The organism is Klebsiella sp. AqSCr (assembly GCF_008452795.1).
GTDB lineage: Bacteria > Pseudomonadota > Gammaproteobacteria > Enterobacterales > Enterobacteriaceae > Klebsiella > Klebsiella pneumoniae.
This window is the reverse complement of the sequence record NZ_MJDM01000005.1, coordinates 2090363-2148033: the sequence shown is the minus strand read 5'-3', so window position 1 is coordinate 2148033 and position 57671 is coordinate 2090363. Positions and strand designations below refer to the sequence as shown.

The 57671-nt window shown below is 60.9% G+C and carries 55 protein-coding genes and 1 riboswitch (1 of these 56 cut by a window edge); of the genes, 26 read left to right on the top strand and 29 right to left on the bottom strand.

All coding sequences use genetic code 11. The annotated features are described in order from the left end of the window. Positions 1-623 carry the 3' portion of a GntR family transcriptional regulator gene (locus tag BHE81_RS14435; RefSeq protein WP_004900355.1) on the top strand. It extends 151 nt beyond the left edge of the window, so 623 of the gene's 774 nt are visible here — the last part of the coding sequence; the start codon falls outside the window, past its left edge; its stop codon occupies positions 621-623. After that, on the top strand, positions 620-1099 hold the full coding sequence (locus BHE81_RS14430; RefSeq protein ID WP_023301514.1) for a GNAT family N-acetyltransferase: 480 nt from the start codon (positions 620-622) through the stop codon (positions 1097-1099). Before BHE81_RS14435 ends, BHE81_RS14430 begins: the two co-directional genes overlap by 4 nt. Here BHE81_RS14430 and galR read toward each other — a convergent pair. Then, entirely contained in the window at positions 1060-2076 is a 1017-nt protein-coding gene (gene galR, locus BHE81_RS14425) for an HTH-type transcriptional regulator GalR (protein WP_002915981.1), read from the bottom strand. The two genes, BHE81_RS14430 and galR, sit on opposite strands and share 40 nt — an antisense overlap. Positions 2077-2697: 621 nt before the next feature. On the opposite strand from galR, the gene aas reads away from it, so the two are divergent. Together aas and lplT are read left to right on the top strand one after the other, a co-directional pair. Continuing rightward, positions 2698-4857 carry a bifunctional acyl-ACP--phospholipid O-acyltransferase/long-chain-fatty-acid--ACP ligase gene (aas, locus tag BHE81_RS14415; RefSeq protein WP_002915977.1) on the top strand — a complete coding sequence of 720 codons (2160 nt, stop codon included), beginning with the start codon at positions 2698-2700 and terminating at the stop codon, positions 4855-4857. Further along, entirely contained in the window at positions 4850-6043 is a 1194-nt protein-coding gene (gene lplT / locus BHE81_RS14410) for a lysophospholipid transporter LplT (RefSeq protein WP_004185495.1), read from the top strand. The genes aas and lplT overlap by 8 nt, the downstream gene beginning before the upstream one ends. A gap of 102 nt (positions 6044-6145) precedes the next feature. Here the strand turns inward: lplT and BHE81_RS14405 are convergent, their stop codons facing one another. The 5 genes from BHE81_RS14405 to BHE81_RS28235 all read right to left on the bottom strand — a co-directional run bounded on the left by BHE81_RS14405 (position 6146) and on the right by BHE81_RS28235 (position 9450). Next, positions 6146-7186 carry an NADP(H)-dependent aldo-keto reductase gene (locus BHE81_RS14405; RefSeq protein ID WP_002915975.1) on the bottom strand — a complete coding sequence of 347 codons (1041 nt, stop codon included), beginning with the start codon at positions 7184-7186 and terminating at the stop codon, positions 6146-6148. 220 nt (positions 7187-7406) lie between these two features. After that, positions 7407-7625 carry a YgdI/YgdR family lipoprotein gene (locus BHE81_RS14400; protein ID WP_002915974.1) on the bottom strand — a complete coding sequence of 73 codons (219 nt, stop codon included), beginning with the start codon at positions 7623-7625 and terminating at the stop codon, positions 7407-7409. A 123-nt stretch (positions 7626-7748) separates the two neighbouring features. Next, complete coding sequence (locus BHE81_RS14395; protein WP_002915973.1) at positions 7749-8462, bottom strand: TerC family protein; 714 nt, start codon at positions 8460-8462, stop codon at positions 7749-7751. Between the two features lie 63 nt (positions 8463-8525). Continuing rightward, positions 8526-9221, bottom strand: coding sequence for a DNA mismatch repair endonuclease MutH (gene mutH, locus BHE81_RS14390; protein ID WP_004143967.1), 696 nt, complete (start codon positions 9219-9221; stop codon positions 8526-8528). Positions 9222-9306: 85 nt separating this feature from the next. Continuing rightward, a complete protein-coding gene (locus BHE81_RS28235) occupies positions 9307-9450 on the bottom strand; it encodes a hypothetical protein (protein ID WP_004218186.1) in 144 nt (47 codons plus the stop codon). 453 nt (positions 9451-9903) lie between these two features. On the opposite strand from BHE81_RS28235, the gene rppH reads away from it, so the two are divergent. The 12 genes from rppH (at position 9904) to recD (ending at position 28388) form a co-directional block, all read left to right on the top strand. Next, complete coding sequence (gene rppH / locus BHE81_RS14380; RefSeq protein WP_002915936.1) at positions 9904-10434, top strand: RNA pyrophosphohydrolase; 531 nt, start codon at positions 9904-9906, stop codon at positions 10432-10434. 12 nt (positions 10435-10446) lie between these two features. Then, a complete protein-coding gene (gene ptsP, locus BHE81_RS14375) occupies positions 10447-12693 on the top strand; it encodes a phosphoenolpyruvate--protein phosphotransferase (RefSeq protein ID WP_002915935.1) in 2247 nt (748 codons plus the stop codon). A 245-nt stretch (positions 12694-12938) separates the two neighbouring features. Then, positions 12939-13814, top strand: coding sequence for a prolipoprotein diacylglyceryl transferase (lgt, locus tag BHE81_RS14370; RefSeq protein WP_002915934.1), 876 nt, complete (start codon positions 12939-12941; stop codon positions 13812-13814). Positions 13815-13820: 6 nt separating this feature from the next. Then, entirely contained in the window at positions 13821-14615 is a 795-nt protein-coding gene (thyA, locus tag BHE81_RS14365) for a thymidylate synthase (RefSeq protein WP_002915933.1), read from the top strand. A 185-nt stretch (positions 14616-14800) separates the two neighbouring features. Beyond that, positions 14801-15352 carry a prepilin peptidase-dependent protein gene (locus BHE81_RS14360; protein WP_002915932.1) on the top strand — a complete coding sequence of 184 codons (552 nt, stop codon included), beginning with the start codon at positions 14801-14803 and terminating at the stop codon, positions 15350-15352. Next, entirely contained in the window at positions 15349-15906 is a 558-nt protein-coding gene (locus BHE81_RS14355; RefSeq protein WP_021440673.1) for a prepilin peptidase-dependent protein, read from the top strand. Before BHE81_RS14360 ends, BHE81_RS14355 begins: the two co-directional genes overlap by 4 nt. Further along, complete coding sequence (locus BHE81_RS14350; RefSeq protein ID WP_004181182.1) at positions 15903-16310, top strand: DUF2509 family protein; 408 nt, start codon at positions 15903-15905, stop codon at positions 16308-16310. The genes BHE81_RS14355 and BHE81_RS14350 overlap by 4 nt, the downstream gene beginning before the upstream one ends. After that, positions 16295-16618 carry a prepilin-type N-terminal cleavage/methylation domain-containing protein gene (locus BHE81_RS14345; RefSeq protein WP_021440672.1) on the top strand — a complete coding sequence of 108 codons (324 nt, stop codon included), beginning with the start codon at positions 16295-16297 and terminating at the stop codon, positions 16616-16618. The genes BHE81_RS14350 and BHE81_RS14345 overlap by 16 nt, the downstream gene beginning before the upstream one ends. A gap of 12 nt (positions 16619-16630) precedes the next feature. Beyond that, entirely contained in the window at positions 16631-20008 is a 3378-nt protein-coding gene (gene recC, locus BHE81_RS14340) for an exodeoxyribonuclease V subunit gamma (RefSeq protein ID WP_004211885.1), read from the top strand. Positions 20009-20128: 120 nt separating this feature from the next. Beyond that, a complete protein-coding gene (ptrA, locus tag BHE81_RS14335; RefSeq protein WP_023301515.1) occupies positions 20129-23014 on the top strand; it encodes a pitrilysin in 2886 nt (961 codons plus the stop codon). Continuing rightward, positions 23011-26547, top strand: a complete 3537-nt coding sequence (recB, locus tag BHE81_RS14330; protein WP_023301516.1) for an exodeoxyribonuclease V subunit beta — start codon at positions 23011-23013, stop codon at positions 26545-26547. The genes ptrA and recB overlap by 4 nt, the downstream gene beginning before the upstream one ends. Continuing rightward, positions 26544-28388, top strand: a complete 1845-nt coding sequence (gene recD / locus BHE81_RS14325; RefSeq protein ID WP_004900323.1) for an exodeoxyribonuclease V subunit alpha — start codon at positions 26544-26546, stop codon at positions 28386-28388. Before recB ends, recD begins: the two co-directional genes overlap by 4 nt. A 57-nt stretch (positions 28389-28445) precedes the next feature. Here recD and BHE81_RS14320 read toward each other — a convergent pair whose 3' ends face one another. Further along, on the bottom strand, positions 28446-28766 hold the full coding sequence (locus tag BHE81_RS14320) for a hypothetical protein (protein ID WP_009485668.1): 321 nt from the start codon (positions 28764-28766) through the stop codon (positions 28446-28448). Positions 28767-28995: 229 nt separating this feature from the next. Further along, on the bottom strand, positions 28996-30327 hold the full coding sequence (gene argA / locus BHE81_RS14315) for an amino-acid N-acetyltransferase (RefSeq protein WP_004149616.1): 1332 nt from the start codon (positions 30325-30327) through the stop codon (positions 28996-28998). Positions 30328-30554: 227 nt separating this feature from the next. On the opposite strand from argA, the gene amiC reads away from it, so the two are divergent. After that, the gene (gene amiC / locus BHE81_RS14310; protein WP_149888808.1) at positions 30555-31808 is read left to right on the top strand and encodes an N-acetylmuramoyl-L-alanine amidase AmiC; all 1254 of its coding nucleotides are present in this window, start codon (positions 30555-30557) and stop codon (positions 31806-31808) included. Between the two features lie 17 nt (positions 31809-31825). Beyond that, positions 31826-32902, top strand: a complete 1077-nt coding sequence (gene cobD, locus BHE81_RS14305) for a threonine-phosphate decarboxylase CobD (RefSeq protein ID WP_023285521.1) — start codon at positions 31826-31828, stop codon at positions 32900-32902. Positions 32903-32905: 3 nt separating this feature from the next. On the opposite strand, the gene BHE81_RS14300 is transcribed toward cobD, so the two are convergent. From BHE81_RS14300 to pduA, 21 genes are all read right to left on the bottom strand, one after another. Then, the gene (locus tag BHE81_RS14300) at positions 32906-33772 is read right to left on the bottom strand and encodes an L-threonine kinase (protein WP_032410170.1); all 867 of its coding nucleotides are present in this window, start codon (positions 33770-33772) and stop codon (positions 32906-32908) included. A 91-nt stretch (positions 33773-33863) separates the two neighbouring features. Then, entirely contained in the window at positions 33864-35078 is a 1215-nt protein-coding gene (locus BHE81_RS14295) for an acetate/propionate family kinase (protein ID WP_004185484.1), read from the bottom strand. Next, the gene (gene pduV, locus BHE81_RS14290) at positions 35075-35515 is read right to left on the bottom strand and encodes a propanediol utilization protein PduV (protein ID WP_004185483.1); all 441 of its coding nucleotides are present in this window, start codon (positions 35513-35515) and stop codon (positions 35075-35077) included. The genes BHE81_RS14295 and pduV overlap by 4 nt, the downstream gene beginning before the upstream one ends. A gap of 4 nt (positions 35516-35519) precedes the next feature. Continuing rightward, a complete protein-coding gene (gene pduU / locus BHE81_RS14285) occupies positions 35520-35870 on the bottom strand; it encodes a propanediol utilization microcompartment protein PduU (protein WP_002915850.1) in 351 nt (116 codons plus the stop codon). Then, positions 35870-36424: a propanediol utilization microcompartment protein PduT gene (gene pduT, locus BHE81_RS14280; RefSeq protein WP_004181171.1), complete on the bottom strand. Its 555-nt coding sequence runs from the start codon at positions 36422-36424 to the stop codon at positions 35870-35872. The genes pduU and pduT overlap by 1 nt, the downstream gene beginning before the upstream one ends. 2 nt (positions 36425-36426) lie before the next feature. After that, positions 36427-37779 (bottom strand): 4Fe-4S dicluster domain-containing protein, encoded by a 1353-nt coding sequence (locus tag BHE81_RS14275; protein WP_023301518.1) that lies wholly within the window; start codon positions 37777-37779, stop codon positions 36427-36429. Continuing rightward, the gene (gene pduQ / locus BHE81_RS14270; RefSeq protein WP_021440666.1) at positions 37776-38888 is read right to left on the bottom strand and encodes a 1-propanol dehydrogenase PduQ; all 1113 of its coding nucleotides are present in this window, start codon (positions 38886-38888) and stop codon (positions 37776-37778) included. The genes BHE81_RS14275 and pduQ overlap by 4 nt, the downstream gene beginning before the upstream one ends. An 11-nt stretch (positions 38889-38899) precedes the next feature. Next, positions 38900-40288 (bottom strand): CoA-acylating propionaldehyde dehydrogenase PduP, encoded by a 1389-nt coding sequence (pduP, locus tag BHE81_RS14265; protein WP_021440665.1) that lies wholly within the window; start codon positions 40286-40288, stop codon positions 38900-38902. Further along, on the bottom strand, positions 40285-41301 hold the full coding sequence (pduO, locus tag BHE81_RS14260; protein WP_004211864.1) for a two-domain cob(I)yrinic acid a,c-diamide adenosyltransferase PduO: 1017 nt from the start codon (positions 41299-41301) through the stop codon (positions 40285-40287). Before pduO ends, pduP begins: the two co-directional genes overlap by 4 nt. A 10-nt stretch (positions 41302-41311) precedes the next feature. Next, the gene (locus tag BHE81_RS14255) at positions 41312-41587 is read right to left on the bottom strand and encodes a EutN/CcmL family microcompartment protein (RefSeq protein ID WP_021440664.1); all 276 of its coding nucleotides are present in this window, start codon (positions 41585-41587) and stop codon (positions 41312-41314) included. 3 nt (positions 41588-41590) lie between these two features. Next, positions 41591-42082: a microcompartment protein PduM gene (gene pduM / locus BHE81_RS14250; protein WP_023301519.1), complete on the bottom strand. Its 492-nt coding sequence runs from the start codon at positions 42080-42082 to the stop codon at positions 41591-41593. Next, on the bottom strand, positions 42079-42711 hold the full coding sequence (locus BHE81_RS14245) for a phosphate propanoyltransferase (protein ID WP_002915810.1): 633 nt from the start codon (positions 42709-42711) through the stop codon (positions 42079-42081). The genes pduM and BHE81_RS14245 overlap by 4 nt, the downstream gene beginning before the upstream one ends. Next, positions 42711-43157 carry a BMC domain-containing protein gene (locus BHE81_RS14240; RefSeq protein ID WP_002915808.1) on the bottom strand — a complete coding sequence of 149 codons (447 nt, stop codon included), beginning with the start codon at positions 43155-43157 and terminating at the stop codon, positions 42711-42713. The genes BHE81_RS14245 and BHE81_RS14240 overlap by 1 nt, the downstream gene beginning before the upstream one ends. Positions 43158-43178: 21 nt before the next feature. Then, positions 43179-43454: a propanediol utilization microcompartment protein PduJ gene (gene pduJ, locus BHE81_RS14235; RefSeq protein ID WP_002915806.1), complete on the bottom strand. Its 276-nt coding sequence runs from the start codon at positions 43452-43454 to the stop codon at positions 43179-43181. A gap of 18 nt (positions 43455-43472) precedes the next feature. Beyond that, positions 43473-43823: a glycerol dehydratase reactivase beta/small subunit family protein gene (locus BHE81_RS14230; protein ID WP_004900279.1), complete on the bottom strand. Its 351-nt coding sequence runs from the start codon at positions 43821-43823 to the stop codon at positions 43473-43475. After that, positions 43813-45645 (bottom strand): diol dehydratase reactivase subunit alpha, encoded by a 1833-nt coding sequence (locus BHE81_RS14225; RefSeq protein WP_004174565.1) that lies wholly within the window; start codon positions 45643-45645, stop codon positions 43813-43815. The genes BHE81_RS14230 and BHE81_RS14225 overlap by 11 nt, the downstream gene beginning before the upstream one ends. Positions 45646-45657: 12 nt before the next feature. Further along, complete coding sequence (pduE, locus tag BHE81_RS14220) at positions 45658-46182, bottom strand: propanediol dehydratase small subunit PduE (RefSeq protein ID WP_021440661.1); 525 nt, start codon at positions 46180-46182, stop codon at positions 45658-45660. Positions 46183-46196: 14 nt separating this feature from the next. Next, positions 46197-46886 carry a propanediol dehydratase medium subunit PduD gene (pduD, locus tag BHE81_RS14215; protein ID WP_008806302.1) on the bottom strand — a complete coding sequence of 230 codons (690 nt, stop codon included), beginning with the start codon at positions 46884-46886 and terminating at the stop codon, positions 46197-46199. 10 nt (positions 46887-46896) lie between these two features. Further along, complete coding sequence (pduC, locus tag BHE81_RS14210) at positions 46897-48561, bottom strand: propanediol dehydratase large subunit PduC (RefSeq protein ID WP_002915744.1); 1665 nt, start codon at positions 48559-48561, stop codon at positions 46897-46899. An 18-nt stretch (positions 48562-48579) separates the two neighbouring features. Beyond that, positions 48580-49392, bottom strand: coding sequence for a propanediol utilization microcompartment protein PduB (pduB, locus tag BHE81_RS14205; RefSeq protein WP_002915739.1), 813 nt, complete (start codon positions 49390-49392; stop codon positions 48580-48582). Beyond that, positions 49389-49673, bottom strand: coding sequence for a propanediol utilization microcompartment protein PduA (pduA, locus tag BHE81_RS14200; RefSeq protein WP_002915737.1), 285 nt, complete (start codon positions 49671-49673; stop codon positions 49389-49391). Before pduA ends, pduB begins: the two co-directional genes overlap by 4 nt. Before the next feature lie 524 nt (positions 49674-50197). Here pduA and pduF point away from each other — a divergent pair. The 8 genes from pduF to cbiT all read left to right on the top strand — a co-directional run. After that, positions 50198-51007, top strand: a complete 810-nt coding sequence (gene pduF / locus BHE81_RS14195; RefSeq protein WP_002915732.1) for a propanediol diffusion facilitator PduF — start codon at positions 50198-50200, stop codon at positions 51005-51007. 203 nt (positions 51008-51210) lie between these two features. Then, positions 51211-52122: a transcriptional regulator PocR gene (pocR, locus tag BHE81_RS14190; RefSeq protein WP_004181164.1), complete on the top strand. Its 912-nt coding sequence runs from the start codon at positions 51211-51213 to the stop codon at positions 52120-52122. Positions 52123-52403: 281 nt separating this feature from the next. Next, a riboswitch (cobalamin riboswitch) is annotated at positions 52404-52582 on the top strand. Between the two features lie 92 nt (positions 52583-52674). Further along, positions 52675-54051, top strand: coding sequence for a cobyrinate a,c-diamide synthase (locus BHE81_RS14185; protein WP_004185466.1), 1377 nt, complete (start codon positions 52675-52677; stop codon positions 54049-54051). Then, a complete protein-coding gene (cbiB, locus tag BHE81_RS14180) occupies positions 54048-55007 on the top strand; it encodes an adenosylcobinamide-phosphate synthase CbiB (protein ID WP_023301520.1) in 960 nt (319 codons plus the stop codon). Before BHE81_RS14185 ends, cbiB begins: the two co-directional genes overlap by 4 nt. Positions 55008-55017: 10 nt before the next feature. After that, a complete protein-coding gene (locus tag BHE81_RS14175; protein ID WP_002915711.1) occupies positions 55018-55653 on the top strand; it encodes a cobalt-precorrin-8 methylmutase in 636 nt (211 codons plus the stop codon). Beyond that, positions 55650-56789 (top strand): cobalt-precorrin-5B (C(1))-methyltransferase CbiD, encoded by a 1140-nt coding sequence (gene cbiD / locus BHE81_RS14170; protein ID WP_023285514.1) that lies wholly within the window; start codon positions 55650-55652, stop codon positions 56787-56789. The genes BHE81_RS14175 and cbiD overlap by 4 nt, the downstream gene beginning before the upstream one ends. After that, entirely contained in the window at positions 56783-57388 is a 606-nt protein-coding gene (locus tag BHE81_RS14165) for a cobalt-precorrin-7 (C(5))-methyltransferase (RefSeq protein WP_004174583.1), read from the top strand. The genes cbiD and BHE81_RS14165 overlap by 7 nt, the downstream gene beginning before the upstream one ends. Then, positions 57378-57671 (top strand): precorrin-6Y C5,15-methyltransferase (decarboxylating) subunit CbiT (gene cbiT / locus BHE81_RS28785; protein ID WP_219531402.1); only part of this gene is annotated, 294 nt, incomplete at its 3' end. The genes BHE81_RS14165 and cbiT, both read left to right, overlap by 11 nt.

Sequence of the window (57671 nt, the reverse complement as noted above, 5' to 3'; positions counted from 1 at the left end):
TCGTGCGCGAAGCGCTGCTGATGCTGGAGCTGCAGGGGACGGTGGATATTCGTCAGGGATCCGGGGTGTATGTCATGCGCATTCCCCACGAGAACGACAGCGAAGAGGAGCAGCTGCTCAGCAGCGACGTCGGCCCGTTTGAAATTCTCCAGGCGCGCCAGCTGCTGGAGAGCAACATCGCCGCCTTTGCCGCGAAAATGGCCACCCGCGCCGATATCGACAATCTGAAGCGGATTATTGAACAGGAGCAGCGGGCAATCGCTCTCAACGACACCGCGCAGGATAACGCTCGTCTGTTCCATCTGGTGCTCGCCGGGGCGACGCAGAACCAGATGCTGTTGGCGACGGTAGAGCGGATCTGGCTGCAAATGGACAGCAGCCCGCTGTGGCAGCAGTTCAATGTGCATATTGCCAGCCGCGCCTGGCGGCTGAAATGGCTCGGCGACCGGCAGACCCTGCTCGCCGCGCTGCGGCGTCGCGATGTGATGGGCGCCTGGCAGGCGATGTGGCAGCATCTGGAAAACGTCAAAAACAGCCTGCTGGAGCTGTCCGATGAGGACGCCCCCGACTTTGACGGCTATCTGTTCGACTCAGTGCCGATTTTTCAGGGGAAGCTGGTATGACGATCCTGCCGCTGTACGCTGCGCCGCAGTACGCCCCGCAGGTGACCGACTGGCTGTGGCAGGCCTTTGGCGACGAGACGCTGCCGCGGCAATTCTTCGCCAGCATTGTGCAGCATAGCCAGACGGCGGAGGCGCTGCCGTTGACCTTTATTGCGGTGGAAGGCGAGCAGTTGCTCGGCACGATTGGCCTCTGGCGCTGCGATTTGATCAGCCGCCAGGATCTGTTTCCCTGGCTGGCGGCGCTGTTCGTCGCGCCCGCCGCCCGCGGTCAGGGGCTGGCCGGAAAACTGCAGCGGCATGTGATCGATTATGCCCGCCGCGCGGGCTTTCGGGAGCTCTATCTCTACTCCGCCTGCCGGGATTTCTATGAACGCTTCGGCTGGCGCTACATCGGCGAGGGACTGGATTACCCGGCCACCGCCGTGCACCTCTATCGCTATGACTTATCGCCTTCCTGCGGGGCGACCACCGAGTGACGACGGACCAGCGTCGGGCTGAACAGATGGGTGATCTCCGGCGCCGGCCGCTGCTCCGCCAGGGCTAAAGCCAGCTCGGCCGCCTGGGTCGCCATCGTAACGATCGGATAGCGGACGGTAGTCAACCGCGGGCGGACATAGCGCGAAATCAGGACATCGTCGAAGCCAATCAGCGAAATCTCCCGTGGAACGTCGATGCCGTTGTCATTCAGCACCCCCATCGCGCCGGCGGCCATCGAGTCGTTATAGCAGGCGACGGCGCTAAAGTGGCGGCCGCGGCCAAGCAGTTCGGTCATCGCCTGTTCGCCGCCGCTTTCATCCGGCTCGGCAAACGTGACCAGCCGGTCGTTGCACGGCAGGCCGCTCTCCTCCAGCGCCGCGTAGTACCCCTGCAGCCGATCTTCCGCATCGGAGATATCATGGTTTGAGCACAGATAGCCGATACGCGTGTGCCCCTGCTGGATCAAATGGCGGGTCGCCAGCCAGGCGCCGTAGCGGTCGTCCAGCGCGACGCAGCGGGTTTCATATCCGGGCAGGATGCGGTTGATCAGCACCATACCCGGGATCTGTTTCATCAGCCCGGCGAGTTCCTCATCGGGGATCATTTTGGCGTGCACCACCAACGCCGCGCAGCGATGGCGGATCAGCTGCTCTATCGCCTGGCGCTCCTTCTGCACGTTGTGGTAGCCATTGCCAATCAGCAAAAAGTTGCCGGTGCGGTAGGCCACCTGTTCGACGGCTTTGACCATTGCGCCGAAGAAGGGGTCGGAGACATCGCCCACCACCAGACCGACGGTTTCCGTTGACTGCTGGGCTAGCGCCCGGGCGTTCGCGTTGGGGTGATAGTTCAGGGTTTCCATCGCCGCGCCCACGGACTGACGCGAAGCTTCGCTGGCTTTGGGAGAGTTGTTGATGACGCGGGAGACGGTAGCGACGGAGACTCCTGCGAGTCGGGCTACATCCTTAATAGTCGCCATACCATGCCTTTTCTAGGGTAAGCGTTTACATACTGCTATGTTACGGGAAAGAGCGGCAGATTCAAGGCGCGGCGGCGAAGGAATGGCGCAAATGTGATTCAGCGCGGGCTTATCGGTGACCTGTTTACATTGACGCGATCGGTAATTGAAACCGGCGCAGGAAAATACAAACCTTTGCTTACACTTTGCGATGCGCTGTTGCGAATGTTCGCTGGTTTGTTCGCGGATCCGGTTGATATTCTGGCTATCCCAGAGGTATTGATAGGTGGAGTCAACGTCACGTTGACCACTTTACTTACACCAGCCTGCGCAGATGCGCAGGTTTTTTTTTGCCCGCTATCGGCGTTGTTACAGATAGCGAAAATCGTAATAACTCGTTGCACTTAGGCTCACTCCCTTGCGTTTTCCCGCTGGCCCGTTACGGCCAAAAAACGTGACAATCGAGATCCCAGAGGTATTGATAGGTGAGTTTCTCAGGTACGCTCTTCGTACTGAACGTCTTACACCGACCTGCGCGGATGCGCAGGTTTTTTTTATTCCGAAAATCCCCCCGCTGCACTGCTTTCCCATGCCTTCTCGTGTAACCTGCTTTGACTCATCAACCGGTCACATGGAGTTGTTATGCTTTTGGGATTTTTCAGACTGCTGTTCAAGGGGTTATACCGGGTCAGACTGACCGGCGACACGCAGGCTTTATACCAGCAAAAGGTCTTAATCACCCCGAACCACGTCTCTTTCCTCGACGGCATTCTGCTGGCGCTGTTTTTGCCGGTCCGACCGGTTTTTGCGGTCTATACCTCAATCAGCCAGCGCTGGTTTATGCGCGCGCTGACGCCGATTATCGATTTTGTGCCGCTGGACCCGACCAAGCCGATGTCGATCAAACATCTGGTGCGCCTGATTGAGCAGGGGCGGCCGGTGGTTATTTTCCCGGAAGGGCGAATTTCGGTCAGCGGCTCGCTGATGAAAATTTATGACGGCGCCGCCTTTGTCGCCGCCAAATCGCAGGCGACCATTGTGCCGCTGCGTATTGAAGGCGCCGAACTGACGCCCTTCAGCCGGCTGAAGGGGCTGGTGAAACGTCGCCTGTTCCCGCGTATTCAGCTGCATCTCCTGCCGCCCACCCATCTGCCGATGCCCGAGGCGCCGCGCGCCCGCGACCGGCGCAAAATCGCCGGGGAGATGCTGCATCAGATCATGATGGAAGCCCGGATGGCGGTGCGCCCGCGGGAAACCCTGTATGAGTCGCTGCTGGCGGCGCAGGACCGCTTCGGCGCGCGCAAACCCTGCGTGGAGGATATCAACTTCCAGCCGGATACCTATCGCAAGCTGCTAACCAAAACCCTGTTTGTCGCCCGCATTCTGGAAAAATACAGCCAGCCGGGCGAGAAGATCGGCCTGATGCTGCCTAACGCCGGCATCAGCGCGGCGGTGATTTTCGGCGCTATCGCCCGCGGGCGTATTCCGGCGATGATGAACTATACCGCCGGGGTGAAAGGGCTCAGCAGCGCGATAGCCGCCGCGGAGCTCAACACCATTTTCACCTCGCGCACCTTCCTCGATAAAGGCAAACTCTGGCACCTGCCGGAGCAGCTGACCCAGGTGCGCTGGGTATTCCTGGAAGATCTTAAAGGCGATATCACCCTCGCTGACAAACTGTGGATTTTTGCTCATCTGCTGGCGCCGCGTCTGGCGCAGGTTAAGCAGCAGCCGGAAGACGCGGCGATGATCCTCTTCACCTCCGGTTCCGAGGGCAATCCGAAAGGGGTGGTGCACAGCCATAAGAGTCTGCTGTCCAACGTCGAGCAGATCAAAACTATCGCCGACTTTACCGCCAATGACCGCTTTATGTCGGCGCTGCCGCTGTTCCACTCTTTTGGCCTCACCGTCGGCCTGCTGACGCCGCTGCTTACCGGGGCGGAAGTGTTTCTCTATCCCAGCCCGCTGCACTATCGCGTGGTGCCGGAGCTGGTCTACGATCGCAACTGTACGGTGCTGTTCGGCACTTCGACCTTCCTCGCCAACTATGCCCGTTTCGCCAATCCGTACGATTTTTACCGCCTGCGCTACGTGGTCGCCGGGGCGGAGAAGCTGCAGGAGAGCACCAAACAGCTGTGGCAGGATAAATTCGGCCTGCGCATTCTCGAAGGCTATGGCGTGACCGAGTGCGCGCCGGTGGTCTCGATTAACGTGCCGATGGCGGCGAAGGTCGGCACCGTGGGCCGCATCCTGCCGGGGATGGACGCCCGCCTGCTGGCGATGCCAGGCATTGATCAAGGGGGGCGGCTGCAGCTGAAAGGGCCGAACATCATGAAAGGCTACCTGCGGGTGGAAAACCCCGGCGTGCTGGAAGCGCCTGCGGCGGAAAACCAGCACGGCGAGATGGAAGCGGGCTGGTATGACACCGGGGATATCGTTACCTTCGACGAGCAGGGCTATGTCCGCATTCAGGGCCGCGCGAAGCGCTTCGCCAAAATCGCCGGCGAGATGATCTCCCTCGAGATGGTGGAGCAGGTGGCCCTCGGCGCGTCGCCGGACAAAATGCACGCCACGGCGATTAAACAGGACGCCAGCAAAGGCGAGGCGCTGGTGCTGTTTACCACCGATAATGAACTGACTCGTGAAGCCCTGCTGCGCTACGCCCGCCAGCACGGCGTACCGGAGCTGGCGGTGCCGCGAGATATACGCTGGCTGAAACAGCTACCGGTGCTCGGCAGCGGCAAGCCAGACTATGTCACCCTGAAAAATATGGTCGACGAGGCGGAAACAACCCATGAGTGAGTCAGTACATACTAACCCTTCGCTGTACTCGAAAGGGATGGTGGCGGTGATCTGCGCCCAGTTCCTGTCGGCCTTCGGCGACAATGCGCTTCTCTTCGCCACCCTGGCGCTGATGAAGCAGCTCTATTATCCGGAGTGGAGCCAGCCGGTCCTGCAGATGTTGTTTGTGGGCGCTTACATCCTCTTTGCCCCCTTTGTCGGTCAGTTCGCCGATAGCTTTGCCAAAGGCCGGGTGATGATGGTGGCCAACGGCCTGAAACTGCTCGGCGCCGGCTGCATCTGCTTCGGCGTCAATCCGTTTATCGGCTATACGCTGGTGGGGATTGGCGCCGCCGCCTATTCGCCGGCCAAGTATGGCATTCTCGGCGAACTCACCACCGGCGATAAGTTAGTGAAGGCTAACGGACTGATGGAGTCCTCGACCATCGCGGCGATCCTGCTGGGCTCCATGGCCGGCGGGATCCTCGCCGACTGGCACGTGCTGGCGGCGCTGATCGTCTGCGCGCTGGTCTACGGCGGGGCGGTAGTGGCTAACCTGTGGATACCCAGGCTGCCGGCAGCGCGTCCGGGGCAGTCGTGGCGTTTTAAGCCAATGACGCACAGCTTCTTCAGCGCCTGCCGGACGCTGTGGCGCAACGGCGAAACCCGCTTTTCGCTGATGGGCACCAGCCTGTTCTGGGGCGCTGGCGTGACCCTGCGTTTCCTGCTGGTGATCTGGGTGCCGGTGGCGCTGGGCATTACCAGCAACGCCATGCCCACCTATCTTAATGCGATGGTGGCGGTGGGGATTGTGCTGGGTGCCGGGGCGGCGGCGAAGCTGGTGACCCTGGAGACGGTGTCGCGCTGTATGCCGGCCGGGATTTTGATCGGTATCGCGGTGATAGCCTTTGCGGTGCAGCAGTCGCTGCTGCCGGCGTTCGGTCTGCTGCTGCTGCTCGGGGTGTTCGGCGGGTTCTTTATCGTACCGCTGAACGCGCTGCTGCAGGAGCGTGGGAAACATTCGGTCGGGGCAGGTAACGCCATTGCGGTACAGAACCTCGGTGAGAACGTGGCGATGCTGCTGATGCTGGGGCTCTATTCCCTGGCGGTGAGCGTGGGCGTTCCACCGGTCGCCGTGGGGATAGGCTTTGGCGCGGTATTCGCCGTGGCCATTGCCGCGCTGTGGGTCTGGGGGCGGCGTAAATAACCTCCCGGCTTGCGCTGCGCTTGACTGGGCGAGGGGGTCGCCAATATCTGCTCTTCAGTAGCCCGGGTAAGGCGTATAAGCCTTACCCGGGGCTTTGCTTTCTTACGGCGCCGGGTAGGTATAAACCTGATGCACCGCCTCAATCTCCGCTAATACCTCTTCGCTCAGCTCAAGCTGCAAACTTTCCACGTTGGCCTGCAGCTGCGTCATGGTCGTCGCCCCCAGCAGGGTGCTGGCGACAAACGGCTGCCGACGCACAAAGGCCAGCGCCATTTGCGCCGGATCGAGGCCGTGGCGTTTGGCGATATCCACATAGGCCGCTACCGCTTTCTGCGACTGCTCGCTGCTGTAGCGCGTAAAGCGGCTGAACAGCGTATTGCGCGCCCCTGCCGGCTTCGCACCGTTGAGATACTTGCCGGTCAGTGTGCCGAAAGCCAGACAAGAGTAGGCCAGCAGCTCCACGCCTTCGAACTGACTCACTTCCGCGAGGCCGACTTCAAAGCTGCGGTTCAGCAGGCTGTAAGGATTCTGAATAGTCACGATCCGCGGGAGGTCGTGCTTATCCGCCAGGTGCAGATAACGCATCACGCCGAAGGCGGTTTCGTTCGACACGCCGATGTAGCGGATCTTCCCGGCGCGCTGGAACTCGGTCAGCGCTTCGAGGGTATCCAGCAGCGTCACGGCGGGCGCGGCGTCGGCCCAGGTATAGCCCAGCTTGCCAAAGCAGTTGGTTGGCCGCTGCGGCCAGTGAACCTGATATAAATCGAGATAATCGGTCTGCAGCCGCTTCAGGCTGGCGTGCAGCGCCTCGCGGATATTTTTGCGGTCCAGGACGTGATTGGGCCGAATGCTGCTGTCGTTATTGCGCGCGGGCCCGCTGACTTTCGAGGCGAGCACCAGCTTTTCGCGATTGCCGCGTTTCGCCAGCCAGTTGCCGACGTAGGTTTCAGTCAGCCCCTGGGTTTCCGGGCGCGGCGGGACCGGGTACATTTCAGCGACATCGATCAGGTTGATGCCGTTGGCAACCGCGTAATCGAGCTGCTGGTGGGCATCGGCCTCGCTATTCTGTTCGCCAAAAGTCATGGTTCCCAGCCCGAGGGTGCTGATTTCAAGAGAACTGTGTGGGATACGGTGATACTGCATAGCCAGCTTCCTTTTTATTTATAAGGTCAGGCATTCCCCGACAAAGGAGTATCAACATGGCAGAGGGTGAGAAAAAGAGGAAGTAAAAAATCAAAAAAGCCGGGTGACGAGGAGGGGCGGTGGGCGAAACCCGCTGCGTCCTGGTATATCCCGACTCTTCTCAAAAGACTGGTGGTCGGTAAGCGCAGCGTCAACAGAAGCTGGGGCCGACAGGGAAAGATTAACGCTTAATGATTTGCGAAACGTCGTCACGATTGATCTGCATTTTATTACCCTGCTGATCTTCGTAACTGATTAAACCGGTATCGTCATCCACGGTAGGTTTACCGTCGGTCAGGATCATTCGCCCATCTTTGGTCGCCATGACGTAATCGCTGCTGCAACCGGAAACCGAGAACGCCAGTCCTACGGCGGAAATCAATACTGCCCATTTCTTCATCGTCAACACCTCTTCAGTAGCTGCACCCCATACCCGTCTATTAATAGCCTGATTTGTGAGACATAAAAAGCAGTAAAGTCTGAAAAAGGGTTGCAGCCTGTGACCAGGCTGCAATTTTGTGGTTTACAGCGGGTTTTTCTTATTACGCAGCAGGTTAAGGCTCTCCACCGCGATAGAGAAGAACATGGCGAAATAGATGTATCCCTTCGGCACATGGACGTCGAAGCTTTCCAGCATCAGGGTAAAGCCGACGAGGATCAGAAACGACAGCGCCAGCATTTTCACCGAAGGATGACGGTCAACAAAATCGCCGATGGGTCGCGCGGCGAACATCATCACCCCCACCGCGATCACCACTGCCGCCATCATGATGAACAGATGATCCGACAGGCCGACGGCGGTGATGACGGAATCGAGGCTAAAGATGATATCTAGCAGCATGATCTGCACGATGGCGCCGAGGAAGGAGTGGACGTTGGTCTTCAGCCCCTCCTCTTCACCTTCGATAGACTCATGGATCTCTTTACTGGCTTTCCAGATAAGGAATAGCCCGCCGAGCAGCAAGATCAGATCGCGAAACGAGATCTCCTGACCGAAAACGGTAAAGAGCGGGTTGGTAAGCTTAACGACCCAGGCGATTGAGGCCAGCAGCGCCAGACGCATGACCATCGCGCCCATCAAACCGATCCGGCGCGCATGGGCGCGCTGGGCGGTGGGGAGCTTAGCCACGACCAGAGAGAGGAAAATAATATTGTCGATCCCGAGCACGATCTCCAGCAGCGTCAATGTGCCCAGCGCCAGCCAGGCGTTAGGATCGGTTATCCATGCAAATAACATTGTTCAAAGTCCTGCAAAATAGAAAGCAGCAATTATATGCAACCCCCAACGCAGAACAAAAAATTAATCGTGTTGTAACAAGAAATGGCGGGCAAGCAGAGCGGCGGTAAAATTCTTTTTCAGATAGAAACCGCGCGGCAGCGTGAGGATTGTCTCCCCGCGGGCGCCGATGGCTTCGGTCAGCGCCTTGCTGTTGGCGGCTTTCGGTCTTAACTGCAGCACCTCGCCGTGGCGGGCGGTAATGCGCTCGACCTCACCGAGAACAATGAGATCCATCAGCTCTTCCCAGTCCATGCGCAGCTGGCGCTCCTCGTCTTCGTCCGGGCTCCACAGCAGCGGTGCGCCGACGCGCCGCGCCGCCAGCGGGATGGTGCGTTCACCCTCCACCGGGATCCACAGGACGCGCTGCAGCTTATGCCGTACATGGCTGCTCTCCCAGGTGACGCCGCTATTGCCGGTTAACGGGGCGACGCAGACGAAGGTGGTCTCCAGCGGGCGTCCCCGGCTGTCGATGGGGATCGTTTTGAGCTCGACCCCCAGCGCGGCGAAATCCTGCTCGGGTTTACTGCCTGCGCTGGCGCCCAGCCACAGCTCCAGCAGAATGCCCGTCCAGCCTTTATCGCGCTTCAGATCGCGCGGAATGGGGATCCCCGCCAGCGCCGCCAGCTCGCCCAGCGAATAGCCGGCCAGCTGGCGGGCCTGGGCCAACAGCTGTTCCTGACTTTGCGGCGGTGAGGCGAGCGGAGCGATAGCGGGCATAGGGCAATACCTTTGGTTAAAAAGTGAGCGCTAATTTTGCGCGTTGTGGATAGAGTTTACCGTTTTCTGAGTAACTATACCAATCTCATGATTTATATGGCTTTTTAAACTCATCATGCGGCTTATGAAAACGGTGTAAACGGGTTTTCCAGAACTGGTCACTGACAATAAACAGGATCTTACACCATGTTATCCACAGAAAAGTGGGATAACTGGGGAAAAGACTCACTACTGGTTCGATTTACAGCCTTGACGTGCGACGAAAATCGAATTTTTAGAGAAAATCTGCCGGTGGCCTGCGCGTAATCTGTGGATAAAATCGACATTGCTCGATCTTTCATCAGTCGGCGGATCGCATGTGTGATGATCGTCACGTTATGCTGTAATGTGTGAAAGGAATATATTCTAACTTTATGAATATGATACTATTATTTTCAGATGCTAGCGATGCGATGTTCGGATTACTCTGGGTTTTCCCGGGTTAATTCCGTACTTCTTCACAACTCTATCCACAGAAAAAGTGAATAAAATCGGCTGTCACGCGCTTTCATTGTTTATAACTCTGGCAATTACTGTGAGTTATTCAAATGTTATCCGTTCTCAGTGTGCGAACAGAGTGGTTTACCGTTTCCGGCGAGTGTGAAACAATCATTCACATTGAAGCTTATCTTGAGGTAGTCCGGTGATTGATGACGATGGCTACCGCCCAAATGTCGGTATTGTAATCTGTAATCGTCAGGGCCAGGTGATGTGGGCCCGGCGCTATGGTCAGCACTCGTGGCAGTTCCCGCAAGGGGGCATTAATCCAGGAGAATCCGCAGAGCAGGCGATGTATCGGGAATTGTTTGAAGAGGTCGGGTTAAGCCGTAAAGATGTGCGGATCCTGGCCTCAACCCGTAACTGGCTGCGTTACAAGTTGCCTAAACGTTTGGTGCGTTGGGACACAAAGCCGGTTTGTATCGGCCAGAAACAAAAGTGGTTTCTTTTGCAGTTGATCGGCAACGATGCGGACATCAATATGCAAACCAGCAGTACACCTGAATTTGATGGTTGGCGCTGGGTGAGTTACTGGTACCCGGTTCGCCAGGTGGTGTCGTTTAAGCGCGACGTCTACCGCCGGGTGATGAAAGAGTTCGCCAGCGTGACCATGTCGCTGGCGGAGAGCGCACCTAAGCCGCAAAACGCGCCTGCTTATCGACGTAAAAGAGGTTAAGCCACGCACATTATGCTCACTCGGTTGCGAGAAATAGTCGAGAAGGTCGCGAGCGCGCCGCGTTTAAACGAGGCGCTGGATATTCTGGTGACGGATGTCTGCCAGGCGATGGAGACGGAAGTCTGCTCGGTTTACCTGGCTGACAATGACCGACGCTGCTATTATCTGATGGCCACCCGCGGGTTAAAAAAACCTCGCGGGCGCACCGTTGCGCTGGCGTTCGATGAAGGCCTGGTGGGGCTGGTTGGCCGCCTGGCGGAACCCATCAACCTCGCCGATGCGCAAAAACACCCCAGCTTCAAATATATCCCCGCCGTCAAAGAGGACCGCTTCCGCGCCTTCCTTGGCGTGCCGATCATTCAGCGCCGCCAGCTGCTGGGCGTGCTGGTGGTCCAGCAGCGCGAGCTGCGTCAGTTTGATGAAAGCGAAGAGTCTTTCCTCGTCACCCTCGCCACCCAGATGGCGGCGATCCTCTCCCAGTCCCAGCTGAACGCCCTGTTCGGCCAGTATCGTCAAACGCGCATTCGCGCTCTGCCGGCCTCTTCCGGGGTGGCGATCGCCGAGGGCTGGATGGACGTCAGCCTGCCGCTGATGGAGCAGGTGTATGAAGCCTCGACGCTGGACACCGCCTCGGAACGCGAACGCCTGACCGGTGCGCTGGAAGAGGCGGCCAACGAGTTTCGTCGCTACAGCAAACGCTACGCCGCCGGGGCGCAAAAAGAGACGGCGGCGATCTTCGATCTCTACTCGCACCTGCTCTCCGACGCCCGCCTGCGTCGCGAGCTGTTTGCCGAAGTTGACAAAGGCGCCGTCGCCGAGTGGGCCGTCAAAAAGATCATTGAGAAGTTCGCCGAACAGTTTGCCGCGCTGAGCGACGGCTATTTGAAAGAGCGGGCCGGCGATCTGCGTACCCTGGGCCAGCGTCTGCTGTTCCATCTCGACGACAGTATTCAGGGGCCCAACACCTGGCCGGCGCGCATTATCCTCGTGGCGGACGAGCTGTCGGCCACCACCCTCGCCGAAGTGCCGCAGGATCGCCTGGCCGGCGTGGTGGTGCGCGATGGCGCCGCTAACTCCCATGCCGCTATTATGGTGCGGGCCCTCGGCATCCCAACGGTGATGGGCGCCGATATTCAGCCCTCGCTGCTGCATGGCCATACGCTGATTGTCGATGGCTATCGCGGTGAGCTGCTGGTGGATCCTGAACCTGTCCTGTTGCAGGAGTATCAGCGCCTTATCAGCGAAGAGAACGAACTCAGCCGCCTGGCGGAGGACGATCTCCAGCGCGCGTCGGAGTTGAAAAGCGGCGAGCGGGTGAAAGTCATGCTCAACGCCGGCTTAAGCCCCGAGCACGAAGAGAAGCTCGGCAGCTTTGTTGACGGCATTGGCCTCTACCGCACCGAAATTCCCTTTATGCTGCAGAGCGGCTTCCCCTCAGAAGAGGAGCAGGTCGCCCAGTATCAGGGCATGCTGCAGATGTTTAACAGCAAACCGGTGACCCTGCGTACCCTGGACATCGGCGCGGATAAACAGCTGCCGTATATGCCGATCAGCGAAGAGAACCCGTGCCTCGGCTGGCGCGGGATCCGCATCACCCTCGATCAGCCGGAGATCTTTTTGATCCAGGTGCGGGCGATGCTGCGCGCCAACGCCGCCACCGGCAACCTCAGCATTTTGCTGCCGATGGTGACCAGTCTGGAGGAGGTGGATGAGGCCCGTCGGCTGATCGATCGCGCCAGCCGGGAAGTGGAAGAGATGATCGGCTACGCCATCCCACGTCCGCGCCTGGGGGTGATGCTGGAGGTCCCGTCGATGGTCTTTATGCTGCCGCAGCTGGCCAGCCGGATCGATTTTATCTCGGTAGGGACGAACGACCTGACCCAGTACCTGCTGGCCGTCGACCGCAACAATACCCGGGTCGCCAGCATGTATGACAGCCTGCATCCTGCGGTATTGCGTGCGCTGGCGATGATCGCCCATGACGCGGAGCGCTTTGGCATCGATCTGCGCCTGTGCGGCGAGATGGCGGGCGACCCGATGTGCGTGACGATCCTTATCGGCCTCGGTTACCGCCATCTGTCGATGAACGGCCGCTCGGTGGCGAGGGTGAAGTATCTGCTGCGCCGCATTGATATCGAAGAGGCGCAGGAGCTGTCGCGTCGCAGCCTCGATGCGCAGATGACCGCCGAGGTGCGCCATCAGGTGGCGGCCTTTATGGAGCGTCGTGGTCTCGGCGGCCTGATCCGCGGCGGGCGGTAGCGCCAGCCCGGGTGAGGCGTAAGCCGTAACCCGGGGATCCTCTGCTCGCGCCCTCCGGCAAAGTAGGGTACCGCCGGGAAAACGGCATTCTGTTAGCATCCGTATACATATCTTTTACACGTTCGGCGCGGATCGCTCTTGTGGCTTATGCTATGATTCGCCTCCTTCGGCGTGCCCGTTTTGTTCGGGTATGGATCATCACCGCTGTCCACTTTCGGCGGAATAACAAGTCTTTATGGTGACAGATGAATAGTGGCTACCTGCATTTTCCGGAGTTCGATCCGGTCATTTTTTCTCTAGGCCCGGTCTCCCTCCACTGGTACGGTTTGATGTACCTGGTGGGCTTTGTCTTTGCGATGTGGCTGGCCACCCGTCGGGCGAATCGTCCGGGCAGCGGCTGGACGAAAAATGAAGTGGAAAACCTGCTCTACGCGGGCTTCCTCGGCGTCTTCCTGGGCGGTCGTATCGGCTACGTGCTGTTTTACAACCTGCCGGTATTTCTTGCCGATCCGCTGTATCTGTTCCGCGTCTGGGACGGCGGCATGTCGTTCCACGGCGGCCTGATCGGCGTGATCCTGGTGATGATTATCTTCGCCAGACGCACCAAACGCACCTTCTTCCAGGTCTCCGATTTTATCGCGCCGCTGATCCCGTTTGGCCTTGGCGCCGGGCGTCTGGGCAACTTTATCAACGGCGAGCTGTGGGGCCGCGTAGACCCGAGCTTCCACTACACGATGATTTTCCCGGGCTCCCGTGCCGAAGACCTGGCGCTGCTGCCGACGCATCCGGAATGGCAATCGCTGTTCGATACCTACGGCGCGCTGCCGCGTCACGCGTCGCAGCTGTACGAGCTGGCGCTGGAAGGCGTGGTACTGTTCCTGATCCTCAACCTGTTTATCCGTAAACCGCGCCCGACCGGCTCCGTTTCCGGTCTGTTCCTGATTGGCTACGGCCTGTTCCGCATCATCGTGGAATTCTTCCGCCAGCCCGACGCCCAGTTCACCGGCGGCTGGGTGCAGTACATCAGTATGGGGCAGATTCTTTCGATCCCGATGGTGCTTGCGGGTATCATTATGATGGTTTGGGCTTACCGCCACCGTCCGCAGCAACAGAATTCTTGAGGAACCATGAAACAGTATCTTGATTTGATGCAGAAAGTGCTCACCGAGGGCACGCCAAAAAATGACCGCACCGGCACTGGCACGATCTCCATTTTCGGCCATCAGATGCGTTTTAACCTGCAGGAAGGCTTCCCGCTGGTGACCACCAAGCGCTGTCATTTACGCTCCATCATCCATGAACTGCTGTGGTTCCTGCAGGGCGACACCAACATCGCCTATCTGCACGAGAACAACGTCACCATCTGGGACGAGTGGGCGGATGAGAATGGCGACCTGGGGCCGGTCTACGGCAAACAGTGGCGTTCCTGGCCTGCGCCGGACGGCCGCCATATCGACCAGATCAGCACGGTGATGAACCAGCTGAAAAACGACCCGGACTCCCGCCGGATCATCGTCTCGGCATGGAACGTCGGCGAGCTGGATAAAATGGCGCTGGCGCCGTGCCACGCCTTCTTCCAGTTCTACGTCGCCGACGGCAAGCTCTCCTGCCAGCTGTATCAGCGTTCCTGCGATGTGTTCCTCGGCCTGCCGTTCAATATCGCCAGCTATGCGCTGCTGGTGCATATGGTGGCGCAGCAGTGCGATCTGCAGGTCGGTGATTTCGTCTGGACCGGCGGAGACACCCATCTGTACAGCAACCATCTTGAGCAGACCAACCTGCAGCTAAGCCGCGAACCGCGTCCGCTGCCGAAGCTGGTCATCAAACGCAAGCCGGCGTCGATCTTCGACTACCGCTTTGAAGACTTCGAGATTGAAGGTTACGATCCGCACCCGGGCATTAAAGCGCCGGTGGCGATTTAACCCCCAGCAGAGATAACCAACCGGCGCTCGATGGCGCCGGTTTTTTTATGCCCTTCGCACCACCCGATGGGAGCGCTTTCCGTTACCACCGGGAGAAGGTTGTTTTCACCTGCCCCCCAGGCCACAGGTGGTTGCGGTGGGCGAAGTTGGGTAGGCGTTCGCAAAAAAATGTTCTTCTGTCGAGTATGCAAAGCTTTTTTGCGTATCTGGCCGGGAAAGCTATTTTCCGTCGTCGCGCCAGGGCCAATCGCCGCGGCATACTCGACGCCATGAACAGAGAACATGGCTACACCCTGATGGAAACCCTGGTAACGCTGACACTGATGATGATCCTCAGCGTCGGCGGCCTGTACGGCTGGCAGCGCTGGCAGCAGCAGCAACGACTGTGGCAAACCGCCGTCCAGGTGCGGGATTTTCTGCTCTTTCTGCGCGATGACGCCAACGCCTACAACCGGGACCGCGTGCTTCGCGTCGGCCAGGACGAAGTGGGCTGGTGCCTGAGCGCGGAGGGGGAGGGGCCTGACTGCGCCTCGGGGACATCCTTCACGCTGCGCCCGCGCTGGCCGGGGATCACGCTGGCTGGCGTTACGCCTGGTCTGGGGTTTTATGGTCTGCGCAGCACCGCCTGGGCGGGTAATCTGCGGCTGCAGAGCGCGGCCGGCAGCTGGAGCATTGTGATCTCACACTGGGGGCGGATTCGTTTATGCCGCAGCGACAGCGCAGGAGGGTGTCAGTGAGCCGCCGCGGATTTTCCCTGGCGGAGGCGCTTATCGCCATGGCCATCGGCTCGCTGCTGCTGATGGGGGCCTGCCGCTTTCTGCCTGCCCTGCAGCGTCATATTCTGCGCCAGGGCGAACAGCTGGCCCTGGAGAACGAGCTGTGGCAGCGCGTGCATGCCGTGGGAAAACATCTGCAGCGCGCCGGGTACTGCCGGGGATCGTGCGGCGGAGCCGGGCTGGAGCTAGCCGCTGGCGGCGAGTGTCTGATTGTGCGCTGGGATGCGAACAGCAACGGGAGATGGGAAACCTCCTCCGCGGCAGCGGCGGAGAGCACCGGCTTTCGCCTGCGCGACGGCGCGCTGGAGACCCTGCGCGGGGCCAGCGACTGCCGCGGCGGCGGATGGGAGAAAATCACCAACCCGGCCGCCATCGTGGTGACGCGCTTCTCGGTACAACGTCAGGTCACCCCGGGCTTCGCGCCGGAGCTGAGCGTGACGCTGGCGGCGCGCTCCGCGCAACAGACGGGCCTGACGAGCGAGGTTGAGCAGCGGGTGACGGGGTATAACCTGTGATCCGCCAGCGTGGAATGTCGTCGCTGCTGATGGTGCTCCTGTTGCTGACCCTCGGCAGCCTGTTACTCGAGGGGCTTAACCTGCAGCAGCGGGCGCTGCTGGCGCAAACCGCCAGCGAAACGCAAGCGATCCGCGATACGGCGATAGCCCATTCCGCGCTGCAGTGGGGAAAACAGCAGGTCTGGTCGGCGCAGGTGGCGCTGGCCTGCCGGGAGCAGGCGCCGCAGGGCTGGCGCGCCTGTCTGCGTATCTTCGGCGACGGTTCACTGGTGCTCAGCAGCGCCAGCGGCGAGGTGCAGGTCTGGCAGTCCGGCGAGGTGCGCGGCGGGCAGGTGCGTTTTTCCGCCCACGGCTGGAGCGATTTTTGCCCGCTCAGGGAGGCGAGCTTATGTCAAATGCCCTGAAGCGTCAGCGGGGGTTTAGCCTGCCGGAGACCGTGCTGGCGATGGCGCTGATGGTGCTGACGGTCACCGCGCTGGGCGGCTATCAGCGCGGAATGGCGCAAGGAATTGTCCAGTTGAACCAGACCCGTCAACAGTGGCGCGACGCGTGGCGCTATAGCCAGCTCTCCGCGCCGCCGTCGCCGGCACGCGGGCAGGTAAGCCGTATGCAGACATCGAGGCAAAGATGTGTCAGCATCACGGTAACGATCAGTAGACCCGTTGCAAAGCGGGTGCAGATGACCCGGCTGCATTGCCCGGTCAGCCAGTAGTCAGGAGCAATTATGTTAAGGGTATACCACTCAAACCGGCTGGATGTTCTCGAGGCGTTGATGGAGTTTATCGTCGAGCGCCAGCGGCTGGATGACCCTTTTCAGGCCGAAATGGTGCTGGTGCAGAGTACCGGCATGGCGCAGTGGCTGCAGATGACCCTGGCCGCGCGCTTCGGGATTGCCGCCAATATCGAGTTCCCGCTGCCGGCGAGCTTTATCTGGGATATGTTCGTGCGCGTCCTGAAAGATATTCCTGGCGAAAGCGCCTTCAGCAAGCAGAGCATGAGCTGGAAGCTGATGACCCTCCTGCCGCAGCACCTGGAGGAAGACGATTTTATCCTGCTGCGCCAGTATCTGAGTGATGACGGCGACAAGCGCAAGCTGTTTCAGCTGGCCGCCCGGGTGGCGGACCTCTATGACCAGTACCTCGTCTATCGCCCGGAGTGGCTGATGCGCTGGGAGGCCGGCCAGCGGGTGGAAGGTCTCGGCGATGCCCAGCAGTGGCAGGCGCCGCTGTGGCAGGCGCTGGTGAGCTATACCGCCGAGCTGGGGCAGCCGCAGTGGCACCGCGCCAATCTCTACCAGCGCTTTATCAGTACCCTGGAAAAAGCGGACGAACCGCCCGCCGGGCTGCCGTCGCGCGTCTTCATCTGCGGGATTTCCGCGCTGCCGCCGGTCTATCTTCAGGCGCTGCAGGCGCTGGGTAAGCATGTCGATGTCTATGTCTTGTTTACCAACCCCTGCCGCTACTACTGGGGAGACATTAAGGATCCGGCGTTCCTGGCGAAGCTGCTGTCGCGCCAGCGGCGCCATCACCGCGAGGCGCGCGCGCTACCTCTGTTTCGCGACACCGAGCAGGCGCCGGGGTTGTTTAATGACGCCGGGGAACAGGATGTCGGCAACCCGTTGCTCGCCTCCTGGGGCAAACTGGGGCGCGACTATATCTACCTGCTGGCAGGGCTGGAGCGCTATGAGGAACTGGACGCTTTTGTCGACATCGCCCCCGATAACCTGTTGCATAACCTGCAATCGGATATCCTCGAACTGCGCAACGCGGCGGTGGCCGGGCAGAGCGCAGAGGCATTCGCCCACAGTCGCGACAAACGTCCGCTGGCGCTGGATGACCGCAGTCTGAGCATTCACGTCTGCCACAGTCCGCAGCGCGAAGTGGAGGTTCTGCACGATAGGCTACTGGCGATGCTGGAGGCGGATCCGACGCTCACGCCGCGGGATATCATCGTCATGGTGGCGGATATCGACAGCTACAGCCCCTATATACAGGCGGTGTTTGGCGCCGCCAGCGGCGATCGCTGGCTGCCGTGGGCGATCTCCGACCGTCGCGCCCGAGAGTCGCACCCGGTGCTGCAGGCGTTTATCACGCTGCTCTCGCTGCCGGACAGCCGCTTCGCCAGTGAAGATGTGCTGGCGCTGCTGGACGTCCCGGTGCTGGCGGCGCGCTTTAATATCACGGAAGAAGGGCTGCGCTACCTGCGCCAGTGGGTGAACGAGTCCGGCGTCCGCTGGGGAATGGATGACGACAACGTCCGTGAGCTGGACCTGCCGGCGACCGGGCAGCATACCTGGCGGTTCGGCCTCACCCGCATGCTGTTGGGCTACGCGATGGACAGCCGCGAGGGAGAATGGCAGTCGGTGCTGCCATATGACGAATCCAGCGGTTTGATCGCCGAGCTGGTGGGCAACCTCGCGTCGCTGCTGATGCAGCTTAATCTGTGGCGACGCGGCCTGGCCCAGCAGCGGCCGCTGGCGGAGTGGCTACCGGTCTGTCGCGATCTGCTGAATGACTTTTTCCTGCCGGACAGCGAGACCGAAGCGGCGCTGGCGCTGATTGAGCAGCAGTGGCTGGCGGTTATTGATAGCGGTCTGGAGGCGCAGTATGGCGAGCAGGTGCCGCTGACGCTGCTGCGCGATGAGCTGGCCCAGCGCCTCGATCAGCAGCGGATCAGCCAGCGCTTTCTTGCCGGCCCGGTCAATATCTGTACCCTGATGCCGATGCGTTCGATCCCCTTTAAGGTGGTGTGCCTGCTGGGGATGAATGACGGGGTTTATCCGCGCACGCTACCGCCGCTGGGCTTTGATTTAATGAGCCAGAAGCCGCAGCGCGGCGACCGCAGCCGGCGCGATGATGACCGCTATCTGTTCCTCGAAGCGCTGATGTCCGCCGAGCAGACGCTGTATATCAGCTATATCGGCCGTTCGATACAGGACAACAGCGAGCGTTTTCCTTCGGTGCTGGTGCAGGAGCTGGTGGATTATATCGGCCAGAGCCACTGTCTCGCCGGTGACGAAGAGCTTGACTGCGACGCCAGCGAAGCGCGGGTTAAAGCCCACATCACCCATCTGCATACGCGCATGCCGTTCGACGTAGCCAATTTCCAGGAAGACGAGAACAAGAGCTACGCTCGTGAATGGCTGGCGGCCGCCGGCCAGCAGGGAGAGGCGCATAGCGATTTTATACAGCCGCTCACCGCGCCGCCGATTGACAGCCTGCCGTTCGATCAGCTCCTGCGCTTCTGGCAGCACCCGGTACGCGCGTTCTTTCAGCAGCGTTTGCGGGTCAATTTCCGCGCCGAAGAGGACGATATTCCAGACGACGAGCCGTTCACTCTTGAAGGGCTGAGCCGTTATCAACTGAATCAGCAACTGCTCAATACGCTTATTGAGGAGCAGGACGTCTCGGCTATGTTCCGCCGCTTTCGCGCCGCCGGCGAGCTGCCGTATGGCGCCTTTGGCGAGCTGGTCTGGGAGACGCAGCGCCTGGAGATGCAGGCGCTGGCCGAGCGGGTGATGGCCGAGCGCCAGCAGGCGCAGAGCATGGAGATCGATCTGCAGTGCGGCGGTGTGAACCTGACCGGCTGGCTGCAGCAGGTGCAGCCGGACGGTCTGCTGCGCTGGCGGCCTTCGCTGCTGAGCGTCTCCCAGGGGATGCAACTTTGGCTGGAACACCTTGTCTACTGCGCCAGCGGCGGCACCGGCGAGAGCCGGCTGTTTGTGCGGAAAGAGGGAGAGTGGCGCTTTCCGGCGCTGGCGCCCGCCGAGGCGCAGGCGTACCTTAACGAGCTGGTGGATGGCTATTTGCTGGGGATGTCGCAGCCGCTGCTGCTGCTGCCGGAAAGCGGTGGCGCCTGGCTGAAAGCCTGTTACGACGCCGAAAAGGATGTCATCTTAATGGACGAAGAGACGCAGCAGAAAGCGCGGAGCAAATTCCTGCAGACCTACGAAGGGAACATGGTGGTCAGCGGGGAGGGCGCCGATATCTGGTATCAACGCCTGTGGCGTTCGCTGGAGCCGGCGCATTACGAAGAAATCATTGCCCAGACGCAGCGTTATCTGTTACCGCTATATCGTTACCATCGGTCCACACAAATTTAAATAGTATAAAAATTGCGCAGTGAATGACGGTTCATTTAATATGCGCAACGTATCACGGACTGATGGACATAAAAGGCTGCACGCTGTGCAGCGCAAGTTTGTTAATGATGAGGTTCGTGAATGCCCCGCAGTTTATGGTTCAAGGTTTTTGTTGTGCTGGCCGCCCTCTGGGCGCCGTTTAGTCAGGCCGACACCGGATGGCAGCCGATTCAGGAGACGATCCGCAAAAGCGAAAAAGATACGCGTCAGTATCAGGCGATCCGCCTTGATAACGACATGGTCGTGCTGCTGGTTTCCGATCCGCAGGCGGTGAAATCGCTGTCGGCGCTGGTGGTGCCGGTGGGATCCCTGCAGGATCCGGCAGATCATCAGGGGCTGGCGCATTTTCTGGAACATATGACGCTGATGGGGTCGCAAAAATATCCCCAGCCTGACAGCCTTGCAGAGTTTCTTAAGCTGCACGGCGGCAGCCATAACGCCAGTACCGCGCCCTACCGCACCGCGTTTTATCTTGAAGTGGAAAATGATGCGCTGGACGGGGCCGTAGATCGCCTGGCCGACGCCATCGCCGCGCCGCTGCTGGATAAAAAATATGCCGACCGCGAACGTAACGCGGTCAACGCCGAGCTGACGATGGCCCGGACGCGAGACGGGATGCGCATGGCCCAGGTCAGCGCGGAGACCATCAACCCGGCTCACCCGGCGGCCCACTTCTCGGGTGGCAACCTCGAGACGCTCAGCGATAAGCCCGGCAGCCCGGTGCTTGATGCGCTGCACACCTTCCGCGATAGCTGGTACTCCGCCAATCTGATGAAAGCGGTGATCTACAGCAACAAGCCGTTGCCGGCGCTGGCGCGCATGGCTGCGGACACCTTTGGCCGCGTGCCGAATCGTCAGATCAGCAGGCCGGAAATTACCGTCCCGGTGGTCACGGATGCGCAAAAAGGCATCATTATTCACTATGTGCCGGCGATGCCGCGTAAAGTGCTGCGCGTCGAGTTTCGCATCGACAACAACAGCGATCGCTTCCGCAGCAAAACCGATGAGCTGGTCACCTATCTTATCGGCAACCGCAGCCCGGGCACGCTCTCTGACTGGTTGCAAAAACAGGGTCTGGCGGAAGGTATCCGCGCCGATTCCGATCCGGTGGTAAACGGCAACAGCGGCGTACTGGCGATCTCAACCACCCTCACCGACAAAGGCCTGGCGCACCGCGATGAAGTGACGGCGGCCATTTTCAGCTACCTCGACCTCCTGCGTACTCAGGGCATCGACAAACGCTATTTCGACGAACTGGCGCATGTGCTGGCGCTCGATTTCCGCTATCCGTCGATCAACCGCGACATGGACTACGTGGAATGGCTGGCGGACACCATGATCCGGGTGCCGGTCGAGCATGCGCTGGACGTGGTGAATATTGCCGACCAGTACGACCCGCAGGCGATCAAAGACCGGCTGGCGATGATGACCCCGCAGAACGCCCGTATCTGGTATATCAGCCCCCAGGAGCCGCATAACAAGACGGCCTACTTTGTCGATGCGCCGTATCAGGTGGATAAGATTAGCGAGCAGACGTTCGCTGACTGGCAGCACAAATCGCAGGCCATCCAGCTGCAGCTGCCGGCGCTCAACCCCTATATTCCGGATGACTTCACCCTTATCAAAAGCGATAAAGCCTGGCCGCATCCGCAGCTGATCCTGGATGAACCGACGCTGCGGGTGGTGTATGCCCCGAGCCAGTATTTTGCCAGCGAGCCGAAGGCGGACATCTCCCTGGTGCTGCGTAACCCTCAGGCGATGGACAGCGCTCGCCGGCAGGTGATGTTTGCCCTCAACGATTATCTCGCCGGCATCGCCCTCGACCAGCTCAGTAACCAGGCGGCGGTCGGCGGCATTTCGTTCTCTACCGGCGCTAATAACGGATTAATGGTCAATGCCAACGGCTATACCCAGCATCTTCCGGCGCTGTTCAGCGATCTGTTGCAGGGATACTTCAGCTATACGCCGACCGAGGAGCAGCTGGAGCAGGCCAAATCCTGGTATGCGCAGATGATGGATTCCGCCGAGAAAGGCAAAGCCTACGATCAGGCGATAATGCCGATCCAGATGGTCTCGCAGGTGCCGTACTTCCAGCGCGAAGTGCGCCGGGCGCTGCTGCCCTCCATTACCCTTAAAGAGGTGCTCGACTACCGCGCCAACCTGAAAACCAGGGGGCGTCCTGAACTGATGGTGATCGGCAATATGACCGCCGATGCCGCCACGACCCTGGCCCGCCAGATCCAGCAGCAGCTGGGCGCTGACGGCAACGAATGGTGCCGCAATAAAGACGTGGTGGTGAACCGGCAGCAGCTGGCGATCTTCAACAAAGCGGGCAATAGCACCGACTCCGCGCTGGCCGCGGTGTTCGCGCCGCCCAATGTTGATGAGTTCAGCAGCACCGCCGCCAGCACCCTGCTGGGACAGATTATTCAGCCGTGGTTCTACAACCAGCTGCGTACCGAAGAGCAGCTCGGCTACGCGGTCTTTGCCTTCCCGATGAACGTGGGGCGCCAGTGGGGCATGGGCTTCCTGCTGCAGAGTAGCGATAAGCAACCGGCCTTCCTCTGGCAGCGGTTCCAGGCCTTCTTCCCCACCGCGGAGGCGAAGCTGCGGGCGATGAAGCCGGAAGAGTTTGCCCAGCTCCAGCAGGCGGTGATAAGCCAGATGCTGCAGGCGCCGCAGACGCTGGGCGATGAAGCCTCGAAACTGAGCAAAGATTTCGATCGCGGTAATATGCGTTTTGATTCACGTGATAAAGTAGTGGCTCAGATTAAACTGCTGACGCCGCAAAAACTTGCCGACTTCTTCCATCAGACGGTGGTGGATCCGCAGGGCATGACGATCTTGTCCCAGATTTCCGGTAGCCAGAATGGCAAAGCGGACTATGCCCAGCCGAAAGGCGGCAAAGTGTGGGAAAACGTCAGCGCATTGCAGCAATCCTTACCCCTGATGCGAGAGAATGAATGACCGACACCGCTGAGTCTTTGGATCCCCTGCGCTTGCCCCTGATCGGCGAGCGCCTGATAGAAGCCTCTGCGGGCACCGGAAAAACCTTTACCATCGCCGCGCTGTATCTGCGGCTGCTGTTGGGGCTGGGCGGTGAGGCCGCCTATCCCCGCGCCATCAGCGTTGAAGAACTGCTGGTGGTGACCTTTACCGAGGCGGCGACCGAAGAGCTGCGCGGCCGTATCCGCAGCAACATCCATGAACTGCGCATCGCCTGCCTGCGCGGCGAATCCGACAATCCGCTCTACAGCGCGTTGTTGGCGGAGATCGCCGATAAAGACGACGCCGCGAAGACGCTGCTGCTGGCTGAACGGCAGATGGACGAGGCGGCGGTATTCACCATCCACGGCTTTTGCCAACGGATGCTGAGCCTTAACGCCTTCGAGTCGGGCATGCTGTTCGAGCAACAGCTGATCGAGGATGAATCCCGTCTGCGCTATCAGGCCTGCGCCGATTTCTGGCGCCGCCACTGCTATCCCCTGACCCGCGATATCGCTGCGGTGATCCACGACGTCTGGAAAGGGCCGCGCGATCTGCTGAAGTCCCTTGACCGCTGGCTGCAGGGCGAAGCGCCGCAGCTTAAGTCGCCGCCAGCCCCTAACGAGACGCTGGCCGAACGCCATCAGCAGATCATCGCCCGCATTGACTCGCTCAAGCAGCAGTGGCGCGAGCAGGTGGGCGAGATCGAAGGCGTGCTGGAAAATTCCGGCCTTGACCGGCGGAAGTTTAATCGCGGCAACCAGGGCAAGTGGATGGAGAAAGTGAACGCCTGGGCGCAGGAAGAGACGTTAAGCTACCAGCTGCCCGACGCGCTGGAGAAATTTGCCCAGTCGTTTCTGCTCGAGCGCACCAAAGCCGGTGGCGAACCGCCGGTGCATCCCCTGTTTAGCGCCGTAGAGTCGTTGCTGGCCTCCTCGCTGACGCTCACCGATCTGGTGCTGGCGAGAGCGATGGTCGAGATCCGCGATGCGGTCGCCCGCGAAAAGCGCCGCCGCGGCGAGCTGGGGTTTGACGATATGCTCAGCCGGCTTGACGAGGCGCTGCGCGGCGACAGCGGCGAGACGCTGGCCAGCGCCATTCGCCAGCGTTTTCCGGTGGCGATGATCGATGAATTTCAGGACACCGACCCTCAGCAGTACCGGATTTTTCGCCGCATCTGGCGCCGGCAGCCGGAGACGGCTCTGCTGCTGATCGGCGATCCGAAGCAGGCCATCTACGCCTTTCGCGGCGCCGATATCTTTACCTATATGAAAGCGCGCGGCGACGTTGCCGCGCACTACACCCTCGATACCAACTGGCGCTCCTCGCCGGGCATGGTGGGCAGCGTCAATCGGCTGTTCAGCCTCAGCGATAACCCCTTCATGTTCCACGAGATCCCGTTCCTGCCGGTGAAGGCGGCGGCGAAGAACAAGGGGCTGCGCTTTACCGTTGACGCGGCGGACGTACCGGCGATGAACGTCTGGCTGATGCCCGGCGACACCATCGGGTCTGGCGATTATCAGACCTTTATGGCGCAGCTCTGCGCCACGCAGATCCGCGACTGGCTGAGCGCCGGTCAGCAGGGGCGCGCGCTGCTGTGGCGCGGGGAAACCTCGCGCCCGGTACAGGCTTCGGATATTACCGTGCTGGTGCGCAACCGGCTGGAGGCAGCGCAGGTACGTGAAGCGCTGCAGACGCTGGGTATTCCCTCAGTCTACCTCTCCAACCGCGACAGCGTTTTTGAGACGCTGGAGGCCCAGGAGCTGCTCTGGCTGCTGCAGGCGGTGCTGGCCCCGGAGCGGGAAAATACCCTGCGCAGCGCGCTGGCGACGTCGATGTTTGGTCTGACCGCGCTGGATATTGAAAACCTGAACCAGGATGAGCAGGCGTGGGACGCGCTGGTGGAAGAGTTTAGCGAATACCGCCAGATTTGGCGGCAGCGCGGAGTGATGCCGATGCTGCGGGCGTTGATGACAGCCCGGCATATCGCCGAGAACCTGCTGGCGACCCGCGGCGGCGAGCGGCGTTTAACCGACATTCTGCACATCAGCGAACTGCTGCAGGAGGCGGCCAGCCAGCTGGAAAGCGAGCATGCCCTTGTGCGCTGGCTGGCGCAGCATATCGCCGAGCCGGACAGCAACGCCGCCAGCCAGCAGATGCGTCTCGAAAGCGATAAGCACCTGGTGCAAATTGTCACTATTCACAAGTCAAAAGGGCTGGAATACCCCCTGGTCTGGCTGCCGTTTATCGCCCGGTTTCGTAAACAGGACCAGGCGTTTTACCACGATCGCGAGACGTTCGCGGCGGTGCTGGATCTGGGCCAGGATGAGGCCAGCCTCGAGCTGGCGGAGGCGGAACGACTGGCGGAAGATCTGCGCCTGCTGTACGTGGCCCTGACCCGCGCGGTCTGGCACTGCAGCCTCGGCGTGGCGCCGCTCAGCAGCCGGAAATCCGGCAACAGCGATTTCCACCTCAGCGCGCTGGGGCGGCTGCTGCAGGCGGGCGAAGCCATGGACGCCGCCGGGCTGGCTGCGCGGCTGGCAGACTTCTGTCATGGCGATATTGCATTACAGATTCCGGGCGAACTGGATCTCACCCCGTGGCAGGCGCCCGCGGCGACCATCCCGCGATTGTCGGCGCGCGAGCTGCAGCGCCGCATCGCCGACGACTGGCGGGTGACCAGTTACTCCGGACTGCAGCAGCATGGTTTCAGCGGCGGGCAGGATTTGCTGCCGCGTCTGGATGTTGATGCCGCCGGCGTCGGCGAAGTCGTGGAAGAGCCGCAGCTGACTCCGCACCAGTTCCCGCGCGGCGCCGCGCCGGGGACCTTCCTGCACAGCCTGTTTGAGGAGCTGGACTTCACCCAGCCGGTGCCGGAAGGGTGGATGGCGGAGAAGCTGCAGCTGAGCGGGTTTGACGCGCAGTGGGCGCCGGTGCTGACCGACTGGCTGGGCGGCGTGCTGAAGACCCGCCTGCCGGGGCCGGATATCGCGCTCAATCAGCTTGCGGCGCGGGATAAACAGGTGGAGATGGCATTTTACCTGCCCATCGCCCAGCTGCTGACGGCGGAGCGCCTTGACGCGCTTATCCGCCAGTACGATCCCCTCTCTGCCGACACGCCGCCGCTGGATTTCCGCCAGGTGCGCGGCATGCTGAAGGGCTTTATCGATCTGGTCTTCCGTCACGAAGGCCGTTATTACCTGCTGGATTACAAATCCAACTGGCTGGGGGAAGATCGCGAGGCCTACACCCGGCCGGCGATGGAGCAGGCGATGCGTGCCCACCGCTACGATCTACAGTATCAGCTGTATAGCCTGGCGCTGCACCGCTATCTGCGCCACCGGCTGGCCGATTATGACTATGACCGCCACTTCGGCGGCGTGATTTATCTTTTCCTGCGCGGCATGGACGGGCAGGAGGGGGGGCAGGGGATCTTCACCACCCGGCCGGTGCGACCGCTGATTGACGGTCTGGATCAGCTTTTTGCCGGAGAAACTCAGGAGGAGGCCTCATGACTTTCGAACAACTACTGCTGGCGGCGGTGGAGCAGCGTCTGCTGCGGCCGCTGGACGTCCAGTTTGCCCTGATGGTGGCGCAAAACGACCCGCCGGCGGTCAAGCTGGCGGCGGCCTTGCTGAGCCGGGATGCCGGCGAGGGGCACGTCTGTCTGCCGCTCTCGCGGTTGAGCGGCGACGAGGCGCTGAGCGGTAAAGCCGGGGAGATCCGCGATCGGCTGCTGGCCGAAGCCGGCGCGCCGGAGGACTGGCCCGCACTGCTGCTCGCTTCGTCGGCGGTGAGCTGCGGCGATGCTCCGGCGCCGATGATTTTGTGCGGCGACCGGCTCTATCTCAACCGGATGTGGCGCAACGAGCTGACCGTCGCCCGCTTCTTCAATGAAGCCAACCGGGTGCTGGAGATGGATGAGGCCCGGCTGGCGTCAACCCTGAATGCCCTGTTCCCTGCCACCGGCGAAACCGACTGGCAAAAAGTGGCCGCGGCGGTGGCGCTGACCCGCCGCATCTCAGTGATCTCCGGCGGTCCCGGGACCGGGAAGACCACCACCGTGGCGAAGCTTCTGGCGGCGCTGATCCAGATCGAAGACAGCCCGCGCTGTCGTATTCGCCTGGCGGCGCCAACCGGGAAAGCGGCGGCGCGTCTGACCGAATCGCTGGGCGCGGCGCTGAGAAAATTGCCGCTGACCGACGCGCAGAAAGCGTTGATTCCCACCGAGGCCAGCACGCTGCATCGTCTGCTGGGCGCCCAGCCAGGCAGCCAGCGGATGCGCTATCACGCCGGCAACCCGCTGCATCTGGACGTGCTGGTGGTGGATGAAGCCTCGATGATCGACCTGCCGATGATGTCGCGGCTTATCGACGCGCTGCCGGCCCACGGGCGGGTGATTTTCCTCGGCGATCGCGACCAGCTGGCCTCCGTAGAAGCGGGGGCGGTGCTGGGGGATATCTGCGCCTGGGCGAGTTCGGGCTATACCGCCGCGCGGGCGCAGGAGCTGACCCGGCTGACCGGTTCGCCGGTGCCGGCGGGCGAGGGGGCTATCGCGGGCGCGCTGAGAGACAGTTTGTGCCTGCTGCAAAAGAGCTATCGCTTCGGTAGTCACTCCGGCATCGGGAGCCTGGCGCGGGCGGTGAACGCTGGCGCGCGCGCGGAGGTGAAGGCCACGCTGCGCCAGCCGTTTGACGATATCGCGCTTCATCCCCTCAGCACGACCGAAGAGTACGAAGCCATGCTCGGCGCGGCTCAGCAGGGCTATGAGCGCTACCTGCAGCTGCGCCGCGAGCGGGCCGAACCGCAGGCCATGCTGGCCGCTTTCAGCGAATTCCAGCTGCTGTGCGCGCTGCGCGAGGGGCCGTACGGCGTGAGCGGCGTCAATGAGCGGCTGGAGCAGCGGCTCAATCGCCAGCGGGCAATCGCCCTGCCGCGCCACTCCCGCTGGTATGACGGCCGACCGATCATGATATCGCGCAACGACAGCGCGCTGGGGCTGTTTAACGGCGATATCGGCATCGCCCTGGAGCGCAACGGCGAGCTGCGGGTGTGGTTCCTGATGCCCGACGGCGCCATCAAGTCGGTGCAGCCGAGCCGTCTGCCGGAGCATGATACCGCCTGGGCGATGACCGTGCATAAATCGCAGGGCTCGGAGTTCGAACACGCGGCGCTGATCCTGCCGGCGCGCAGCGTCCCGCTGGTGACCCGCGAACTGGTCTACACGGCGATCACCCGCGCGAAACGGCGGTTGTCGCTCTATGCCGACGAGCAGGTGCTCTCCCAGGCCATTGTGACGCGCACCGAACGGCGCAGCGGCCTGGCGGAGATTTTCGCCGGGCGCGAAACCCCCTGAGACGCCGAGTCCGGGCGATGGAAAATGCTGCAGCCGTCGCCCGGGCTGGCGGAAAAATCAGTAACTAAAGAACAGAGGGAAAAGCCAGAGAGCCGAGATCGAGTTCATGGCGAAAAAGCGGACTGCTGCGCCGCCGGCCAGCGGTGGGGTGAAACAGCGGGCACAAAAAATCACCAGCGAGGAGATGAGAAGATTCATGCCGGACGTCAGGGCCAGCAGAAATAATATCGCGATGGCGGCGCCGAGCGCGGCATAGCCATGCTGATGATGGCGCTGGTTATCCCAGAGGAGCAGTATCATCAGCAACCACGGATAGAGGGCGACCGCGGTGGTAATGAGATTAATATGTCTGACCAGCCAGTTCGGTTTGGGTTCCATTCTTTAAGCGATCCTTACAGGGCGGGTGGCGGCCGCGGCGCCAGTCGACGTCCTGTCGACAGCCAATAGCATATCGGTGAGCCAGCGAGAAAGAAATGGCCTGCGCGGAAACCAGGAATTTCGCCCGCGTGCGTACGCCAGGCTGGCGGGAAGAGGGGGGGGAGACCGGCCGGGGATAAAGCGATAAGCGTCGCGCTATCCCGGGCCGTTAGATAGAGAGGAGAAGGGCTTAAGCGAGGTCGGCCATCAGCACCTTCGACCGGCGCTGATAGTTATACATCTGCTTTTTACTCTCCGGCAGCAGGTCGATATCCACCGGCGTGAAGCCGCGCTCCTGGAACCAGTGGATGCTGCGGGTGGTTAACACGAACAGTTTGCTCAGTCCCATCTGCCTGGCCTGAGCGGCAATACGCTCCAGCAGCACCTCTCCCCGCGACGAGCTCCGGTAATCCGGATGCACCGCCACGCAGGCCATTTCGCCGATCTTCTCTTCCGGGAAAGGATAGAGGGCGGCGCAGGCGATGGTGGTGTTATCGCGCTGAATAATGGTGAATTTGTCGATCTCCATCTCCAGCTGTTCGCGGGAACGGCGTACCAGAATGCCCTGCTGCTCGAGCGGGCTTATCAGCTCAAGAATACCGCCGATATCATTGATGGTCGCCCGACGGATCTGCTCCGCGCTCTCCATGACGATCTGGGTGCCGATGCCGTCGCGTGAAAACAGCTCCTGCAGCAGCGCGCCATTTTCCTGATAGCTGATCAGGTGGCAGCGCCGTACGCCGCTGCGGCAGGCCTTCACCGCCCCGCGCAGGAAGCGCACGGTGCCGGAGTTATAGTCTTCGTCTGCTTCCAGCTCTTCGACGCGGGCTTGCGCCTCATTAGGGAACAGTTCGGAGACAATTTCCCCGGCCTGGTTGTAAACCCCTTGCGACGAACAGAAGCCGATCATTTTCTCCGCCTTCAGCTTGATGGCCAGCTGGGTAGCGATCTCTTCCGAAGTCAGGTTAAAGCTCTCGCCGGTGACCGACACCGCGACCGGCCCCATCAGGACAATGGCGCCGCTGTCGAGCTGACGATGAATCGCCTCTTCGTCAATGCGGCGAATGCGTCCGCTGTGGCAATAATCGACGCCGTCATCGACGCCCAGCGGCTGGGCAATGATAAAGTTGCCGCTGACAACGTTGATATGGGCCCCCTGCAGCGGGGTGTTGTTGAGGCTCATCGACAGACGGGCGGTGATCTCCAGCTGCAGCATCCCCGCCGCCTGCTTAACCAGCTCCAGCGTTTTGGCGTCAGTCACTCGCGTCTGCTTGTGATAGACCGGCTCGTGATGGTGCTCGGCGAGGTTAGCGTCAATCTGCGGGCGGGCGCCATAGACCACCACCAGGCGAATGCCCAGGCTATGCAATAATCCTATGTCATTGACAATATTTGAGAAATTTTCATGCTCAATGGCTTCGCCGCCCAGCATGATGACAAACGTTTTTCCCCGATGGGCATTAATATAGGGAACAGAATGGCGGAATCCTTCTACCAGTTCAGTGCGACGTTCCTTCACCATGACAAACCCTCAATGCATGATTATTCGTAATTATTGTATTTTTATTCTGTTTTGCCGTTAAACGCAAGCCCCAATTTGAGGCTAAGCCGCGAAAAACATGTGACCCGGCGCAGGGTGTCAATGAATGTTTACCCTTTTATAGATGACAGGTTATATGCCTTTCGTTAAAGTTTCTGGTCAATCTGTTTGTTTTGGGTATAAATGCGTTTTTATTGCTTGGGAGTGGCATGTCGGGAAACAACTCTGGATTAAGCCGTCGCCGTTTATTGCAGGGGGCGGGCGCCATGTGGTTAATGAGCGTGAGCCCTGTTGGGCTGGCCGCCGCCGCGCGGGTGGTCGCTGTTCGCGTCTGGCCAGCATCGACCTACACCCGCGTCACGGTGGAATCGAATCATGTGCTGAAATACCGGCAGTTTGCCCTCAGTAATCCGGAACGGGTAGTGGTCGATCTGGAGGGGGTTAACCTGAACTCGGTACTGAAGGGCATGGGGGGGCAGATCCGCGCTGACGATCCCTTTATTAAGTCCGCCCGGGTGGGCCAGTTTGATCCGCAAACCGTGCGCATGGTCTTCGAACTCAAGCAGAACGTTAAGCCGCAGCTGTTTGCCCTCGCGCCGGTGGCCGGCTTTAAAGAGCGTCTGGTGATGGATCTCTACCCCGCCAACGCTACCGATGTTCAGGATCCGCTGCTGGCGCTGCTCGAGGATTACAACAAAGGCGATCTGGAGCGGCAGGGGCCGCCGGCGCAAAGCGGGCCGCAGCCGGGCAAAGCCGGGCGCGACCGGCCGATTGTCATCATGCTCGATCCCGGGCACGGCGGCGAAGACTCCGGCGCCGTGGGGAAGTATCGCACCCGCGAGAAAGATGTGGTGCTACAGATCGCCCGTCGCCTGCGGGCGCTGATCGACAAAGAAGGCAATATGAAGGCCTATATGACCCGCAACGAAGACGTGTTTATCCCGTTGAAAGTGCGTGTCGCCAAGGCGCAGAAGCAGCGCGCCGACCTGTTCGTGTCGATTCACGCTGACGCCTTTACCAGCCGCCAGCCCAGCGGCTCTTCGGTGTTTGCCCTCTCCACCAAGGGGGCCACCAGTACCGCGGCAAAATATCTCGCCCAGACGCAGAACGCCTCGGATCTGATCGGTGGGGTCAGCAAGAGCGGCGACCGCTATGTCGACCACACCATGTTCGATATGGTGCAGTCCCTCACCATCGCCGACAGCCTCAAATTCGGCAAGGCGGTGCTGGAGAAAATGGGCAATATCAATAATTTGCACAAGAATCGGGTAGAGCAGGCGGGCTTTGCGGTACTGAAGGCGCCTGATATCCCCTCCATTCTGGTGGAGACGGCGTTTATCAGTAACGTGGAAGAAGAGCGGAAACTGAAAACGGCCAAATTCCAGCAGGAGGTGGCCGAGTCGATCCTCGCCGGGATTAAAGCCTACTTCGCCGACGGCGCGACGCTGGCCCGCCGCGGATAACCACACAGGAAAGGGACATGGCCTTACTGAAAAGCGCCCATGGCGGCAATATCCGCGAGGCCGCCGCCCTGCTGGGCATAGCCCCCGGCGAGCTGCTGGATTTTAGCGCCAACATCAATCCGCTGGGGATGCCTGCCTCGCTCAGGCAGGCGATCGTTGACAACCCAGGCTGCGCCGAACGCTACCCTGACGTCGAGTATCAACAGCTGCATCAGGCGCTGGCTGCCCACCATCAGTTGCCGGCGGCGCATATCCTCGCCGGCAACGGCGAAACTGAATCGATCTTCACCCTCGTCCACGGCCTTAAGCCGCGGCGGGCGATGATCGTCATTCCCGGTTTTGCGGAGTACCGGCGGGCGCTGCAGACGGTGGACTGCGAGGTGGTGGAGTATGCCCTGCGGGAGCGCGATGGCTGGCAGCTGACCGACGCGATCCTCGATGCCCTGACTCCGGCGCTGGACTGCCTGTTTCTCTGCACCCCGAACAACCCCACCGGCCTGCTGCCGGAGCGGGGCCTGCTGGAAGCCATTGCGCAGCGCTGCCGGGCGCTGAACATCAGCCTGATCCTCGATGAGGCCTTCCTCGACTTTATCCCCGACCAGCCGGGGTTTATTCCTCTGCTGGCGCAGCATCCGCACGTCTGGGTTCTGCGATCGCTGACCAAATTTTATGCCATTCCGGGGCTGCGTCTCGGCTACCTGCTGAACGCTGATGCCCAGGCGGTGGCCCGACTGCGCGCGCGACAAATGCCGTGGTCCATCAACGCCTATGCCGCCCTGGCCGGGGAAATTATTCTCCAGGATCGGGCGTATCAGCGGGCCACCTGGCAGTGGCTGCAGGAGGAGGGAGCGCGTTTCTATGCGCAGCTGCAGGAGATGGGCGGGCTGACCGTGTGGCCCGGGCGTGCTAACTACCTGTTCTTGCGCTGCGACAGAGCCGATTTTGACCTGCAATATGCCCTGCTGCGCCAGCATGTGCTGATCCGCAGCTGCGCCAACTACCCGGGGCTGGATAGCCGCTATTTCCGCGTGGCGATCCGCAGCGCCGAGGAAAACGACCAGCTGCTGGCGGCGTTGCGCCGGGTGCTGGCCTGAGGCCTACTGCAGGATGACGCCCCCGGGCACCATCGCCAGCAGATGCTGCTGCGGCCAGTGGGCGGCGATATCGCTCTCTGCCAGCCGCCATTGCAGAAATTCGACGTCATGCCGACGGCGGTCCAGCAGCAGGCCGACGACGCTGCCGCTGTGCGCCACGTTGAGACCATAGAGCCCTGCGCTTTCCACCAGGTCCAGCAGCGCGTCAAACCCCGGCTTAGGCAACAGCTGCTGGCTGGCAATGGCGCTGATGGTCGCTGCTTCGCCCAGCAGCTGCGGGTTGCCGCAGTGGCAGGCCTGTTGAACTTTCTCCCACGCCAGCTGCAGCCGGGAGGCGTTTGCCAACAGGCCCGGCTCGCGCGGCAGCTGGTGATAGTCGGTGGTGCGCAGCGTCAGCGGGCTCTCCAGCACTAACAGGTCGAGCGCCGGCGGAAGGGGACAGGCGATTTGCGTGGCGGCGGTATTATGGTCGAACAGCGTCAGCTGGCGAAACAGGGTGCTGTCGGTAGGCTCCAGCGCGACGCACAGGCGCGCCAGCGTCGGCTCATCCAGTAGATGGCCCAGATGATGGGCGGTGGCGACGGCGGTGGCAGCGATATCGGCGGTGCTGCTGGCCATCCCTTTGGCCACCGGGATCGTTGAGTGCAGGGTGATGCGGATCTGCTGGCTCAGCGCTGGGGGGTAGCCCCAGTGGGCCAGCAGCTGGTCGACCATCGCCCGCGACAGCGGCCGCTCGTCTTTTCGCGGTACCCCGGTCTCGACCTCGACGGTGCTGTACCAGTCCACCGGACAGGAGACCAGCTTTTCGCTGCCGAGGATCCAGCCCTGGATAAGTTCTCCGCACGAGGCGGGACATTGTGCAACAGCCACGTTTTCACCTTTCCGCTTACCTTCGCCAGGGCGCATAGTGGCATGGCGACCCGCCGGTTACCATGATTCTCCGCAAGAGGAGGCGCGTCGTTTATGCCGACACCGCCAGCTCGCGCGCCTGCGGCAATGCAAGACGCATGACGTCGCGGGCAATCATTAGCTCTTCATTGGTGTTGATCACCGCCACTTTGACCAGCGCATTATCCGCCTGAATAAAGGTCGCGCTCCGCTGGTTTTTCTCGTCGTCCAGCGCGAGGCCGAGAAAATGCAAATTGCGGCAGATCGTCGCCCGCGCCCGGGCGGAATTCTCGCCTATGCCGCCGGTAAAGATCAGCGCGTCCAGACCTCCCATCTGCATGATATAGCTGCCGATAGTCGCGCGAATGCGTTCGGCAAACAGCGACAGCGCCAGAGCCGCCCGTTCGTTGCCGGCGTCGGCTGCCTGTTCGACGTCGCGGTAATCAGAGGACACGCCGGAGACGCCCAGCAGCCCGGATTCATTATTCAGCAGCTGGCTGAGCTGCTGGGCGGATTTCCCTTCTTTCTCCACCAGCCAGGGAAGAATCGACGGGTCGATATCGCCGCTGCGGGTGCCCATCATCACCCCGGACTGGGGAGTAAAGCCCATTGAGGTATTCACCGATTGCCCGCCTTTGATGGCGCAGACGCTACAGCCATTGCCCAGATGGCAGCTTACTACCCGCAGGGCGCTCAGCGGTACGCCCAGCTTTTCCGCCAGCGCGCTGCTGACATAGTGATGGCTGGTACCGTGAAAACCGTAGCGGCGAATGCCAAGCTCGGCGTAATAGCGCCAGGGGAGGGGATAGAGCCAGGCCTCCGGCGCCAGGGTCTGGTGAAAGGCGGTATCAAAAACCGCCACCGCCGGTACCGCGGGTAACAGCTGGCGAAAGAGACGTATGCCCAGCGCATTGACCGGGTTATGCAACGGCGCCAGCTCCGCCAGGCGCTCGATCTCCCGCAGGGTATCGTCGCAGACCAGCGCGGCGTCTTTGAAGCGTTCGCCGCCGTGGGCGACGCGGTGGCCAACGCCGTCGATCTCCTGCAGGCTGCTCAGGATCCCGCGGCCGGTCAGCGCCTCCAGCAGCAGGGTCACTGCCTCATGGTGATCGGCGATGGGCAGCGTCTCCTGCCATTTCTGTGCCGACGTTTTCAGCGTGAAGCGGGCCTCGGGCAGGCCGATACGTTCGATCAACCCCTGACAGAGCAACGCCCCCTGCGGCATGTTAAGCAGCTGAAACTTCAGGGAAGAGCTGCCGGCGTTAATCGCCATGATTTTATAGGTCATTGATATTCCTCTGCATTCAGGCAGGCGAACAGGTCATCAAGCCCGTCGCCGGTTAACGCGCTGGTGATAAAGATATGTCCGGCGCCCGCCGCCTCGAGCCATGTCCGGACCTGTTGCAGACGGGGCGGGGCGGCCAAATCGGCTTTGGTGATCACCCCGATAACCGGGCGGTTCATTGGGGCGGTAAACCCCGGAGAAAAGGGTGACCAGGGCGCATCGGCATTCAGTACCAGCGCGATGACATCGGCCTCGCAGGCGCTGGTGAGCAGTGCACTGTACAGGCAGCGGTTTTCCAGATATTCCCCGGGGGTATCGATGGCGGCCGGCGTCCAGACGATGGCCTGGGTTTTCTGATAGCGCAGGGTTTCGCCACGCAATACCTGGGTCAGCGAGGTTTTACCGCACTGGCTGGGTCCGATTAGCATCAGGCGTTTCATGGGCTCAGGTCCGGGTAATTGGGCAAGCGGTGAAGCGCATCAGCTCACCGAGGGTGCGGGTGACCTGCCTGAGCGCGTACTCCACGGCGGAGACATCGCCGGTCAACACCACCGCGCCGGTGAAGCGATCGAGAAAACCGATCTCCACCGCGCCGGACTTGGTGGCGATGTCGCAGGCGATAATCGATGCTTCACTGGGGGTAATGGTAAGAATGCCGATGGCGGAGACCGCGTCCGGCAGACCCAGCTTTTTGAACAGATCTTTGCCAGGATTGGCAATGAGATGCGCCAGAGTGACCTGTTTGCCCGGGACATACTCCTGGATCATGCGTTCGGTAGGGGTTTGCGGTTCCATTATCCCTCCATCAGCTGTTGCCACAGCGCATCGTGCGGTCGCGGGATCACTGCCCGGTGAACCAGTAATCCTTTCTCGCCTGCGCTGTCGCTGGCCACCGTGACGGCGTTGTCGACATCGGCGATATCACCCGCCACCACCATGTAGCATTTGCCGCCGATACCAAACGCCATATGGACCCGCACCAGGGTGACGTTGGCCGCTTTCACCGCGTGGTCGGCGGCGCTGATGCACGCCGCCACGCTCCAGGTTTCGACGATCCCCGCCGCCTGCCGCTGCCCGACCACGTTGAGACCGCTGATCGCCGGTAGTACGCTGGGGTGAATGTTGGCCAGCACCAGGCTGTCCACCAGCATCTCCCCGGCGCGCGCGGTGCCGGCGGCGATTGCCTGCTGCACGGCGCCGACGTCGCCGCCGAGCATCAGCAGGAATTTCCCGGGGCAAAGGGTTCTGCAGAGCAGGAGCTGTACGTTCGCGCTTTTCAGCATGACGTCGCCCAGCTCCATCCCCCTGGCGATGCTGGTCAGTTCTAAAATTCCGATAGCCTGGGTCATGATTAACCTCTTACAAGCGTAATGGCCTGCTCCGTGATGGCGGAGACCAGGCCGTCAATACTGGCGTGCACCGGCGCGCCGAGGGCGTCGGCGGGGATATCCGCCAGTAGCTGGCCGCGCGTTACCCGCTCTCCCGGCGCGACGCAGGGCACGGCGCTGATGCCGATATGCTGGCGCAGGGGCAGGGTGACGCAGGCCACCTCCGGTTCCACCGCCGTCAGCGGCGCTTCCTGATACCAGGGATCAAGTCCCAGTTTGCTGATGAGCCGCTTGACCGGCACCAGGCGGTGCTTCGCCATCTCGTCCGCCGGACGCAGCGGTCCGTCGTAGCGCAGGTTTTTCGCCCTCAGCTCACGTTTCAGCAGACGGTTGATGCGCATGGGGGAAATACCCACCGGGCAGGCGACGCTCTCGCAAACGTTGCACTCCGAACAGGTCAGGGCGCTGAGCAGCAGCGACGGGGTGGCCGCCTGGCGATAGTTCACCGCCCGCACCAGCAGATGAGGGGAAAGCTCATGGCCGATCAGGTGCCGGGGGCATAAATCTGTGCATAAACGGCACTGTTCACAGACGGTGCGGGCGATGGCGAGCAGCGTTCGTTCATCCTGCCGCCGTCGCTGGATCAATGGATGGTTGCCCGGGAGCACCAGCAGGCCGCCGGTGGTTTTGGTGACCGGTGTCTCGAGGGAGGTAATAAGCGAGCCCATCATCGGACCGCCGTTGATAAACCCCGGATCGTCAACCGTCGCGCCGCCGGCCAGATCCAGCACCTCGCGCAGCGATATACCCAGTGGTACGGCCAGCGTCAGCGGACGGGCGACGGCGCCATTGACGGTCAACGTCCGGCGAGTCACCGGATAGCCCTGTTCCACGGCTCTGGCGATATTGAGCACGGTCTGCACGTTATTGACCACCACGCCGACGCTGACCGGCAGCGCGGCAGGTGGTATGCGGCGTCCCGTCGCCAGCCAGATAGTGAGCACCTCATCCCCGGCCGGATAGACGTCAGGCAGAATATGCAGCCGGGCCCATTCCGGGAGTCGTGGGGTTAATGCCGCAATCGCCGGAGCATATTTCGCCTTCAGGGCAATGATCCCTTCCCGGGCGCCAGTGGCGGTCATCGCGTAACCCAGGCCGCGAATCAGTCGGTCAGCCTGCTGAGCCATCAGCTGTTGGTCAACCTTCAGCATCGGTTCGCATTCGGCGGCGTTCACCAGCACGGTGTCCACCCGGGCCTGCAGTTTGATGTGGGTCGGAAAGCCTGCGCCACCGGCTCCTACGACGCCAGCGGCCCGAACGCGTTCGCGGATCTCCGCTGCATCAATGCTTGATAGTGGCACTATCGCTTCACTCATTGCAGGTTCTCCAGCAGTTGCGCGATGGCCGCGCCATCGACCGGACGCGGGTTGGTGCGCAGGGTGGCGTCGGCCAGCGCGGCCGGCACCATGGCGGGAATTCGCGATAAGAAAAGGGGATACTTTTCCTGCAGCGCGCCCTTGAGGGGGGGAATGGCGCACTGCTGTTTCAGCGTTTCCACCGCGGTAAGCAGCGCCTGGAAAGCCTCCTGTTCGCCAGCTGCGGGCGGGCAGAAGCGGCAGGCCCTGGCCAGGCGTGCATAGCGCTTAGCCGCTCGCGGCTCGCCGGCATTGAAGCGGATCACCGCGGTCAGCAGCAGCGCATTGGCCAGGCCATGGGGGAGGTGAAACTGGCCGCCAAGCTGATGGGCGATCGCATGATTGAGCCCAAGGCCAGCCTGGCTAAAGGCCATACCGGCGAGGGTTGATGCATTGTGCATTTTGCTGCGGGTCGCAATGCAGTCGCCCTGACGAATCGCAACGGGCAGGGCGCGAAACACCAGCCTGGCGGCCTTTTCCGCCAGCGCATCGGTAAAATCGGTGGCCTGCGGCGAGACCCATGCCTCCAGGGCGTGGGTCAGCGCGTCCAGCCCGGTATGGGCTGTGATGGTGGGCGGTACGCTAACCACCAGCGTCGGGTCGATGATCGCCATGTCGGGACAGAGCGCCTCATGGAACAGCGGGTACTTGATCCCTTTTTCCGGGTCGCTGATGACGCAGGCGCTGGTCACTTCCGAACCGGTACCGCTGGTGGTGGGGATCGCCACGCAGGTGTCAACAGGCAGACCGCCCTGCTGGCTGAACCAGACGATAGCCTTGGCGGCATCCATCGCCGAGCCGCCGCCGAAGCCGATCACCACCTGCGGACGCAGGGCCTGCATCTGCGCTATCCCTTTCGCCACGGTGTGAATGGTCGGATCCGGTGTAATATCGCTGAACACGCTGACGCGGTTGCTGGCGGGCAGCGCGGCGCGCAGTCGGTCAAGCAGCGGCGAGCGCGCCAGGAAGCCGTCGCAGACGATCCAGATGTGCTGATGGCTAAAGCGCTGCAGCGCGGCCAGGCTGCCCGGGCCGCTGTAGAGGCGCGTTTGCAGAGAAAAGGTATGCATGGCGCCCCCGGTTAGCGAATGGAAAAACCGTTGGTCAACACGCAGCGCCGCAGGCGGGCGAACGTCCGCGCGGAGGTGGTGCCTTCTCCGGTTGGCGTGGCGATGGTGAAGGTGGTAAACCCTTCGCCGCCGACGCCGATTCCCGCGTAAGACGGGCCATTTTTGACAAAAATGGAGGTCTGCAGCGTGCGTGCCGCCAGATTGAGCCGCGAAACATTCTGCGAGTGCATAATGGCGGTGTGGTGCAGACCCTCCTCAACGCGCAGGGCCAGCGCCAGGGCGCTGTCAAAGTCGGCGACCCTGACGATCGGCAGCACCGGCATCAGCTGCTCGCAGGTCACCCAGGGGTCGTTCGCCTCCACCTCGGCTATCAGCAGGCGAGGGGGGCGAGGCGGAACGGCGAGACCCGCCGCCGCCAGCAGCGCAGCCGGGCTTTTACCGACCAGTTTTTTATTCGCCGCGCCGTCGGGCAGGCAGACGGCACGCAGGGTATCGGCCTCCTGTCGGCTCAACAGCAGCGCGTCAAAATCCTGCATCTGCTGGATCAGGCGGTCAGCGACGGAGGCGACGACGATCAGGCTTTTTTCGGCGATACAGGGCAGGTTGTAATCGAAGGCGGCGCCGCTGATGATATCTTCGGCGGCTTTGACGAGATCGGCGGTTTCATCAACGATGCACGGCGGATTGCCGGCGCCAGCGCCGATCACTTTTTTACCGCTTTTCATGCCCATCGCCACAATGCCAGGGCCGCCGGTGATAGCCAGAACGGCAATCAGCGGGTGGGACATCATTTGCTGGGTGGCTTCAAAGGTCGGCTCGGCAACGGTCACCACCAGGTTACGGATCCCGCTACAGCGGTAGGCGATCTCTTCGATCCTGGCGATAAGCTTCAACGAGACCTTTTTCGCGCCGGGATGGGGGCTGAAATAGACGCTGTTACCCGCCGCCAGCATGCTGATACTGTTGTTGATAATGGTTTCCGTTGGGTTGGTGCTGGGCGCCACGGCGCCAATAACCCCGAACGGCGAGTACTCAAACAGCACCATCCCGCCATCGCCGGTGAGGGCGCTGGTAGTGAGATCCTCTATGCCCGGCGTGTTTTCAAGAGCGGCTTTATTTTTCAGATATTTATCTTCTTTGTTGCCCATGCCGGTTTCCATGGCGCTCTCTTCCGCCAACGTCGCCAGCTCGGGGGCCAGCGTCTCCCGCAGGGCGCTGATAATGGCGCTGCGGGTTTTTAGCGGACACTGCTGATAGCGGAGAAAAGCCTGATGAGCGGCGTCGATGGCGCTGCCGACATCGCAGAAAATGCCCTGCTCTTGCTGAGGGGCAGGGGGCGTCGGCGCGAGCTTTTCACTGAGGATGGTGCGGATAAGGGTTTCCAGTTCTGCTGTATTCATTGATGAGTTCTCACGTTAATGGCCGCCATGGCAGCCTGTGCAATAGCCATATCCTGCTCGACGCTGCCGCCGCTAATGCCGAGGCCGGCTATTAGCTGGCCATCGCGCCACAGCGGATATCCGCCGCCAAAGGTGACAACTTTGCCCTGCAGATGGCTCTCCAGACCGTACAGCGCAGCGCCTGGCTGTACGGTCGTCGCGAGCTCGTGGGTGGCGGTTTTCATGGCGACGGCGGTCCAGGCTTTTTTCGGCGCCAGCTCGCTGCTGACCAGCAGCGCATCGGGCATTCGCCAGGTCACGGTTTCGGTGCCGTGTGCGTCAACGATGCTGATCACCACCGGCACCTGCAGCTGGCGGGCGTGTTCAATGGCCTGACGGATGAGCTGATGCAGCTCGTGAAAGGAGAGCGACCCGGCCTGGGCTTTGGGCGCGTCGGGCGCAGGCGACCTGCTGGCGGCCAGATATCGGGTCGCGATCTCCGTCACAAGGCGGCGCTGGTGAGCGGCATGATCCTCGCTGCGCGCCAGGGCATACAGGCAGTCAGATAAGCGGTTCAGATAACGCAGCAGTATCTGACGGATAGTAACCTCTGCCGCCAGCTCGACCAGCCGGCGCTCCGCCCGTCTGGCAACGGTGCGGGCCAGGTGCAGACGGCTGGCGGCTTCACAGCGTCCGGGCAATACAAACTGGTGCAGCGCCGGCACGCGGGCCATCTCGCGATCGATGGTCTGCTCCAGCAGGGCAATCTCTTCGCTGCTGATATAGCGCTTACCCGGTGATGGCTGTTCGCTGTCGCTGGCGAGCTCCGCGCTGAACCAAAAAATGTGCTGCTGCAGGGCTTCGAGCAGGGTGCGCTGTTCCTCTTCAGCGACGGCGCAGACGCACAGGCTCAGCATGGCGTTCAGTTCATCCAGGGTGCCGTAGGCTTCGACGCGCGGATGCGTCTTGCTGACCCGCTGGCCGGTAAAGAGTGATGTACTGCCGGCATCGCCGGTTCGGGTATAGATAGCCACAGGCGCCCCCTTAGCGTGAAAGTGAGTCAACAATGCCCACGATGGCAAGATCGATGGCCTCATTCGGGCCGCTGAAAACGTGGCGTGCGCTCGAGCCGCTGCAGAGCAGCACCAGCTCGCCGACGCCAGCGCCAACCGAATCTACCGCCACTTCATCGCCGCTCGTGGGGAGAATCGGACGATCATCGTCCGCGCTTACCCGGCGCACCAGCAGCAGTTTTTTGCCGTTCAGAGAGGGCGATTTTTGCGTCGAGACGACGGCGCCGGTCACGCGTGCCAGATGCATAGTTCACTCCTGCTTAATCAATTGAACATGCCGCGCGACGGCCGCTTCGCGGGCGAGGGCGGTGATAATGGGGCGGCGGCGCAGCACCAGATAGCCGCCACTGAAACGGGCTACGTCGGCATAGGTGAGCACCGACGCGGCGTGAAGCCTGACGGGCTGGCCAAGCGGATCGCTGAACGTCAGCGGCAAGCGGGCGAGTTTTTTTACCGCCAGCGCGGGGAGCAGGGCGGGAAGCAGCGTTAGCTGTACCCGAACGCCCCAGGCCATCGCCTCATGCAGTGCGCAACCGGCTGCCGCCAGCGCACGCTGGCCGGCAAGCTGCTCCAGCAGCGGTAAATCCACCTGCACGATGCGCAGCGAAGCGTGCTGGCACAGCAGGTTGCGGATATCCGCTTCGCCGAGTTGGGCCACGCTGAGCGTGGCCGTGCTGAGGGCGCGATGGCGCAGACGGGCGGCGACCTCTTCGACGATACGCTGCAGCATCGCGTGGTTCATGGCTTCGTCACCAGCGTTGCCCAGGCTTGCGCAGCGTCAGCGCCTGCCGCATTGGCCTCGTCAGTATCGATGTGCATCTCAAGACGCATATCCGGGGCAACGCGGACCGCCACGTTGTCGAAGATAAGCCGCCTGTCGCTGCCTTCGATCGCCACCGCGACGCTATCGCCATGGGAGACGCGCAGGATCAACGCATCAAGTGGCGACATATGAATATGTCGCTGGGCAACAATCGTCCCGCCGCTCAACTCCAGTTCGGCAAAGGGGCTTATCAGGCGGATCCCCGGCGTGCCCTGCAGATTGCCGGACATGCGCAGCGGCGCGGCGATACCGAGGATGCGGGCGTCGGTGCGTGAGATTTCCACCTGGCTGGTCTGGCGCAAAGGGCCGAGCAGGCGCACGTTGTTTAATCGCCCTTTGGGGCCAACCAGGGTCACCGTCTGCTCTGCAGCATATTGTCCCGGCTGCAGCAGCGCTTTTTTCGGCTGGATGGGCTGCGCGGGAAAAAGCCTGGCATAGTCAGCCGCCGCTAAATGGATATGGCGACTGGAGATACCGATTGGAATGGGACGCTGGCGCATCTCATCCAGCACTTTGTTGACTGTCGAAGCCAGCTGTTGTTTATCCATTACGCGTCACCTCGTTTACCGGCGTGCAGGCACTGCGAGCGGGGATCGCCTTTTTGTCGTGGGCAGTGTGGGTCCAGGCACAGGTTGCAGGTCACCCGCTCCGTAGAGTGGGAGGGGGCGTCTGTGAGGGCCGTGTTCTCCTCCGTCACGGCGACGTCAGGCGCTGGTGAAGGCGCCTGGACGCGGGCCGGCAGCAGGCCTTCCCCGGGCCTGGCGATAACCTTCTGCGCTACCAGCCCCTGCTGCCGTTCGGCGAGTTCGGCCCCGGTCATCACCGCCGCCTGGACAGAGGCCACATCACCGGCGATCTTCACCACCATCCAGCCGGAACCGTTGGTCTTTTCCAGGGCGAGCAGCGTGATGGCGGCCGCTTTCGCCATAGCGTCGGCGCAGGTGATGGCCAGGGCCAGACCGCTGACCTCAAGTAATCCCAGTGATTGCTTCACGCGGTGCTCCTTTTTTGAGGGTCAGACGGATTTCGGCAGAATGGCCTCAACATCGCTATGCGGGCGCGGGATCACATGGCTGGACTTGACCTCGCCGACCACGCTGGCCGCCGCGCTGCCGGCGTCAACGGCGGCTTTGACCGCGCCGACGTCTCCGCGGACCATCACGGTAATCAGCCCGGAGCCAATTTTTTCGTAACCAATCAACTGCACGTTGGCGGATTTCACCATTGCATCAGCGGCTTCAATGGCGCCAACCAGGCCTTTCGTTTCAACCAGTCCTAGTGCGTTATTCATACTGCGTTCTCCTGTGGATTAAGCATGGCGATCCCGAAATGGGATCCCTTTGACGAGACGAGCCGCATTGTTGCCAGTGTTTCGCCGGGCCAGCCTGTTCTGGTGATACATCAGCGAAAACAGCGGAGTTGATGCGGGTAAATTTTTGTAGTGCACGATGAGCCGTTCCCGGTCGCAGGCGATGCCTACCTGCAGCGGCGAACGCTGCGCCGCCTGCCAGGCGTGATGAACAAGATCGCCGCCGGTCTGCGGCTGCAGAACAAAAGGAATGCCTTCCTCTTCAATGCCCAGCAGGACATCGCGCCACTGTTCGCTGCATTCGTCAGTGACGGCAATGACGATGGCGGGGGCGACTACGCTACTCTCCATGTGTGCCTCCTTTTTGCCAGGAAAGGAGTAATCCGCTGGCGACCGCATTGCGTGGGCCTTCACAGCCGCGGATGTTGCCGCGCCCGGCAACCAGCCGGTAGTGCGCCAGCGCGTCGGTGACCAGCTGGGGGATCTCGAAATCGAGGGACGAGCCGCCCACCAGCACCACGAACGGGATGTCGCGAATGTTGCCGGTAGGGCTCACCTGGCGTAACGCTCGCAGGGCGTTGGTGACAAAGACGCGTGATTTGGCGCTACGGCGAATGGCGCGCACTTTCTCCAGCGGCAGATCGCCGGGCAGGGGAACCAGTTCATCCGGTTTCACCACGCAGACGCGGGCAAATACCGTCGGTGGTAAGGCCGACGGAAAAAACTGGACGCTGCCGTCTTCATGACGCAGATGAAACAGGCTTTCGACTTTTGCCAGCGGATATTTTTTGATCTCTTCCGCCAGGTAGCGGTCCTCAAGCCCCAGCTCGCGGGCGATGATCATCGTGACCATATCGCCGGCGCCGGCCAGGTGAGTGGCGCTGATCTCTCCCTGCGCATTGATAATGGAGGCGTCGGTCGACCCGGCGCCCAGATCGAGGATCGCCAGCGGGCGCGTGGTGCCGGGAGTGGTGAGCGCCCCAAGAATGGCCGCCTCCGCTTCGGCGCCGCCCACCTGAACCGCAATCTGCAGTTTGTGCTCAATTTCACGGGCGATGAGGGCCATCTGCAGGCGATCCGACTTGACCATCGAGGCGATACCCACCGCCTGCTCCAGCGAGAACTCCCCCGCAAGACCGCCGGTCACGCTGACTGGCACCGCCGTATCAACGGCCAGCAGATCCTGAATGCGGATCTCCTGAGCTGGCTTATTGGTAAGCTCCGCCATGGTCTGGCGCACGTGCTCTAGCATGCCGCCGATATTGGTGCCCGCTTCTCCCGCGACGTTGTCCAGTTTGCCGCAGCCGTCAACCGCTTTCATGATGGCTTCCGCCCCGGCGGCCACATCAACCTGTACGCTGCGCCCCTGAGCGATGAGCAACAGATTACCTGCCGGAATAGCGCGGGCCTTGACGTCGCCGGAGGGGGTTTTCACCACCACGGCCGAGCGGTTGCCAATCAGCGCCCGTGCCATTGGCACGATATTTTTGGTCTCCTCGGCGTTGAGATCGAAAACGGTCGCAATACCGTAAGGGTTGGAGAGCGTTTCGATGATCTTACCGGGTAAAGCGACCTCGACGGCCGCCAGCATGCCAAGTGGAATCCGGTCGATATGCTGAACTTCGTCGATCACCGGTAGCGGTTGCTGTAGCCGGTTATTGACCAGCACGCCGTCATCCTGCTGCAAAATAATGCCGGTTATCTGATAGCCCGCTGCCGTTGCCGCATTGACCATCGCGGCGACATCGGCAAAGTCAAAGGCCGAGGAGACCACCAGAATATAGGGAGTGTCCGCGGAGCAGGACAGCAGCGCCTCTGGTGTGATGGTGATGCCGACCCCCAGTCCGACGCCGCCGGGTGTCTTCGGGTTATGGCCGATCATGGTGGACTCGGTGATGATGGTTTCCGTGATGGTTTCCATCGCCACATCGCCAATGACCGGCGTGGCTTCGTTAATGCGAATAAGCGAAATATCGCTGAGCTGAATGCCGGCCGCTTTTGCCGCCTGCGTTAGCGCCTCCTGGATACCGAACACATTTCGTAATGTGCCTTTTATACCCGTGGTTTCAGCCAACGCGCTGTGGCGAATGTTCAGCACACCTGCGTCATCGACCGTCGCCAGGGCGACTTCTGTCGAGGAGTTGCCAATATCAATGCCAGCGATATAGCGCATGCTTACCCCCTGTTAATCGTCGCCTTTCAGCTTCTTACGCTCGATGTACAGCCCGGCCGCTTCCCGAACAAAGGCGGCACAGAGTCGTGCCTGGTAGCGATGCTCGAGGTCATCAGCGATCGCCAGTAGCTCCGCCTGGGTGGAACGGTATGGGCGCAGGGCGTTGTAGATCTCAAGGATTCGGTCGTCGGGAACCGCGGTGAGCTCTGCGGCCCGCTCAAAGTTCATCGCCAGCCGATCGCGTCCGGCATCCTGGGCGATCGCCGCCTGCATACGCAGCGTTTCCGGAGTGATGCGCATGTCCTGCGCCGTAACGCGATCGCTTAATACGTTCTCCAGCGTCAGGTCATCGAGCGTTTTATTGGTAGCGGTTTTGACCCACTCCGGATGGCAGGTCGCTAACGGGTAGTCGCTAACTTTTGGCTGGCGAACGGTGTCGTTTGTCGGCGCGGCTGGCGCGGGCGTTACCCCGTCCTGTAGGCTGTTCATCCGGCTCAGCACGTCGCGTACCATGGATTCAATTGCGTCGGTATTCATCGGGATATCCTTTGTTAAAGCGCCACGCGCAGTTCCTGCGGGTTTTTGCCCGTCACCACGTATTTGGTCTCTTTAATGTGCAAAATGGCCGACTTCGCCTGGTATTTGGGACGAGCCATCTGATCGTTAAGCGTCGGCACCGGCTGCGGCGACTCGCGTTTGGCGTAGCGCGCGGCGTTTTTGCCAATCTGACGGTAGGTTTCCAGCGTTAGCAGCGGCGCCTGCGGGAAGAGTTCCAGATTGGAAAGCGGCGGCAGGCCGCGCTGGTGGATGACGGTGGTGCCTTTCGACTGAATACCGATCGAGATGCCGGAGCCGCTCAGGCGGTTGCCTTCCACTGCCACGAAGGCGACGTCAGATGACTTAAAGCAGCGGATCACCCGGGCTTTGATGCCTTCTTCCTCAATGCCGGCGATCACTTCGCGCAGAATATTTTTATGCGGAATGCCGACGATATTGGCGGTTTGCGCCAGACCAAACGCTGGCCCGACGGCAATAATGACTTCATCCTGCTGCGTGCCGGGTTTGGCTTCGCCGATTTCCGTCAGGAAGCTGTCGCCGGACACAGGCGCAACGGCGACCGGCGCGGCAGAGGCGACAGAAGCCGCAGGCGCGCTAAAGGAGACCGGCTTATCTGCGCCTGATTTCATCTCCGACAGCACCTCTTCGATAATCTGGCGCAGCAGCGTTTCGTTAATTTCCATTTTTCACCCCTTAGCCAAGTTCATTGGGATCGAGCGCGCCCGGGATATTTTTAATCTCTTCCCAGCGCTCGCCTTGCAGGCGGTAGCCTGTTGCCGGACCGGCATAATCGTTCACGTCATTCACGGCCGAGAGCACCTGGCCCTCGCCAACAATGATGGCGGAGGTATGCAGGTAGTCGCCGGTGAGCTTGGCTTTCTGAATATTGAGCATGTCCTGGGCGACATCGGGGAAGCCGCCTTTCGCCAGGGCTTTCACCACCTCCAGGCCGTTGCGGTTCTTGTTGATGATCTCCTGAGCAAACTTGATGTCCTCGACGATATTGCGCTCAGGCATATCTTTTGAACCGTGGGCGTAGGTAGCGGCTTCTACCTCTTCATCCGTAATAGGCGGCAAACCCATGCCGGCAAATACCGCCTGCAGCGCGCGGGCGGCTTTGTTGCGAATGGCGATCACGTCCTCTTCACGCACTGGCCGCAGGCCGCCATCGACCTTCAGGTCGCGCTGGATCACGTTGTAGTCATCGAAGTCTTCGGCATCTTCGTTGGAACCGGCGAACATGTTGTCGTAGTTCGGCACCGCCGAGTAACCGGAGGAGATAAAGTCGGTACCTGGCAGGAACTGCATCAGCAGACGCGCGGTACGCCGCATATCCGAGTGGGTAAAGGTTTGATCGTTGCTGGAGGCGCACTCCAGATCCAGCGCTGAGCAGATCAGGTTTTCCGCCAGTACGGCGCGGATCCCGGACGGCACGGCGGACGGCACGCCGATACAGCTGACGGAGCCATTCTGCAGGCCTTGCACCCCGGCGGCTTTGGTGATGTAGATGCAGCGCGCTTCGAGATAAAGCATCGATTTGCCTTCGGCATAGCCCATCTGTACTTCAGAACCGGAACCGGAGGTAAAGCGCATTTTCAGGCCGCGCGAGGCGTAGGAGGAGGCGAGGAAGCCTTTCGACCATGGAGTGTCATCGCCATCGGTAAACACCGGTTCCGTACCGTATACCGAAATGGTTTCGGCATAGCAGGTGTGGCCCAGCATGCCCAGTTTCAGCTCGGTGGCTTCTTCCAGCGAACACTGGGTGAGGACGCCGGGGCGGCCAACCTGTGAACCCACCAGCAGGGCGATGGCGTTGAACGGCGCGTAGCGCGCCACGGCGACGGTGGTCTCCTGCTCGTCAAAGCCGCGCCATGCGCCTTCAGCGGCGTCGGCGGCAATCTGTACCGGATTGTCTTTGATATTAGTGACATGCGCCTGCTGGGACGGCGTGCGGCGGGCGCGCATTTTTTGCATCGCCATCATCATCTCGACCACGTTCATATGCGACACCACTTCCACGATTTTCGCCGGGGTCATCGCGGTAGTGAGCGGCACGATGTCGCTGCGTTTAACGTTCGGGTCGCAGAGCATGTTGGCGAGCTTAACCGAATCCATGGCCATCACTTCTTCGGCCCGGGCGAGATTAATGCCGTAGCGCGCGATAAAGTGGTCAATCAGGTCGAACTGCTCAACCGGTTTACCGTCGAGTTCGGTCACCGCGCCGTTGACGATGCGGATAGAAGGTTTGGGATCGTTAGGGCTTTCCATCGCGATAAAGCCCTCTTCAATCCACTCCTTAACGAAACCATCCTGATTCACAGGGCGTTTCGCCAGTGCTTCAAATCTTTTCGATCTCATGAATCAGCCTCGCGGGTATTAAATGTAGGAGGGGCGATCGTTTTTCGGTTCGGCGCCCAGCGTCGCCAGTACGGTTTTGCCGATTTCCCGGGCGGAGATCACCGCCTGGCGCACCGCGCCAGAGTCGCCGGAAATCACCAGAATGGCTTCGTTGCTGAAACTGGTGCCGTGGGCCGGTGAGCTGTAAGCCACCACCTCGACGTTGGCTGATTTCAGCGCGGTATCGGCCATCAGCACGCCAACGGACGCCGGGGCGCCGACGATAATGCCGCAGGCGCGGCCCAGTGGGGCGCCGAACGCTTTTTCCAGGGCATAACTGGCGCGCGCGGTATACTGCAGCTCAATATGACCCGCTTCGTTGCCGTAGACATCGCCGAAGGTACGGTCCAGCTCTTTCAGCGCGACCTCAATCCCGCGTTTGACGTCGGAAACATCATTCCCGCCCAGCACAATCAGCGAGCCATGGCCGGCGCCGCCTTTGGTGTCGCGAGGAAGCTCAATGCTGACCACTTCGGTGTTGGTGGCTTTGACCGCTTCATCGGCGGCCATGATGTGCGGCCCGGCGCCGGTGCGGGCGCCGAGGATGCCGATAGAGCGATAGCGTTTTTCGAGCTTCATCGCCTCCAGCAACGCGGCATCCACGTTGGCGATGACCAGCCCGAGGGTGTCGCCAATGGCGGTCCCGACAAATTCCGTTAAGCTGCAGCTTTTCTCTGCCATAGCCGTCTCTCCTGTGGGATGGGGGGTATCGGGAAGCGCCTGCTGCTCTGGCGTCGCTACACGGGCTATGACTTGCGCCATGATCTGTTCAACCAGCTCATTGCTGCTCATTGGCTATTCCCCTTCGGTAAGATTTTTTCAACATCGGTATGGGGGCGGGGAATGACGTGTACGGCTTTCACTTCGCCCACGTGGCGGGCTGCGGCGGCACCGGCGTCGGTGGCGGCTTTAACTGCCCCCACGTCGCCACGCACGATGACGGTCACCAGGCCTGAACCGATCCTTTCATAGCCAACTAATAAAACGTTGGCCGACTTAACCATTGCGTCAGCGGCCTCTATGGCTGCGGTTAAGCCTTTGGTTTCTACCATTCCTAATGCTTCTTGTTGCATAAAGACCTCGCAGGATATGTGCCAGTGAGGGAACTATATGGCGGAGCGGCGAAAAAGAATGGCTGAGTTGATGGTGGAGAGCGAAAAAATAGTGGTTTTTATATAATATAAAATGGATTTATTTTATTTTATATCGTTGTTTTTATTTGATTTTATTGTTTGTATAAATGTGATTATATTGCAATTCACGCTCCGTATTTACATTTTAAGAGGTGATTTTTTAAATTGTTTTTGCTATGCGATATTTTGCGTGATGTGATATTTGTTGGAAAATAAGCACTGCGCTTTCGCAATTTTTTATCATTTAGTTGGAAATTAAAATACCTCCTGAACGCCCGCCATTGCTGCATGGATTCGCGAACAAATAGCAATAAATTATTCTTCTTCGGCGACTTTACGCCGCCCGATTTCCGCAGGATGCCAACACTTTGCCGCTGCCGGTTTCTATAGTGGGCCTCGCCGTACCCAACGAGCCAGCGGATGGTTGGCTGGCCTGGACACGAACTTCGTCACGAGGTGTCACAATGAATGGTTCTTTACGCGCGCAATGTATCGCCGAGTTTTTAGGCACCGGGCTGTTTCTGTTTTTTGGTATCTGCTGCCTGAGCGCCCTGAAACTGACCGGCGCCAGCCTGGGGCTGTGGGAGATCTGTATTATCTGGGGACTGGGTATTTCTCTGGCGGTGTACCTGACCGCCGGCATTTCGGGGGGACATCTGAACCCCGCGGTCACCGTCGCCCTGTGGCTGTTTGCCTGCTTCCCGGGCAGAAAAGTGGTGCCCTATATCGTGGCTCAGGTCGCCGGCGCGTTTGGCGGCGCCGTGCTGGCCTGGATACTTTACAGCACCCTGTTTACGCAATTTGAAACGGTGCATCATATGGTGCGCGGCAGCCTGGAAAGCCTGCAGCTGGCCAGTATATTCAGTACCTACCCGGCGCCTGAGCTCAGCATCTGGCATGCGGCGCTGGTGGAGGTGGTGATCACCTCGATGCTGATGGGGATGATCATGGCGCTCACCGATGATGGCAACGGCGTACCCAAGGGCCCACTGGCGCCGCTGTTGATTGGCATTCTGGTGGCGGTGATCGGCGCCTCGACCGGGCCGCTTACCGGCTTCGCGATGAATCCGGCACGCGATTTTGGCCCGAAATTGTTCACCTGGTTCGCCGGGTGGGGCAATATCGCCATGACCGGGGGAAGAGATATTCCCTATTTTATCGTGCCCATTATCGCACCGTTGTTAGGGGCCTGCCTCGGCGCCGCAATTTATCGTTTTCTTATCGCCAATAATCTGCCCTGTCATACCTGCGTGGAGGAAGAAAATACGCGTTAGCGTCATAAGGGGAATGTATCTGTGAAATAGCCAGGCTAATTTCATGAACCGATATCACGAACCGCTCAAAAAGTCTCCCCGGGTTGGGAGACTTTTGTTATTGTCAATGCACTTTTTTATCGTCGATGGGATCTGATGCTAAAAAAGGTAAATATGAAAAATATGTTTTATTTATAACAAAAAATTAACTGAGGGGTTTTATCATGATTTCTGCGAGTACCTTGAACTCAGAACTCATCAATAAAATCGCACAGGATTTTGCGCAAGCCACCAGTCTGGCGGTTGTGGTCGTCAATATTCACGGTGATGAGATTTCTGAATTGTTTAATTTCACGCCGTTTTGCCAGCTGATGCGTCAGCACCCGGAGCACAGCGGACGCTGTCGCATGAGCGACCGCTGCGGCGGGCTGGAAGCCTCGAAAAAAGACCAGCTGTGTATCTACCGCTGTCATGCGGGGTTAACCGATTTTTCCATCCCGCTGGTGATCGCCGGCCACCTGGTCGGTTTCGTGCTGTGCGGGCAGGTGCGTCTGAGCAATGATGTTGAACTGGTTGATATCTTGAACGTCGATGACCGCTGGCAGGACGATCCGGCGCTGGTCCAGGCGTTTCGCGATGTGCCGGAGATGGACTATTCGCGGGTTATCGCTTCGGCGGATCTGCTGAAGCTGATCGTCGAGAATTGCCTGAAAAAACAGCTCAACTTTGTGGTTATCAAAGATAACCCGTCGCAGAACGACCCGGCGCAGGCCAGCCGGGCGCCCTCGCCGCACGATGGCAAAATGAAGAAGGCGCTGCGCTATATCGACGCGCATCTCTCCGATGAGCTGCGTCTGGAGGATGTGGCGGCGCATGTCTATCTCAGCCCGTACTACTTCAGCAAACTGTTTAAAAAGTATCAGGGGATCGGTTTTAACGCCTGGGTCAATCAGCAGCGGATGGCGAGCGCAAAAGAGCTGCTATGCCACAGCGACTGGAGCATCGCCAGCATCGCGCGGAATTTAGGTTTTTCGCAAACCAGCTATTTTTGCAAAGTGTTTCGCCAGACCTATCAGGTAACGCCGCAGGCATTTCGTCAGCAAATTAATGCCGGATCACAAACTGAGTCTTTTTAAATGACAATATTTTGCTATTGCCGATTTTTGATATCCCCGAGTATCTTCATCAATATAAAATGAAAAAAACGACAGTAGAGCAATAAATTGTCATAGCGCAACAAAATAGTGATATTCGAGGGATAAACTACACCAGTTTTTATTTTTGTGATGAGATAGAGTGTCCGTTAATACGAGACAGCTGATTATCACAACACCGCTTTCCTTCACTGACGTCATTGTGACGAGTGATGAAACGGTAAAAGAAAACATAAAGTAATACCCGTCGATGCAGGGCGCATCGGCGAAACAAACCGACAGGTTCGACACCAGTTTGGTGTCAGGGAAGGGGGTGTAAATCCCCCGCAGCCCCCGCTGCTGTGATGCTGACGACCCCGCAAAAACCACTGATCGAAAGATTGGGAAGGGCGGGCGAGAACGAGGCTAAGCCAGAAGACCTGCCTGCCGGTAACTGACCAACAACTTCGGTGGGAAGTGGGTGGCTTAGCGGTGCGTGGTCGCAGGACCAGGCATGCGCGTAGCTATACCCTGACCGCCAGAACAGGACAGGGTATGGCAACCAGGCGTGCGTTCATTCTTGCGGGTACCGGCAGCGGTTGTGGCAAAACCACCGTTACGCTCGGCCTGCTCAGCTTGCTCCAACAGCGCGGTATGCGGGTGCAACCCTGTAAAGTAGGGCCTGACTACCTGGATACCGCCTGGCACACCGCCATCAGCGGCATCGCTTCCCGCAATCTCGACAGCTTTATGCTTCCCGCCCCGATACTCAACGCGCTGTTTACCGAACAGCTACAGCAGGCCGACATCGCGGTTATCGAAGGGGTGATGGGCCTGTATGACGGCTACGGCACCGACCCTAACTACTGCAGCAGCGCGGCAATGGCTAAGCAGCTTGGCTGCCCGGTGATTTTGCTGGTGGATGGCAAAGCGGTGTCGACCTCCATCGCCGCCACGGTGATGGGTTTTCAACATTTTGATCCGGCTCTCGACATCGCTGGCGTTATCGTCAATCGGGTCAACAGCGACGCGCACTTCCAGCTGCTGAAAAGCGCCATTGAGCGCTACTGTCGGGTGCCAGTGCTCGGCTATGTGCCGCGCGTGGAAGGCGTGGCGCTGCCCGAACGACATCTGGGACTGGTGACCGCCCGCGAGTCGGTGGTCAATCAGCAGGCATGGCGGGATTTTGCCAGCCTGCTGGGGCGCACCCTCGACATAGACCGGCTGCTGGCCCTCAGCGAACTGGCCGCCATGCCGATCGGCGAGTGGGGAGAACAGCTTGCCGCCGATGCCGGCGAAGGACTGACGCTGGCCCTCGCCGACGATGAGGCCTTCAATTTTTATTACCCCGATAACCTGGCGCTGCTGGCGCGCTGCGGCGTGAAGATGGTGCGCTTTAGTCCACTGCGCGATCGCCAACTGCCGGCCTGCCAGATGATCTGGCTCGGCGGCGGCTATCCGGAGCTGCATGCGGCCGGGCTATCCGCTAACCACGAGATGCTAACACAGCTTCGCGCGGCGCACCGGCGCGGGGTGGCGATCTACGCCGAGTGCGGCGGCCTGATGTATCTGGGCACGACCCTGGAAGTCACCAGCGGCGAGCGCTACACGATGGCGGATATTATTCCCGGACACAGCCGAATGGGGACGCGTCTGACCCGGTTCGGCTACTGCGAAGCGCAGGCGCAGCAGCAGACGCTGCTGGCAGCCCCTGGCGAGTGGCTGCGCGGCCATGAATTTCATTACTCCGATTTTTCTCCCGCCACCCCCGCCGTACTGGCCTGCCGTAAACAGCGAGACGGTAAGACGCTCCAGCAGTGGCAGGGAGGATGGCAGTCCGGCAGCGCCTTTGCCAGCTATCTCCATGTCCATTTTGCCCAGCGTCCCACCATGCTCAACCACTGGTTGCGGGCAGCAAGGAGGGCGCTATGACCCTTCTCGCCTGGTGTGTAGCCTGGATACTTGATGTCGTCATTGGCGATCCGCCGCACTGGCCGCATCCGGTGCGCTGGATAGGTCGCCTGATCGCCGTCAGCCAGCGTGTAGTGCGACGCGTCTGCCATAGCGACCGGGCGCTGCGCATCGGCGGCGGGGTGATGTGGCTGGTGGTGATCGGCCTGACATGGGGCGTGGCCTGGGGCGTACTGGCGCTGGCGCACGGGATCCACCCCTGGCTTGGATGGCTGGTGGAAGTGTGGATGATCTTCACCGCGCTGGCGGGACGCTGTCTGGCACAGTCGGCGATGGCGGTGGCCCGGCCGCTGCAGGCCGGAGATCTCGCCGAAAGCCGGCATAAGCTCTCCTGGATTGTCGGGCGCGATACCTCTCAGCTCCAGCCAGCGCAGATCAACCGTGCGGTGGTGGAGACCGTGGCGGAGAACACGGTGGATGGCATTATCGCGCCGCTCTTTTTCCTGCTCCTCGGCGGCGCGCCGCTGGCCATGGCCTATAAAGCGGTCAACACCCTCGATTCCATGGTCGGCTATAAACACGAAAAATACCGGGCGATCGGCATGGTCAGCGCTCGTCTTGATGATGTAGCCAACTTCCTTCCCGCCCGGCTGAGCTGGCTGTTGCTCAGCCTTGCCGCGGTGCTATGCCGGGAAGATGGCGCCCGGGCGCTGCGTACGGGCTGGCGCGATCGCTATCAGCACAGCAGTCCTAACTGCGCCTGGCCGGAAGCGACCGTCGCCGGCGCGCTGGGGATCCGCCTTGGCGGCCCGAACGATTACTTCGGCCAGCGCGTTGAAAAGCCCTGGATAGGCGACGCCGTCCGCGACATCGCGGTGGACGATATTACCCGAACCATTCGATTAATGTGGGTGGCGTCAAGCCTGGCGCTGGCGCTGTTTATCGGCGTGCGCTACTGGCTGGTCGGCGCGGCCTGAGGAGAACCTGATGCAGTACATCCAACAACCGCAGGCGATCGAGGCGAAAAGCTTCGACATCATCAGCGAGATCATCGCCGAAACGCGACCGGACTACCGTTTCGCCAGCCCGCTGCACGAGGCGATTATCAAGCGGGTGATCCACACCACCGCTGACTTCGACTGGCTGGATATTCTGTGGTTTTCTCCGGATGCCCTGATCGCGCTGAGTGAGGCCTTGAGCCGGCCCTGCACGCTGTATACCGATACCACCATGGCGCTGTCCGGGATCAACAAAACCCTGCTGGCCCGCTTTGGCGGCGAATGCCGCTGCTATATCAGCGACCCGCGGGTGGTGCGCGAGGCGCAAAGCCGGGGGATGACCCGCTCGATGGCGGCGGTGGATATTGCGGTGCAGGAGCCCGGGGAGAAAGTGTTCGTCTTCGGCAATGCGCCAACCGCGCTGTTTCGCCTGCTGGAACATCGCGAGACCGCCATCGGCGGCGTGGTGGGGGTGCCGGTCGGGTTCGTCGGCGCGGCGGAGTCGAAAGCGGCGCTCAGCGAGAGCGGCCTGCCGGCCATCGCCGCGCTCGGCCGCAAAGGGGGAAGCAACGTGGCGGCAGCGATTGTGAACGCTCTGCTTTACCACCTGCGGGAGGCGCAATGAGCGATCAGACCTTTGACGCCCCGGTGTGGCATCACGGCAAAGCGCTGCGCAAGGGCTACACCACCGGCTCCTGCGCCACAGCGGCGGCAAAAGTGGCGGCGCTGATGGTGATGCGCCAGCATCTGATTCATCAGGTCTCGATCGTCACCCCCTCCGGCGTCACCCTGTGCCTGAACGTTGAGTCCCCGCACGTCGAAGGGCAGCAGGCGGTCGCCGCGATCCGTAAAGACGGCGGCGATGATGTCGACGCCACCCACGGCATGCTGATTTTTGCCCGGGTCACCCTCAATGACAGCGGAGAGATTAGCCTGCAGGGCGGGGAGGGCATCGGCACGGTGACCCGCAAAGGGATCGGCCTGCCGACAGGCAGCCCGGCGATAAACCGCACTCCGCGGCACACCATCGAGACCGCCGTGCGCGAAGCGATAGGTCCTACCCGCGGCGCGCAGGTGGAGATTTTTGCCCCGGAAGGCGCGCTTCGCGCGCAAAAAACCTATAACGCCCGGCTGGGGATCCTCGGCGGCATCTCGATTATCGGCACCACGGGGATCGTTACCCCTATGTCGGAAGAGAGCTGGAAGCGCTCGCTCTCCCTCGAGCTGGAGATAAAACGCGCCGCCGGGCTGGAGCGCGTGGTGCTGGTGCCGGGCAACCACGGTGAGCGCTTTGTCCGCGAGCAGATGGGCATCGACCCGCAGATGGTGGTCACCATGAGCAACTTCGTCGGCTACATGATTGAAGAGGCGGTCCGGCTCGGTTTCCGCCAGATTGTGCTCATCGGCCATCCCGGCAAACTGATCAAAATCGCCGCCGGGATCTTTCATACCCACAGCCATATCGCCGATGCGCGGATGGAAACCCTCGTCGCTCATCTGGCGCTGCTTGGCGCGCCGCTGCCGCTGCTGACGCTGGTCAGCGAGTGCGACACCACCGAAGCGGCAATGGAGCATATCGACGCCTGGGGATTCCAGCGCCTCTATAACCATCTGGCTGAGCGAATCTGCCAGCGTGTTCTTGAGATGTTGCGCTTCACTCAGCAACCGCCCACCTGCGACGCGGTTCTGTTTTCTTTTGATAACCAGGTACTGGGCAGCAGCCGTCCGCTGGCGGCGATTGCCCGGGAGCTGACATGTTGACGGTCGTGGGAATGGGCCCGGCGGGGCTGCAGTGGCTGATCCCGGCCGCGCGCGAGGCAATCGCCGCCGCCGAGGCGCTGGTGGGCGGCAGCCGTCATCTCCAACAGTTTCCCGACTTCGCCGGCGAGCGCTTCGCGCTGGGGGCCGATATGCCGGCGCTGCTGGCGTGGATTGAGGCCCGTACCGGGCGCCGCGTCGTGGTGCTGGCCTCTGGCGACCCGCTGTTCTATGGCATTGGCACCCGGCTGATTGCCCATTTTGGCCGGGAACGAGTGCAGGTGATCCCCGGCATCAGCGCGGTGCAGTACCTCTGCGCCAGGGCGGGCATCGACATGAACGATATGTGGCTGACCAGCAGCCATGGCCGGGCGGTGAGCTTCGATGCGCTGGCCGCCCACCGGAAAGTCGCCATGGTGACCGACGGCCGCTGCGGACCGCGGGAGATAGCCGCCCAGCTGATGGCCCGCGGCAAAGGCCATCGCTGGATGGTGATAGGCGAGAACCTGGCGATGGAAAACGAGCGGATCCACTGGCTGCCGGTCAGCGCCGTGGAGGACGAATATGAGATGAATGCGGTGGTGATCCTCGATGAAAGATGAGCTGTTTTTGCGCGGCGCCCAGGTGCCGATGACCAAAGAGGCCGTGCGCGCGCTGGCGCTGGCGAAGCTGGAGCTGCACCGGGCGCGCCATCTGATTGATATCGGCGCGGGCACCGGCAGCGTCAGCATTGAGGCTGCTCTACAGAACCCGGCGCTGCGGGTGACGGCGATTGAGCGTCAGGCCGACGCGCTGCGCCTGCTGGCGGAGAACCGGCAGCGCTTTGGCTGCGACAACATCGCTATCGTGGCGGGCGTTGCGCCGCTGGCGGTCGCCGACAAAGCC

Bases quoted from the DNA above. Each gene is read 5' to 3' on its own strand.
- BHE81_RS14430 (WP_023301514.1), top strand. From the start codon at position 620: ATGACGATCCTGCCGCTGTACGCTGCGCCGCAGTACGCCCCGCAGGTG.
- galR (WP_002915981.1), bottom strand. From the start codon at position 2,076: ATGGCGACTATTAAGGATGTAGCCCGACTCGCAGGAGTCTCCGTCGCT.
- aas (WP_002915977.1), top strand. From the start codon at position 2,698: ATGCTTTTGGGATTTTTCAGACTGCTGTTCAAGGGGTTATACCGGGTC.
- lplT (WP_004185495.1), top strand. From the start codon at position 4,850: ATGAGTGAGTCAGTACATACTAACCCTTCGCTGTACTCGAAAGGGATG.
- BHE81_RS14405 (WP_002915975.1), bottom strand. From the start codon at position 7,186: ATGCAGTATCACCGTATCCCACACAGTTCTCTTGAAATCAGCACCCTC.
- BHE81_RS14400 (WP_002915974.1), bottom strand. From the start codon at position 7,625: ATGAAGAAATGGGCAGTATTGATTTCCGCCGTAGGACTGGCGTTCTCG.
- BHE81_RS14395 (WP_002915973.1), bottom strand. From the start codon at position 8,462: ATGTTATTTGCATGGATAACCGATCCTAACGCCTGGCTGGCGCTGGGC.
- mutH (WP_004143967.1), bottom strand. From the start codon at position 9,221: ATGCCCGCTATCGCTCCGCTCGCCTCACCGCCGCAAAGTCAGGAACAG.
- ptsP (WP_002915935.1), top strand. From the start codon at position 10,447: ATGCTCACTCGGTTGCGAGAAATAGTCGAGAAGGTCGCGAGCGCGCCG.
- lgt (WP_002915934.1), top strand. From the start codon at position 12,939: ATGAATAGTGGCTACCTGCATTTTCCGGAGTTCGATCCGGTCATTTTT.
- thyA (WP_002915933.1), top strand. From the start codon at position 13,821: ATGAAACAGTATCTTGATTTGATGCAGAAAGTGCTCACCGAGGGCACG.
- BHE81_RS14360 (WP_002915932.1), top strand. From the start codon at position 14,801: ATGCAAAGCTTTTTTGCGTATCTGGCCGGGAAAGCTATTTTCCGTCGT.
- BHE81_RS14345 (WP_021440672.1), top strand. From the start codon at position 16,295: ATGTCAAATGCCCTGAAGCGTCAGCGGGGGTTTAGCCTGCCGGAGACC.
- recC (WP_004211885.1), top strand. From the start codon at position 16,631: ATGTTAAGGGTATACCACTCAAACCGGCTGGATGTTCTCGAGGCGTTG.
- ptrA (WP_023301515.1), top strand. From the start codon at position 20,129: ATGCCCCGCAGTTTATGGTTCAAGGTTTTTGTTGTGCTGGCCGCCCTC.
- recB (WP_023301516.1), top strand. From the start codon at position 23,011: ATGACCGACACCGCTGAGTCTTTGGATCCCCTGCGCTTGCCCCTGATC.
- recD (WP_004900323.1), top strand. From the start codon at position 26,544: ATGACTTTCGAACAACTACTGCTGGCGGCGGTGGAGCAGCGTCTGCTG.
- BHE81_RS14320 (WP_009485668.1), bottom strand. From the start codon at position 28,766: ATGGAACCCAAACCGAACTGGCTGGTCAGACATATTAATCTCATTACC.
- argA (WP_004149616.1), bottom strand. From the start codon at position 30,327: ATGGTGAAGGAACGTCGCACTGAACTGGTAGAAGGATTCCGCCATTCT.
- amiC (WP_149888808.1), top strand. From the start codon at position 30,555: ATGTCGGGAAACAACTCTGGATTAAGCCGTCGCCGTTTATTGCAGGGG.
- cobD (WP_023285521.1), top strand. From the start codon at position 31,826: ATGGCCTTACTGAAAAGCGCCCATGGCGGCAATATCCGCGAGGCCGCC.
- BHE81_RS14295 (WP_004185484.1), bottom strand. From the start codon at position 35,078: ATGACCTATAAAATCATGGCGATTAACGCCGGCAGCTCTTCCCTGAAG.
- pduV (WP_004185483.1), bottom strand. From the start codon at position 35,515: ATGAAACGCCTGATGCTAATCGGACCCAGCCAGTGCGGTAAAACCTCG.
- pduU (WP_002915850.1), bottom strand. From the start codon at position 35,870: ATGGAACCGCAAACCCCTACCGAACGCATGATCCAGGAGTATGTCCCG.
- pduT (WP_004181171.1), bottom strand. From the start codon at position 36,424: ATGACCCAGGCTATCGGAATTTTAGAACTGACCAGCATCGCCAGGGGG.
- BHE81_RS14275 (WP_023301518.1), bottom strand. From the start codon at position 37,779: ATGAGTGAAGCGATAGTGCCACTATCAAGCATTGATGCAGCGGAGATC.
- pduQ (WP_021440666.1), bottom strand. From the start codon at position 38,888: ATGCATACCTTTTCTCTGCAAACGCGCCTCTACAGCGGCCCGGGCAGC.
- pduP (WP_021440665.1), bottom strand. From the start codon at position 40,288: ATGAATACAGCAGAACTGGAAACCCTTATCCGCACCATCCTCAGTGAA.
- BHE81_RS14255 (WP_021440664.1), bottom strand. From the start codon at position 41,587: ATGCATCTGGCACGCGTGACCGGCGCCGTCGTCTCGACGCAAAAATCG.
- pduM (WP_023301519.1), bottom strand. From the start codon at position 42,082: ATGAACCACGCGATGCTGCAGCGTATCGTCGAAGAGGTCGCCGCCCGT.
- BHE81_RS14245 (WP_002915810.1), bottom strand. From the start codon at position 42,711: ATGGATAAACAACAGCTGGCTTCGACAGTCAACAAAGTGCTGGATGAG.
- pduJ (WP_002915806.1), bottom strand. From the start codon at position 43,454: ATGAATAACGCACTAGGACTGGTTGAAACGAAAGGCCTGGTTGGCGCC.
- BHE81_RS14230 (WP_004900279.1), bottom strand. From the start codon at position 43,823: ATGGAGAGTAGCGTAGTCGCCCCCGCCATCGTCATTGCCGTCACTGAC.
- BHE81_RS14225 (WP_004174565.1), bottom strand. From the start codon at position 45,645: ATGCGCTATATCGCTGGCATTGATATTGGCAACTCCTCGACAGAAGTC.
- pduE (WP_021440661.1), bottom strand. From the start codon at position 46,182: ATGAATACCGACGCAATTGAATCCATGGTACGCGACGTGCTGAGCCGG.
- pduD (WP_008806302.1), bottom strand. From the start codon at position 46,886: ATGGAAATTAACGAAACGCTGCTGCGCCAGATTATCGAAGAGGTGCTG.
- pduC (WP_002915744.1), bottom strand. From the start codon at position 48,561: ATGAGATCGAAAAGATTTGAAGCACTGGCGAAACGCCCTGTGAATCAG.
- pduB (WP_002915739.1), bottom strand. From the start codon at position 49,392: ATGAGCAGCAATGAGCTGGTTGAACAGATCATGGCGCAAGTCATAGCC.
- pduA (WP_002915737.1), bottom strand. From the start codon at position 49,673: ATGCAACAAGAAGCATTAGGAATGGTAGAAACCAAAGGCTTAACCGCA.
- pduF (WP_002915732.1), top strand. From the start codon at position 50,198: ATGAATGGTTCTTTACGCGCGCAATGTATCGCCGAGTTTTTAGGCACC.
- pocR (WP_004181164.1), top strand. From the start codon at position 51,211: ATGATTTCTGCGAGTACCTTGAACTCAGAACTCATCAATAAAATCGCA.
- BHE81_RS14185 (WP_004185466.1), top strand. From the start codon at position 52,675: ATGGCAACCAGGCGTGCGTTCATTCTTGCGGGTACCGGCAGCGGTTGT.
- cbiB (WP_023301520.1), top strand. From the start codon at position 54,048: ATGACCCTTCTCGCCTGGTGTGTAGCCTGGATACTTGATGTCGTCATT.
- BHE81_RS14175 (WP_002915711.1), top strand. From the start codon at position 55,018: ATGCAGTACATCCAACAACCGCAGGCGATCGAGGCGAAAAGCTTCGAC.
- cbiD (WP_023285514.1), top strand. From the start codon at position 55,650: ATGAGCGATCAGACCTTTGACGCCCCGGTGTGGCATCACGGCAAAGCG.
- BHE81_RS14165 (WP_004174583.1), top strand. From the start codon at position 56,783: ATGTTGACGGTCGTGGGAATGGGCCCGGCGGGGCTGCAGTGGCTGATC.